Annotated in this window: 56 protein-coding genes (2 of these 56 cut by a window edge); 25 read left to right on the forward strand and 31 right to left on the reverse strand. The window is 36.1% G+C overall.

What is annotated here, in order from left to right; all coding sequences use genetic code 11:
• The 5 genes in view from ACK4R1_RS11610 to ACK4R1_RS11630 are tightly spaced (at most 36 nt apart) and all read right to left on the reverse strand, a layout consistent with a single transcriptional unit that may run on beyond the window.
• On the reverse strand, window positions 1-335 hold the 5' portion of the coding sequence (locus ACK4R1_RS11610) for a cupin domain-containing protein (protein WP_409687015.1). Its footprint begins 4 nt before the window's first position; only the first 335 of its 339 coding nucleotides appear in the window; it begins with the start codon at window positions 333-335; its stop codon lies off the left edge, out of view.
• 3 nt (window positions 336-338) lie between these two features.
• Complete coding sequence (uxaC, locus tag ACK4R1_RS11615) at window positions 339-1,739, reverse strand: glucuronate isomerase (protein ID WP_409687018.1); 1,401 nt, start codon at window positions 1,737-1,739, stop codon at window positions 339-341.
• A gap of 12 nt (window positions 1,740-1,751) precedes the next feature.
• The gene (locus ACK4R1_RS11620) at window positions 1,752-2,537 is read right to left on the reverse strand and encodes a gluconate 5-dehydrogenase (protein ID WP_409687021.1); all 786 of its coding nucleotides are present in this window, start codon (window positions 2,535-2,537) and stop codon (window positions 1,752-1,754) included.
• 3 nt (window positions 2,538-2,540) lie between these two features.
• Window positions 2,541-3,377: a 5-dehydro-4-deoxy-D-glucuronate isomerase gene (kduI, locus tag ACK4R1_RS11625; protein WP_409687024.1), complete on the reverse strand. Its 837-nt coding sequence runs from the start codon at window positions 3,375-3,377 to the stop codon at window positions 2,541-2,543.
• 36 nt (window positions 3,378-3,413) lie between these two features.
• A complete protein-coding gene (locus tag ACK4R1_RS11630) occupies window positions 3,414-4,859 on the reverse strand; it encodes an MFS transporter (RefSeq protein ID WP_409687304.1) in 1,446 nt (481 codons plus the stop codon).
• Between the two features lie 479 nt (window positions 4,860-5,338).
• Here ACK4R1_RS11630 and ACK4R1_RS11635 point away from each other — a divergent pair, with 479 nt between their 5' ends.
• Window positions 5,339-5,875, forward strand: a complete 537-nt coding sequence (locus ACK4R1_RS11635; protein ID WP_409687027.1) for a hypothetical protein — start codon at window positions 5,339-5,341, stop codon at window positions 5,873-5,875.
• 54 nt (window positions 5,876-5,929) lie between these two features.
• Here ACK4R1_RS11635 and ACK4R1_RS11640 read toward each other — a convergent pair whose 3' ends face one another.
• Window positions 5,930-6,697 (reverse strand): SIMPL domain-containing protein, encoded by a 768-nt coding sequence (locus ACK4R1_RS11640; protein ID WP_409687030.1) that lies wholly within the window; start codon window positions 6,695-6,697, stop codon window positions 5,930-5,932.
• Window positions 6,698-6,745: 48 nt separating this feature from the next.
• Window positions 6,746-7,375 (reverse strand): rhomboid family intramembrane serine protease, encoded by a 630-nt coding sequence (locus tag ACK4R1_RS11645; RefSeq protein WP_409687033.1) that lies wholly within the window; start codon window positions 7,373-7,375, stop codon window positions 6,746-6,748.
• A gap of 103 nt (window positions 7,376-7,478) precedes the next feature.
• Between ACK4R1_RS11645 and ACK4R1_RS11650 the strand changes: the two genes are divergently transcribed.
• Window positions 7,479-8,351 (forward strand): lysophospholipid acyltransferase family protein, encoded by an 873-nt coding sequence (locus ACK4R1_RS11650; RefSeq protein ID WP_409687036.1) that lies wholly within the window; start codon window positions 7,479-7,481, stop codon window positions 8,349-8,351.
• A gap of 22 nt (window positions 8,352-8,373) precedes the next feature.
• Here ACK4R1_RS11650 and ACK4R1_RS11655 read toward each other — a convergent pair whose 3' ends face one another.
• A complete protein-coding gene (locus ACK4R1_RS11655) occupies window positions 8,374-9,861 on the reverse strand; it encodes an aminotransferase class V-fold PLP-dependent enzyme (RefSeq protein ID WP_409687039.1) in 1,488 nt (495 codons plus the stop codon).
• Between the two features lie 239 nt (window positions 9,862-10,100).
• Between ACK4R1_RS11655 and ACK4R1_RS11660 the strand changes: the two genes are divergently transcribed.
• The 9 genes from ACK4R1_RS11660 to ACK4R1_RS11700 all read left to right on the forward strand — a co-directional run bounded on the left by ACK4R1_RS11660 (window position 10,101) and on the right by ACK4R1_RS11700 (window position 16,603).
• A complete protein-coding gene (locus ACK4R1_RS11660; protein ID WP_409687042.1) occupies window positions 10,101-10,550 on the forward strand; it encodes a hypothetical protein in 450 nt (149 codons plus the stop codon).
• Between the two features lie 4 nt (window positions 10,551-10,554).
• On the forward strand, window positions 10,555-12,345 hold the full coding sequence (locus tag ACK4R1_RS11665; RefSeq protein WP_409687045.1) for a sensor histidine kinase: 1,791 nt from the start codon (window positions 10,555-10,557) through the stop codon (window positions 12,343-12,345).
• Complete coding sequence (locus ACK4R1_RS11670; protein WP_409687048.1) at window positions 12,342-12,956, forward strand: response regulator; 615 nt, start codon at window positions 12,342-12,344, stop codon at window positions 12,954-12,956. The genes ACK4R1_RS11665 and ACK4R1_RS11670 overlap by 4 nt, the downstream gene beginning before the upstream one ends.
• 462 nt (window positions 12,957-13,418) lie before the next feature.
• Complete coding sequence (locus ACK4R1_RS11675; protein ID WP_409687051.1) at window positions 13,419-13,646, forward strand: hypothetical protein; 228 nt, start codon at window positions 13,419-13,421, stop codon at window positions 13,644-13,646.
• A 366-nt stretch (window positions 13,647-14,012) separates the two neighbouring features.
• Window positions 14,013-14,558, forward strand: coding sequence for a hypothetical protein (locus ACK4R1_RS11680; protein WP_409687054.1), 546 nt, complete (start codon window positions 14,013-14,015; stop codon window positions 14,556-14,558).
• Between the two features lie 93 nt (window positions 14,559-14,651).
• A complete protein-coding gene (locus tag ACK4R1_RS11685) occupies window positions 14,652-15,296 on the forward strand; it encodes an intradiol ring-cleavage dioxygenase (protein ID WP_409687057.1) in 645 nt (214 codons plus the stop codon).
• A gap of 161 nt (window positions 15,297-15,457) precedes the next feature.
• A complete protein-coding gene (locus ACK4R1_RS11690) occupies window positions 15,458-15,994 on the forward strand; it encodes a DUF2975 domain-containing protein (protein WP_409687059.1) in 537 nt (178 codons plus the stop codon).
• Window positions 15,995-15,997: 3 nt separating this feature from the next.
• A complete protein-coding gene (locus ACK4R1_RS11695) occupies window positions 15,998-16,201 on the forward strand; it encodes a helix-turn-helix domain-containing protein (protein WP_409687062.1) in 204 nt (67 codons plus the stop codon).
• Between the two features lie 36 nt (window positions 16,202-16,237).
• Window positions 16,238-16,603: a glyoxalase gene (locus ACK4R1_RS11700; protein ID WP_409687065.1), complete on the forward strand. Its 366-nt coding sequence runs from the start codon at window positions 16,238-16,240 to the stop codon at window positions 16,601-16,603.
• Between the two features lies 1 nt (window position 16,604).
• Here the strand turns inward: ACK4R1_RS11700 and ACK4R1_RS11705 are convergent, their stop codons facing one another.
• On the reverse strand, window positions 16,605-17,333 hold the full coding sequence (locus ACK4R1_RS11705) for a biotin--[acetyl-CoA-carboxylase] ligase (RefSeq protein WP_409687067.1): 729 nt from the start codon (window positions 17,331-17,333) through the stop codon (window positions 16,605-16,607).
• Between the two features lie 92 nt (window positions 17,334-17,425).
• On the opposite strand from ACK4R1_RS11705, the gene rsfS reads away from it, so the two are divergent.
• From rsfS to ACK4R1_RS11740, 7 genes are all read left to right on the forward strand, one after another.
• Window positions 17,426-17,797 (forward strand): ribosome silencing factor, encoded by a 372-nt coding sequence (gene rsfS, locus ACK4R1_RS11710; protein WP_121314521.1) that lies wholly within the window; start codon window positions 17,426-17,428, stop codon window positions 17,795-17,797.
• Between the two features lie 19 nt (window positions 17,798-17,816).
• Window positions 17,817-19,751, forward strand: a complete 1,935-nt coding sequence (gene ftsH / locus ACK4R1_RS11715; RefSeq protein WP_409687070.1) for an ATP-dependent zinc metalloprotease FtsH — start codon at window positions 17,817-17,819, stop codon at window positions 19,749-19,751.
• Between the two features lie 114 nt (window positions 19,752-19,865).
• Window positions 19,866-20,471, forward strand: coding sequence for a lactate utilization protein B/C (locus ACK4R1_RS11720; RefSeq protein WP_409687073.1), 606 nt, complete (start codon window positions 19,866-19,868; stop codon window positions 20,469-20,471).
• 1 nt (window position 20,472) lies between these two features.
• Complete coding sequence (locus ACK4R1_RS11725) at window positions 20,473-21,285, forward strand: phosphatidate cytidylyltransferase (RefSeq protein WP_409687076.1); 813 nt, start codon at window positions 20,473-20,475, stop codon at window positions 21,283-21,285.
• Window positions 21,275-21,925, forward strand: a complete 651-nt coding sequence (locus ACK4R1_RS11730; RefSeq protein ID WP_409687079.1) for a phosphatidylserine decarboxylase family protein — start codon at window positions 21,275-21,277, stop codon at window positions 21,923-21,925. Before ACK4R1_RS11725 ends, ACK4R1_RS11730 begins: the two co-directional genes overlap by 11 nt.
• Before the next feature lie 12 nt (window positions 21,926-21,937).
• On the forward strand, window positions 21,938-22,213 hold the full coding sequence (locus ACK4R1_RS11735; protein WP_409687082.1) for an acyl-CoA-binding protein: 276 nt from the start codon (window positions 21,938-21,940) through the stop codon (window positions 22,211-22,213).
• 4 nt (window positions 22,214-22,217) lie between these two features.
• Window positions 22,218-22,994, forward strand: coding sequence for a superoxide dismutase (locus ACK4R1_RS11740; RefSeq protein ID WP_409687084.1), 777 nt, complete (start codon window positions 22,218-22,220; stop codon window positions 22,992-22,994).
• A 38-nt stretch (window positions 22,995-23,032) separates the two neighbouring features.
• Here the strand turns inward: ACK4R1_RS11740 and ACK4R1_RS11745 are convergent, their stop codons facing one another.
• The 13 genes from ACK4R1_RS11745 to ACK4R1_RS11805 all read right to left on the reverse strand — a co-directional run bounded on the left by ACK4R1_RS11745 (window position 23,033) and on the right by ACK4R1_RS11805 (window position 36,402).
• Window positions 23,033-25,072: a M13 family metallopeptidase gene (locus tag ACK4R1_RS11745; RefSeq protein WP_409687087.1), complete on the reverse strand. Its 2,040-nt coding sequence runs from the start codon at window positions 25,070-25,072 to the stop codon at window positions 23,033-23,035.
• 109 nt (window positions 25,073-25,181) lie between these two features.
• Window positions 25,182-25,367 carry a DUF2892 domain-containing protein gene (locus ACK4R1_RS11750; RefSeq protein WP_409687090.1) on the reverse strand — a complete coding sequence of 62 codons (186 nt, stop codon included), beginning with the start codon at window positions 25,365-25,367 and terminating at the stop codon, window positions 25,182-25,184.
• A 17-nt stretch (window positions 25,368-25,384) separates the two neighbouring features.
• Window positions 25,385-28,576 (reverse strand): efflux RND transporter permease subunit, encoded by a 3,192-nt coding sequence (locus ACK4R1_RS11755; protein WP_409687093.1) that lies wholly within the window; start codon window positions 28,574-28,576, stop codon window positions 25,385-25,387.
• A 46-nt stretch (window positions 28,577-28,622) separates the two neighbouring features.
• Window positions 28,623-29,708 carry an efflux RND transporter periplasmic adaptor subunit gene (locus ACK4R1_RS11760; protein WP_409687096.1) on the reverse strand — a complete coding sequence of 362 codons (1,086 nt, stop codon included), beginning with the start codon at window positions 29,706-29,708 and terminating at the stop codon, window positions 28,623-28,625.
• 42 nt (window positions 29,709-29,750) lie between these two features.
• Window positions 29,751-31,058 (reverse strand): TolC family protein, encoded by a 1,308-nt coding sequence (locus tag ACK4R1_RS11765; RefSeq protein WP_409687099.1) that lies wholly within the window; start codon window positions 31,056-31,058, stop codon window positions 29,751-29,753.
• A gap of 141 nt (window positions 31,059-31,199) precedes the next feature.
• Window positions 31,200-32,798, reverse strand: a complete 1,599-nt coding sequence (locus ACK4R1_RS11770) for a hypothetical protein (RefSeq protein WP_409687102.1) — start codon at window positions 32,796-32,798, stop codon at window positions 31,200-31,202.
• A gap of 111 nt (window positions 32,799-32,909) precedes the next feature.
• Window positions 32,910-33,110 (reverse strand): hypothetical protein, encoded by a 201-nt coding sequence (locus ACK4R1_RS11775; protein ID WP_409687105.1) that lies wholly within the window; start codon window positions 33,108-33,110, stop codon window positions 32,910-32,912.
• Window positions 33,111-33,230: 120 nt separating this feature from the next.
• Window positions 33,231-33,431: a DUF6132 family protein gene (locus ACK4R1_RS11780; RefSeq protein WP_409687108.1), complete on the reverse strand. Its 201-nt coding sequence runs from the start codon at window positions 33,429-33,431 to the stop codon at window positions 33,231-33,233.
• A 2-nt stretch (window positions 33,432-33,433) separates the two neighbouring features.
• On the reverse strand, window positions 33,434-33,700 hold the full coding sequence (locus ACK4R1_RS11785) for a heavy-metal-associated domain-containing protein (protein WP_409687111.1): 267 nt from the start codon (window positions 33,698-33,700) through the stop codon (window positions 33,434-33,436).
• Window positions 33,701-33,706: 6 nt separating this feature from the next.
• Window positions 33,707-34,012 carry a thioredoxin gene (gene trxA / locus ACK4R1_RS11790; protein ID WP_409687306.1) on the reverse strand — a complete coding sequence of 102 codons (306 nt, stop codon included), beginning with the start codon at window positions 34,010-34,012 and terminating at the stop codon, window positions 33,707-33,709.
• Window positions 34,005-34,208: a hypothetical protein gene (locus ACK4R1_RS11795; protein ID WP_409687114.1), complete on the reverse strand. Its 204-nt coding sequence runs from the start codon at window positions 34,206-34,208 to the stop codon at window positions 34,005-34,007. The genes trxA and ACK4R1_RS11795 overlap by 8 nt, the downstream gene beginning before the upstream one ends.
• 9 nt (window positions 34,209-34,217) lie before the next feature.
• Window positions 34,218-35,636: an MBL fold metallo-hydrolase gene (locus ACK4R1_RS11800; protein WP_409687117.1), complete on the reverse strand. Its 1,419-nt coding sequence runs from the start codon at window positions 35,634-35,636 to the stop codon at window positions 34,218-34,220.
• A 133-nt stretch (window positions 35,637-35,769) separates the two neighbouring features.
• Window positions 35,770-36,402, reverse strand: coding sequence for a Crp/Fnr family transcriptional regulator (locus ACK4R1_RS11805; RefSeq protein WP_409687120.1), 633 nt, complete (start codon window positions 36,400-36,402; stop codon window positions 35,770-35,772).
• A 117-nt stretch (window positions 36,403-36,519) separates the two neighbouring features.
• On the opposite strand from ACK4R1_RS11805, the gene ACK4R1_RS11810 reads away from it, so the two are divergent.
• The 5 genes from ACK4R1_RS11810 (at window position 36,520) to ACK4R1_RS11830 (ending at window position 40,761) form a co-directional block, all read left to right on the forward strand.
• Window positions 36,520-36,723 (forward strand): DUF2892 domain-containing protein, encoded by a 204-nt coding sequence (locus ACK4R1_RS11810; protein WP_409687123.1) that lies wholly within the window; start codon window positions 36,520-36,522, stop codon window positions 36,721-36,723.
• Window positions 36,724-36,875: 152 nt separating this feature from the next.
• Entirely contained in the window at window positions 36,876-38,429 is a 1,554-nt protein-coding gene (locus ACK4R1_RS11815; RefSeq protein WP_409687125.1) for a PglZ domain-containing protein, read from the forward strand.
• Between the two features lie 85 nt (window positions 38,430-38,514).
• Complete coding sequence (gene tsaE, locus ACK4R1_RS11820; protein ID WP_409687128.1) at window positions 38,515-38,922, forward strand: tRNA (adenosine(37)-N6)-threonylcarbamoyltransferase complex ATPase subunit type 1 TsaE; 408 nt, start codon at window positions 38,515-38,517, stop codon at window positions 38,920-38,922.
• Between the two features lie 44 nt (window positions 38,923-38,966).
• On the forward strand, window positions 38,967-40,160 hold the full coding sequence (locus ACK4R1_RS11825; RefSeq protein ID WP_409687131.1) for an alanine dehydrogenase: 1,194 nt from the start codon (window positions 38,967-38,969) through the stop codon (window positions 40,158-40,160).
• A gap of 220 nt (window positions 40,161-40,380) precedes the next feature.
• A complete protein-coding gene (locus ACK4R1_RS11830) occupies window positions 40,381-40,761 on the forward strand; it encodes a DUF4258 domain-containing protein (protein WP_409687134.1) in 381 nt (126 codons plus the stop codon).
• A 65-nt stretch (window positions 40,762-40,826) separates the two neighbouring features.
• Here ACK4R1_RS11830 and secDF read toward each other — a convergent pair whose 3' ends face one another.
• The 7 genes from secDF to ACK4R1_RS11865 form a co-directional block, all read right to left on the reverse strand.
• A complete protein-coding gene (gene secDF, locus ACK4R1_RS11835) occupies window positions 40,827-43,799 on the reverse strand; it encodes a protein translocase subunit SecDF (protein ID WP_409687137.1) in 2,973 nt (990 codons plus the stop codon).
• 226 nt (window positions 43,800-44,025) lie between these two features.
• Window positions 44,026-44,961, reverse strand: a complete 936-nt coding sequence (gene mdh, locus ACK4R1_RS11840) for a malate dehydrogenase (protein ID WP_409687140.1) — start codon at window positions 44,959-44,961, stop codon at window positions 44,026-44,028.
• Window positions 44,962-45,099: 138 nt separating this feature from the next.
• The gene (gene gyrB / locus ACK4R1_RS11845) at window positions 45,100-47,040 is read right to left on the reverse strand and encodes a DNA topoisomerase (ATP-hydrolyzing) subunit B (protein ID WP_409687143.1); all 1,941 of its coding nucleotides are present in this window, start codon (window positions 47,038-47,040) and stop codon (window positions 45,100-45,102) included.
• Window positions 47,041-47,225: 185 nt separating this feature from the next.
• On the reverse strand, window positions 47,226-48,842 hold the full coding sequence (gene asnB, locus ACK4R1_RS11850) for an asparagine synthase B (protein WP_409687146.1): 1,617 nt from the start codon (window positions 48,840-48,842) through the stop codon (window positions 47,226-47,228).
• A 170-nt stretch (window positions 48,843-49,012) separates the two neighbouring features.
• Entirely contained in the window at window positions 49,013-49,456 is a 444-nt protein-coding gene (locus tag ACK4R1_RS11855; protein ID WP_409687149.1) for a hypothetical protein, read from the reverse strand.
• 84 nt (window positions 49,457-49,540) lie between these two features.
• Window positions 49,541-51,262: a TonB-dependent receptor gene (locus tag ACK4R1_RS11860; protein WP_409687152.1), complete on the reverse strand. Its 1,722-nt coding sequence runs from the start codon at window positions 51,260-51,262 to the stop codon at window positions 49,541-49,543.
• Window positions 51,263-51,338: 76 nt separating this feature from the next.
• Complete coding sequence (locus ACK4R1_RS11865) at window positions 51,339-54,353, reverse strand: tetratricopeptide repeat protein (protein ID WP_409687155.1); 3,015 nt, start codon at window positions 54,351-54,353, stop codon at window positions 51,339-51,341.
• A gap of 256 nt (window positions 54,354-54,609) precedes the next feature.
• On the opposite strand from ACK4R1_RS11865, the gene ACK4R1_RS11870 reads away from it, so the two are divergent.
• Window positions 54,610-55,293, forward strand: coding sequence for a cell division ATP-binding protein FtsE (locus tag ACK4R1_RS11870; RefSeq protein ID WP_409687158.1), 684 nt, complete (start codon window positions 54,610-54,612; stop codon window positions 55,291-55,293).
• Here ACK4R1_RS11870 and ACK4R1_RS11875 read toward each other — a convergent pair.
• Window positions 55,262-56,437: a hypothetical protein gene (locus tag ACK4R1_RS11875; protein WP_409687161.1), complete on the reverse strand. Its 1,176-nt coding sequence runs from the start codon at window positions 56,435-56,437 to the stop codon at window positions 55,262-55,264. The two genes, ACK4R1_RS11870 and ACK4R1_RS11875, sit on opposite strands and share 32 nt — an antisense overlap.
• Before the next feature lie 91 nt (window positions 56,438-56,528).
• Window positions 56,529-57,347: a 2OG-Fe(II) oxygenase gene (locus ACK4R1_RS11880; RefSeq protein WP_409687164.1), complete on the reverse strand. Its 819-nt coding sequence runs from the start codon at window positions 57,345-57,347 to the stop codon at window positions 56,529-56,531.
• Between the two features lie 63 nt (window positions 57,348-57,410).
• On the opposite strand from ACK4R1_RS11880, the gene ACK4R1_RS11885 reads away from it, so the two are divergent.
• Window positions 57,411-57,671, forward strand: partial view of a glycosyltransferase family 2 protein gene (locus tag ACK4R1_RS11885; RefSeq protein ID WP_409687167.1) — the 5' end (the start) only. Its footprint extends 636 nt past the window's final position; only the first 261 of its 897 coding nucleotides appear in the window; it begins with the start codon at window positions 57,411-57,413; its stop codon lies off the right edge, out of view.

The raw sequence follows: 57,671 nt of genomic DNA on the forward strand, positions 1-57,671 counted from the left end.
TTTATAAAATCTTCTCGCATTGGACTAAAGACATCAATCAACATACCTTCCTCTAAACAAACTACGCCATGCATAACATCTGAAGGTATGTAAAAAGAATCCCCTTTTTTTAATACTCTGATCTCGTTTCCGATAATCACTTCAAATCTGCCTTCGGAAATATGAGTCACTTGAGCATGATGGTGATGGTGTAAAGCACCGATTCCTCCTTTTTCAAATCGTACGTTGACCATCATAATCGAATCATCAAAACCCCCAATTTGTCTTTGAATTTTATCTTCAACGACTTCCCAATGGGTTGTTTCATTCTCGAAAAAGACAGCACTATCTGACATCACTTAAAATTTAAAATATTCTTTGGCATTGTTGTAACTGATGTCGGCTACCATTTTTCCTATCCATTCCATATCATTTGGCAATTCACCTCTTTGGATTTCATCGCCTAAAAGATTACACAAAATTCTTCTGAAATATTCATGTCTTGGGAACGATAAAAAGCTTCTCGAATCAGTTAACATTCCGATGAAACAGCTGATTAAGCTCATATTGGATAAGGCATTCAATTGTTTGGTCATCCCGTCTTTTTGGTCTAAAAACCACCAGCCTGAACCAAATTGTACTTTTCCTTTTACGCTTCCGTCATTAAAGTTACCAATCATCGTCGCCATTACCTCATTATCAGCCGGATTTAAATTGTAAATGATGGTTTTGGTCAATTTGTCTTTGCTGTCTAAAGCGTTTAAAAAACCTGATAATTTTTGTGCTTGCGGATAATCTCCGATGGAATCCCAACCGGTATCCGGACCTAAAATTCGGTGCATGCGCGCATTGTTATTTCGCAGCGCACCTAAGTGAAATTGTTGTACCCAACCGAATTCATGATAAGTTTCGGATAAGAACAACAAAATCGCGCTTTGGAATTTTAAGGTTTCTTCTTTTGTAAGCTCTTTGTTTTCTCTTTTCTTTTTGAATATCGAATTGACTTCGCTTTCGGTGAAACTTTCGAAATAAATTTGGTCTAAACCGTGGTCACAGAGTTTACAACCGTTTTGATCGAAATAGTCGATTCTGTTTCTTAAGGCCGAACATAAATCGGCATAAGAATTAATCGATATTCCGGCCACTTCTCCTAAAGTATCAAGGTAAGCATTATAACCTTCATTCGAAATTAAAATAGCTTTATCCGGTCTGAAAGCCGTGCTGACTTTTACTTCGAAATCGCTTTGTGCTAATTGTTGGTGATACTGTAAATTATCGATTGGATCTTCAGTGGTACAGACGAATTCGGCTTTGACTTTTCGGAGTAAATTTTGGGTACTATACGCTGGAGAATTCACTTTCTCTGAAGCTTCCAAATAGATTTTCTCTGCTGACTTTTCGTTGAGTAAATCGTAGATGTCAAAATAACGCGCCAATTCTAGATGCGTCCAATGGTACAAAGGATTTCGGATGGTATAAGGAACGGTTTTTCCCCAATTCATAAACTTGTCTTTATCAGAACCGTTTCCGGTGATAAATTGTTCGTTTACGCCTAAAGTTCTCATTGCACGCCACTTGTAATGATCGCCGTTAATCCAGACTTTGGTGATGTTATCAAAAATGGTATTTTCGGCAATGTGTTGTGGTGACAAATGATTGTGATAATCAATAATAGGCTGATTTTTAGAATAGTTGTGGTACAATTCTTCAGCGTATTTATTTTCTAACAAAAAATTATCGTGTATGAATTTGGTGCTCATTTTAAACTCTTTTTATTCTTCATTGTATGGTTTTCCGATAGTGGCTAAAATGCCGCCATCGACATAAATAATTTGTCCGTTTACAAAATCACTCGCTTTGGAAGCCAAGAAAATGGCTGCGCCGGCTAAATCTTCCGGATTTCCCCATCGTGCGGCAGGCGTTCTGTTGATAATAAAATCATTGAACGGATGTCCGTCGACACGAATCGGCTCTGTTTGGCTTGTGGCAAAATAACCCGGTCCAATTCCGTTGACTTGAATGTTGTGTTTTGCCCATTCGGTCGCTAGGTTTTTGGTTAGCATTTTTAGTCCGCCTTTGGCCGCGGCATAAGCAGAAACGCTGTTTCTTCCCAATTCGCTCATCATAGAACAAATATTGATAATCTTTCCTTCTTTGCGTTCGATCATCTGTTTGGCTACCAATTGTGACATGATAAATGGCCCGACCAAATCGACATCAATTACTTTTCTGAAATCGGCCACCGGCATGGTGATGGCTAACTCTCTTTTTATAATTCCGGCATTATTGACCAGAATATGGATTTCTCCAATTTCTTTTGAAATGATATCGATGTATTTCGCAGCATCGACTTCATTAGTCACATCGAATAAATAACCTGACGCTTTATAGCCTTTGGATTGATAATACGCAATCGCTTCCTCCATTTTAGAAGGTGTTGTTCCGGTAATGATTAATTGTGCTCCGGCATCGGCTAAAGCTTCAGCAATAGCCATTCCTAAACCGTGCGTTCCACCGGTAATTAGTACATTTTTATTGGTTAAATCGAATAGTTTCATAATCTATCTTAATTCATTTGGCGCTACGATATCCATATCACCGTAATCTAAATTTTCGCCTGCCATTCCCCAAATAAAGGAGTAATTAGACGTTCCGGCTCCCGAATGAATTGACCATTCAGGAGATAGAACGGCTTGGTGGTTTTGCATAAAAATATGCCTTGTGTTTTGGGGTTCGCCCATAAAATGACTGATAGTTTGGCCGTCTTCCAAATCGAAATAAAAATAGGCTTCCATGCGTCGGTTGTGAGTGTGTGACGGCATGGTGTTCCAAATATTGCCGGGCAATAACTCGGTTAAACCCATTTGTAATTGACAAGTTTGAACAACACTGTTTACTATCAGTTTATTGATGATTCTTTTGTTGGCGAATTTCTCTTCGCCCAAATGAACTATTTCTGCGTTTTCTTTGTTTACTTTTTTGTTTGGGAATTTGTGATGCGCCGGAGCCGAATTGATATAGAACAAAGGTTGTTCACCATCAACTGAAGCAAAAACAACATCTTTACAATCTTTACCTACATAAAGCGCTTCTTTTTTTTCTAAAACAAATACTTCTCCGTCAACAGTAACCGTTCCTTTTCCGCCAACGTTGATAATGCCTAATTCTCTTCTGTCAAGAAAATTTTCAGATTTTAAATACGGAATCGTTTCCAATTTTAAAGCTTGACCAACCGGCATAATTCCTCCGACAATGTATCGATCATACATGGAATAAGTTAGATTTATTTCATTGGCTACAAAAAGCTTTTCAATTAGAAATTGGGCTCTTAATTCGGTTGTATCATATTTATTGGCATCTTTTGGATTGGATGCATATCTGAAATCAAAATTTGTCATTCGTTTAATTTTATATTCTTTTAAATCATTTTCATTCTACAAATCACTTATTGGAGCATATTTTGGCACCAAGGTTTTCATCACCATCCAACCTATCAAATAGCAAACGGCACAAATAGAAAAAATGATGAAGTAACCACCTTCGATTCCTTGAAAACCCATGAAATCCATGTTGGTATCTTTACTGTAATCGAATAAAACACCTGAACCTTTATTGATTAAAGTAGAACCAAGTCCGCCTGCCAAACCACCTATTCCGGTAACGGTTGCAATGGCTTTTTTAGGAAACATATCTCCAACAGTTGTAAAAATATTTGCCGACCAAGCTTGATGCGCCGCACCGGCAATACCGATGATAATTACCGGAATCCAATAAGTATAATAACCTAATGGTTGAGCAATCAAGGCTAACAATGGGAAGAAAGCGAAAATTAACATGGCTTTCATTCTTCCTTCATAGGGATTCATTCCTTTCTTTTCTACAAAATATGTTGGCAACCAACCACCAATAATAGAAAGCAAAGTAATCATGTATAAAACAAACAATGGAAAAGCTGCTTCGGTAGAATCCATTTCATAAACCGAACTTAAATAAGCCGGTGTCCAGAATAAGAAAAACCACCAAACGCCGTCGGTCATGAACTTTCCGAAAGCGAAAGCCCAAGTTTGTTTGTACTTAAAACATTCTAAAATGGTTACTTTTTTTGCTGTTTCAGCCACATAGCCAACTAATTTACTGTCGGCGATTGTGTCTTGTTGAATATAGGCTAATTCTTCGGCAGAAACTCTTTTGTGTTTTTCAGGTTTATCGTAAATAAAAATCCAGAATCCCATCCATACAAAACCTAGAGCACCAATAATAATAAAAGCCATTTCCCAACCGAATGCTTTAGCAATAAACGGAATAGAAATTGGCGCCACTAAAGCACCAACAGTCGCTCCGGCATTAAAAATACTAGTAGAAAACGCTCTGTCTTTTTTGGGAAAATATTCTGCGGTTGTTTTAATCGCTGCCGGAAAATTTCCTGCTTCGCCTACTGCTAAAACAAAACGAGCAAAAATGAATAAGGTAACACTTACTGAAATCACCATTCCCGTATCATTGACAGTATGAATAATATCTTTAGCTCCTTCAAACCCAACAAACCAATTACCAGTTATGATTCCAGAAGTTGCAATCCCGGCGAAGGCGTGTAAACATGCACCCACCGACCAAACTCCGATTGCCCATAAAAATCCTTTTTTGGTATCCATAATGTCGACAAAACGTCCGGCGAACAATAATGAAACCGCATAAAAAATGGAGAATAGCGCAGTGATGTTACCATAATCGTTATTTGTCCAATGAAATTCAGGAGCAATAAAATCTTTCCATGTCAAGGAAAGCACTTGCCTATCCAAATAGTTAATAGTCGTGGCAAAAAACAATAAGGAACAAATTGTCCAGCGATAATTTCCTTTTGCTTTATAAGGTTGCTTCATTATTTCAGATATATTTTTGTTATAATTAGGTATAGCAGACATTCTTAAATTTTAGTTTAAATAAACTGATCAATAAAAAAAATATTCGAATCGGTTTCTTTCTTAATGTAATCGATTGCACAAATATAAATTTTAATTTAATACCACAATTAATTATCTATAAAAAAAATGTATAAAAATTATGTTTTTAGGAAAATAAATATGTAAAGTTTGTCAATAAAACTAAAAAGAAGGAAAAACAACAGCATCATAACAACAAGAATACAAGCAAGTTCATCAGTAAGTCTTATACTTCAAATGTTTATCAATATGGTTTAAATGTATTCAAATTCATAAGTAAATATTTAAGCTTTTTATATGAGTCTGTCAACAACATTGTCTATTCGATTTTAACTCATGTTAAAACTATGTGTAAGTTACATTTTTTGTTGAAGTTATATTCAAAAAAAGTATCTTTGGTTTTCTAAAATTTATGCTTTATGAAATCAAATTTAGTTTTTAATTCACTTTTAGTTGTTTCCTTAGCGTTTGTATCTTGTAAAAAAGAGGAAGAATCAACTGCAACTACAGATGAAACTCCAAAAGAAATAATAATGCCCAGAGTGCAGTCTATTCCAAGTCAAACTTACACTCAACAGCCGGTAGAAAACACAATGCCAGTTCAAAACCAACAGATGACTGCCAGTCAAACCATTACTCCAAATCAAACACCGGTGGCTACGAAAAAAGGAATGAATCCGCCTCATGGACAACCTGGACATCGTTGTGATATTGCAGTTGGAGCGCCATTAAATTCTCCACCAGGAAATGCTAATCAACCCAAAGCTGGAAGTGCTATTACACAACAAATTGATCCAAGTAAATTTACTACACAAACTACGCAACCGTCAGCAACCCCGGCTATTTTGAGTCCGGATGGAACACCAACTACTACCACTGCGCCCGGAATGAATCCACCACATGGAGAAGAAGGACATCAATGTGGTATTGCCGTTGGTGCGCCATTACCTAAATAAATAAAAATCCCATCTTTTAAATAGATGGGATTTTTATTTTAATATCAAATAGGTTTATTCTAACGTAAAAGTAACGGTGACATTTGTATTGATTTCCAATTCCCCAATAGCTAAAGTTTCTCTAGGCATAGCTTCTGCAGCCATGGCCATCATTCCTCCTTTGTACATGGGTTGTGGCACATAAACACTTGAATTATCAGTAATCAATAATGCTTTGCCTACTTTTTGTCCTAGAACAGAAACATAATCCGTTGCTTTTTGTTTGGCATTCAACATTGCTTTTTTTCTGGCCTCTCTTTCATGTTCCTCCATTTTAGAAGACTTGAATTCTACTCCATCTATCGAATTAATTCCTGCATCATTCAATCCCATCATAATATCATCATATTTTGATAAATCTTTGAGCATAATACTTAGTGACTGATTGGCTTGGAAATTGTATTTTTTCTTTTCATAATCATAACTTTTTCCTAAGCTAACATTGTTCGTTTTATAATCGGTGGCAGGAATACCACTTTTCTTTAAAAATTTGATTACTTTATCTACCACTTCATCATTTAATGTTTTTACTTCCTTGGCATCTTTCCCAGAATTTTGAAAACCAACAGTTACTAATGCCTGATCTGGAATTACCATTATTTTTCCTTCACCGGTTACAGTAATTTGTGGTACTTGTGGCTTTGATTCTTGCGCATTGGTACTCCATACTAATAATAAGGCTAGAATTAATAAGGACTTTTTACCCATAAGTTTAAAATTGTTTTGGGGAAATTTGTGACCCGAGCCAAAAAGGCGAACTGATGTAATAATCTTCGATTTCATAGTGTTTTTATATTTGTTTTAATTGTCCGATTTCAAAAGTTGTGCCAATTATAATTTTCCAATCTTGGCCATAATAAAAAGTATGATGATAGGAACTGACAATATAATAACCAATGTAGTTTGCTCTTGAAACAATATCGGATCTTTTAAAAGTGTTATAGCATACCCGCCGATAGCACCGCCAAAATGTGCTGTATGTCCTATATTATCACTCTTGGCTTTCATACCGTAAATGGAATACATCAAATATAAGAAGCCAAAAACATAGCCTGGAATAAAACCGTAAATCTGCATATCAGGGAATAACAAAATTGAAGAATAAATAATTCCGGTAACTGCACCTGATGCGCCTACCGCTCTATAATTATATTCATTGCCGTGAAACACCATAGTCAGTAAACTTCCGAAAATCAAACTACCGGAATAAATCAGCAAAAAAGAACCATTACCTAATATTCCGCATACAATTGGGGCAAAAGAAAACAAGGTAATCATATTAAAGGCCAAATGGATTTCGTCTGCATGTAAAAAACCCGAAGTTACCATCCTTACTTGTTCGCCAGCTCTGATACTTCCAACATGAAACTGATACTTTCTATAAAAAAGTGGGTCATTAAATCCTTTAAAACTAATGAGGACATTGGCTAGAATTATGGCCAATAAAAAGGGATTATCCATTATAAAATATATTTTAGTAAAAATAATAATACTTCCTTAGGTTTTGTTAATGTTAGTCTGATAAAATCACTTTTAACTTTATATTTGCATAAAATTATTAAGCATGCAGTTTGTTGTTTTTGTTCTCCTCTATCCTTTTCTGTGGCTAATTTCGATTTTGCCTTTCAGAATTTTATATTTAGTATCCGACGGAGTTTATATTCTTGTTTATTATGTAATAGGATACCGAAGAAAAGTTGTTCGTCAAAACATAGCCTTAGCTTTGCCACATTTATCTCCAAAAGAACAATTGAGCGTTGAAAAAAAATCCTATCACCATATGTGTGATATGTTTTTGGAAATGACGAAAACGATGACCATTTCAGAAAAGGAAATGAATAAGCGTTTTGTATTTACCAATTTAGAGTTATATAAAGATCTAGAAAAAAAACAAAAAAGCATCGCCTTATTGTGTGCACATTATGCAAGCTATGAATGGGTAGTTTCTATGAATAAACATATTACTTTTGAAGGTTTCGCCATCTATAAGAAAGTTTCAAATAAATATTTTGACAAATTAGTTAGAGATATTCGTTCTAAATTCAAGGCTACTTTAATCACGACTAAAGAAACCATTCCAGTTGTCGAAAAAAATTATAAGAAAAAGCATTTAGGCATCTATGGATTTGCCAGCGATCAATCACCTCAAGTTACTAAAACACACCATTGGGGAACCTTTATGGGTATTGAAACCCCAGTACATACCGGTGCAGAAATGCTCGCCAAACGCTATGACATGAATGTAATCTTCCTTCGTACCAAAAAAATAAAGCGCGGATACTACGAAGCAACATTTGAATTAATGTTTGATAACCCAAAAGAGGTGCCGAATTATCAAATATCAGATGAGTTTTTAAGACGCGTAGAAAAACAAATCTACGAAGCCCCGGAATATTATTTGTGGACACACAAGCGTTGGAAACACAAGAGAAAGTAGTGGTCAGTTGGTTGTGTTGTATTTATTTGGTACTGAACCAAGATTTCACCATTTCTTTTTCGGAATGTTTGGCATTTTTATGAATGAACTCGTTGGTTTTGGCGTTGTATTCATAATCTTTAGCCCAATCTTTGTGATTCTGTGCCAATGCTTTAATGCTTTCGCAAACAAATTGTATCTCTTCTGAAGTAGTTGTTGGGTGAATCGACATTCTAATCCATCCCGGTTTTTTGATTAAATCGCCCGAGGTAATTTGGCACACCAAATCATGAGAAGTCTCTTGGTCAACATGCAATAAGAAATGCCCATAAGTTCCAGCGCAACTGCAACCGCCACGGGTTTGGATTCCGAATCTATCGTTCAATAATTTTACGCCCAAATTAAAATGCAAATCGTCAATATAAAACGAAATTACCCCTAACCTATTTTGGTGCTGATTGGCTAAAATATTGATGTTTTCTATCGAATTTAATTCAGCAAATATATACTCTACGATTTCGTGTTCTCTTCCTAAGATATTTTTAACACCCATTTGTTCTTTCAACTGTATTGCCAAAGCGGTTTTAATCACCTGAAGAAAACCAGGTGTTCCGCCGTCTTCACGGTCTTCTATATTGTCTATATATTTATGTTCACCCCAAGGATTTGTCCAAGAAACAGTTCCGCCACCTGGACAATCAGGCACGTTATTTTTGTATAAATTTTTGTTGAAAATCAAAACGCCCGAAGTTCCTGGTCCACCCAAAAATTTGTGAGGCGAAAAGAAAATAGCATCTAAATAACTTTCCGCATCCGGATGCATATCGATTTCTACATACGGCCCTGAACAAGCAAAATCTACAAAGCAAACACCATTGTTTTGATGCATTAATTTAGCTACTTCGTGATATGGTGTTCTGATTCCGGTTACATTGGAGCATGATGTAATTGAAGCAATTTTGAAACTTCTATCTTTGTATTTCTTCAATAATGCGGCAAATTCATTCATACAAAGTAAACCCTCTTCATTCGCGGGAATTACCACTACATCGGCAATCGTTTCCAACCAAGACGTTTGATTCGAATGGTGCTCCATGTGTGAAATAAAAACAATTGGTTTTATAGCAGCAGGAATATCGGTAAACTCCTTAAGATTTTCTGGTACTTTTAAACCTAAAATTCTTTGGAACTTATTCACTACACCTGTCATTCCCGTTCCGTCATTGATCAGAACATCATTGTCGTTAGCATTGACGTGTTTTTTGATGATGTGTCTGGCTTCGTGATAAGCCATAGTCATCGCCGTTCCTGAAATAGTTGTTTCGGTATGGGTATTGGCCACAAAAGGTCCGAATTCATTCATCAGTTTTTCCTCAATCGGACGATACAATCTACCGCTGGCAGTCCAATCGGTATAAATGATTTTCTTTCTTCCGAAAGGAGACTCAAACTCTTGGTCAATTCCAATGATATTCTGGCGAAATTGTTGGAAATATTGCTCTAAAGCCGTTTGGGTTTCTGTGGTAATCATAATGCAACTATTTGAGTTCAAAGATACATTATTTTTAATTTTAGCTCAAAAAAAATCCCCTTTGTTGATAAATTCACAATATTTAATGAAATTAAAATACCCTTTTTGAAACAATTAGGCAAAACAGTCATTTGTACTATTTATTTGGCGGAATTATGTTAAAAAATACACTTTATAGCGTTTATTATTACAAAATAATTTCTCATCTTTGGTATATCTAACCAAAACAAACACATCACATGAAAGTCTACGAATCAACCGGCTCTTTTAACCCAAGTGAAGAAGTCTTTTCTATTACAATTCAAACAACAAATATCAGTCCTGATGAATTCATCATTACTAAATTCTACAACATATGCAATGCCAGTCGGTATGCAATTGTCGGTATTTTAGAAACAAAAGATAAAAACGCCACTGATTTTTCCGATTATCCCGCTAATAGTCAACTTATTCTGGAAGACGTTTCCTTTGGTGAACTAGACACTTCCTATTTGGCTTCCGGTGATAAAGATATTTATGACATTACCACCAGTGATCAAATTATAGTTTACATCCATCACGGTATCGGCTTTGATCCTAACACCAATTCCGACGACAATAAGTACATAGAAAACTACAAAGACGGTATTTATGTTCACTTAGCCGGTGGTTCACCTCCGGGATCAAAAGGTGATGGATACATGGCGTAAATAAATGGCTAAAGAAAAAAAAACATACAATAACAAATTCTTGCTTGTTGCACTATCCCTTTTTAGTGTGGCAGTCGCTTTTGCACAAAATAAAGCCTTAAAAGAGTTTGAGTCTAAATTTGACAAACTGGATTACACCACACGTTTGGCTGAATTGAGAAAGTTCAAGCCAAAAGAACTATCGGTAAAAGACCAAGCCCTTTTTGAACATTTGTCCGGAAAAACACAATATCTGCGAAACTCCGGTGTTGGTGCCGTAGAACATTTTGTCAAAGCCAGAGCACTTTACCTCAAAGCCAATGATTTAGACAAGGCAATGGAACTGGCCATCACTATTGCGGAACAAAAAAGATTTAGTGATTATAAATTTAAAGATTACAAACCTCTCTTAGATGAAGCTATAGCGTATGCGCAAGAAAATAATAAGCCTAAATTGTTGAGTTCGGCCTATCTAGAAGTAGGCAGCAATCTTTCGGACTCTTTACCTTATGAAGCAATTCGGATTTTACAAACAGGAAAAAAGATTGCGATAAAAAACAAATTCTTCATAGATGAAACAATATACGACAGAAGAATTGGTATTGCTTATCGCAAAGGTCTGAAGGATTTCAAAATGGCACGCCACTATTTTGGGTTGTCTTTAGAGAAATGCAAGAAACATAATTTTGAGGAAGGTATCGGTTATGTCTATATCAACTATGCCGGAATGTATAGAAAAGAAGGAAAACCAGAGAAAGCCATACCATTATACGAAAAAACATTTTCTTTAAAATTCGACAATTATAGAATTCTTTTCAATGCCAATATCTATCAGTTCTTATCTGATACTTATCGGGAAATGAAGGACTATGAAAAAGCATTGGAATGTCTTGATAAAAAAAAGAAATACGAAAGCGATATGAGCGACCAAGAAGAAAACAAAATCATTCGCGATATCAACACTAAATACGAAACCCAAATAAAGGATCTCGAAAACAAAAACCTGAAAATCAAAGACCAACAAAACAAAATGATTCTCTATGCTTTTGTTGGTTTATTTATTATCGTAGTCATCGCCGCCTATCTCAAAATTAACAATATCAATAAAAAGAAAAAAATTGCGGAACAAGAAAAGTTTATAGAAAGCCAAAAACTCGAAAATGTACTCAAAGACCAAGAGCTACACGAGATAGATAAAATGCTGGAAGGTCAGGAAAAAGAACGTCTTAAAATAGCCAATGATTTACACGATAATTTAGGTAGTACATTGGCCACTTTGAAACTTAATTTCCAAACCCTTTACCAACAAAAAGGAGACATTAAAGAAACAGAACAAGAAATATTTGCCAAAACCGATGATTTAATAGAAGAAGCCTATCAAAAAGTACGTGGAATGGCACATGCTAAAAATGCCGGGGTAATCGGAAGCGAAGGCTTGGTTCCCGCAGTGCAAAACATAGCCAAAAAAGTGACTATTCCGAACAAGCTTAAAGTGCAAGTGATTCCATTTGGCATGACCAAAAGATTGGAAAATTCTCTTGAAGTAACGCTTTTCAGAATGATACAAGAAATCTTAACCAATACCATTAAGCACGCTGAAGCTACTGAAATTACCATTAGTTTAACGCAAGACGAAGATAGCATCAACATACTTGTAGAAGACAACGGCAAAGGATTTAATCCAAAGAAAGTTGATAAAAAAGAAGGAATGGGCTTGAGTAACATTGAAAAGAAAGCAGAACAACTCAACGGCACTTTCAGTATAGATAGTTTTGAAGGAAAAGGAACCACCATCATTATAGACATCCCAATATGATAACGCTAATAATTGCCGAAGACCATCAAGCCCTGATTGATGGCATGAAATCATTTCTGAAAAACGAAAACGACATCGAAATTGTTGGCCACGCCAATGATGGCTTAGCACTTATAGATATTGCCCGACAGTTAAAACCCAATGTGATTATTACTGATATTCGTATGCCGAAATGTGATGGCATCATGGCAACTAAAACTATTAAAACCGAATTGCCAGACACCAAAATCATTGCTTTCAGCATGTTTGATCACGACGATGCTATTTCGCAAATGAAAGAAGCCGGCGCTTCAGGTTATATCATGAAAAATTCCTCGTTGCAAACTGTTTTAGATGCGATTCGAGCAGTGAGTCAAGGGTATTCCTATTTTGTGAATGATACAGACAATCAATACGAAACTCCAAAAAACGAATTGATTTTCAGTTCACGCGAAAAAGAAATCCTGCAATTCATTGCCGAAGGAAAATCGTCTCAAGAAATCGCTGAAATCCTTTTCATTGAAAAATCAACCGTTGATTCACACCGCAAAAACATGTCAAAAAAAATAAAAATTATAGGTAAAAACGATTTAACAAAATTCGCTTTAGAGCGTAAATACGACTATTTGTAGTAAATTTACATAAGAATCGCTATAAAAAATCCCCATTGATGGGGATTTTTTTTTTGGATTTGTTTCCCGACTTTTAAACAATCAAAATATAAATGATTGATTTTTGATTAGTTATTAATCACAACATTGTAATAAGCTTTCTTAGTGGTATTTGAAAAACATATTCAAGGTTGATTTTGAAGAATAACTGTCAAATTCATAATAATTTAAGTTTTGGTTAGTTAATAAGAAAAATCCTGCCCGATTAAACAAAAAATTTTAGTGGTATTTGATAATTGTATTAAGGGCAGGTTTTTTTCATCATCAAGTAAAATTCGACTGATTCATATACGCCTAAAAGAAACCAAAACCCCAATTTGGTCATTTCCTACAACAATATACGCCTAACTATGAATGATAAAAGATTAAAAAATGTGAAAGCATAAATTTAAAGTTGAAATAATTCATAATTATAATAAAGTCATGTGTTGGAACAATGTAGAATCCCAGTGTAAAATGGTCTATGAAACACCATTCATAAATGCCGATAAACCGCTAGACCGCAAGTTTATCATACAAATCATTGCTGAGGAATTTCCCGATTTTTCTCGTGTTCGCATAGCGGCTTCAGTAGACCGTTGCTTAAAAATATTCCCCGCGCCGGTGGAACGCCAAAAGCTATTGCACTTTGTGCAAAGCAGCTTGCGATAAATCGGCACTTTATACCTACCGCTCCGCCCTCTTCCATTTTGAGACTTTGAAAGAGGGTTTCGGAGCTAAATGATTACACTTCGACTTAAACAAAAATTAACTTTTATCACAGTAAAGAGATTTCAAAGCAGTTTCTTATTAGGTAAAAGTGTTGTTTTTTTTTGTAAATTAGTGATAGAGAATTAATTATTTAAGATTATGGTTGGATAATTAGTTAACTTAAGATTATAAAAAGCCACTATAATTCTAAATCAAAAATTAGCAACTCTATTTCATAACTAAACTTTACGATTATGAGAGTTTTTTTTTTTAATCCTTCTTTTAGCAACGCAATCATGTGCCACAAAAAAGTATACTAAAAAGCAATTGCTTCCTGAGGGAATTAAATCCGCAACCGAAGAAGTCTATTTAACTGCAGATAATCACAAAAAACTTTTGCAAAAAAAAGAAATGATTTTCACCAGAAATGGTCGTATCAAATACTCTAAGACGATTGATTCCTCGGGTAATCTAATACAAGAAACTAAAAAAAAGCTATGGTTTGTGGTGGAATTATATCCAGATAAAGAACCTTACTATTGTAAAACACGTTGGAAACCTAAACAACGTGAACGTATCAGTTGCTACACTAAAAAACAATACAAGCAAAATGAAGCCATTTACTATTATAATACCGATGGAACGATTGATAAAATAGTAGATCATTTTAAAACTTTTTACACAGAATATTTTTATTATGCCAATAAAGAGCTGTATAAAATTATTATTAAAGACAAAAATGATAAACTTGTTGATGAAATTTCAATAAACTGTGTGAGAAAAGATGAAAATGGAGCTTGTCTAAAAGAGATTAGAATTTCAAATAAAACCAACAAAAAAAGAGAGATAGTCTTAACTCCAAAATATCATTAATTATTGCAGAGATTTCAATAATGCATTAAATTAGCAATACCATTAAACATAATTAAAACAAATGATTAGTTTAATTTTGAACAAAATAAAAACATGAAACCTATCGGCATCTTCGCATCCATTCTCCTAATAACACTTCTAATCAGTTGTACTCAGAGGACTCGCAATTCAGATTTAGTAACTCAAAAAGAAATTCTCGTAGGTGGCGGTTGTGACGGTTGTGAAATTATGTATAATGGCATGCCTAAAGACCTAAAAAGTATTGATACCAGCGATGGTTGGCAAGAAAAAGGTCAAAAGTTAGTGATAGAAGGAACCGTTTTCAAACAGGATGGTAAAACCATAGCACCCAATGTGGTTATTTATTATTGGCAAACAGACAATGCCGGTTTGTACTCTAAAACCAAAAATGAAAAAACTATTCACGGGCATTTGCGCGGTTGGTTAAAAAGTGATGCCAATGGTAAGTATAAAATCTACACAGTTCGTCCGGCGTCTTATCCTAACAGTTCGATTCCGGCGCATGTTCATTTTGCTATCAAAGAACCTAACCTCAATGAATATTATATTGAAGATTTGTTATTTGAAGACGATTCGCTTTTAACTAAAACTGAGCATCAAAAATTAGAGCAACGAGGAGGTAATGGTATAGCCAAAACGGATAAGGTAAATGATATACAATATGCAAGACGCGATATTGTTTTGGGACAAAACATTCCGAACTATCCTAAACCATAGAAAATAGTACAATTCTATTTTATACTCGAACTCATCTTAAAGCCCACTAACATTAACAAAAATGATTTACGACAAATATTTGTTAAATAAAAATCTATATTTATTGTTTATCAATAATTATTTATTGTATATTTGCTCTATCAATTTAAAATTTAACAATCATGTCAAAAACAAACAACATTATATTTTGGGGCTTGTATATTGTGGCTTGGCTAATTTTTGTGGGCTTGTCCATTGAAGCTGGAGGTTTAATCGTAAACTTCGTTTTCAGTTTGTATAACCCTGAATTTGTACAAAATCTTTATCAAAAGTTAGACTTAATTCAAATGTACAAAGACAGTAAGTTAGCTTTTTTTGGAGTGTATAGCTTCATTCTAATCATTTCTATTTTAAAAGCCTCCTTATTTTACATAGTGGTCAAACTGATGCACAAAATGGATTTGTCAAAACCATTCAACACTTTTGTGTCCAAACAAATTTTACAAATGAGTTATTTTACTCTTTTCATAGGCCTGTTAAGTTACATTGGCCAACAATTAGTCAAAAGTTTAAAGCATTACGGTTTTGTTCCCGACAACTTGAGTCAATTTTGGGCAGACAGTCAAGCCTTTATTTTAATGGGCGCTGTGATTTATATTATTGCGGTTATTTTTAAAAAAGGAGTTGATATTCAAAATGAAAACGATTTAACTGTTTAACCTATGCCAATAATTGTAAACCTAGACGTGATGATGGCCAAAAGAAAGATGTCTTTAAACGAGCTTTCCGAAAAAGTCGATTTGACCCTATCAAATCTTTCCATCCTAAAAACAGGCAAGGCCAAAGCCATACGTTTCAGTACGCTTGAAGCAATTTGCAAAGCCTTAGATTGTCAACCCGGTGATATCCTCGAATTCAAAGAGTAAATATTTGTATTTTTGAAACCAATAGACAATTAAAAAATGAACCACAAAGCTGTATCCATTAGACCTTTTATTGGGTCAAAAGACTATAATGTCTCTCGAAGTTTTTACCGTGACTTAGGTTTTGAAGAAGTAGTTATATCACATAACCTGTGTTTGTTCAAAACCGAGCAATTGGGTTTTTATCTGCAAGATGCTTATGTCAAAGATTGGATAGACAACACCATGGTTTTTATGGAAGTTGATAATGTTAAAAGGTTTTATAACGAACTTTTAGCTTTAGAATTACCTTTAAAATATAAAGATGCCAAAGTAACAGCTATCAGAAATTTAGATTGGGGAAGCGAATGTTTCCTGCATGATCCATCGGGAATTTTGTGGCATTTTGGCGAGTTTGTAAAATAAACTAATACAACAACTTTACCTCTTTTAATTCATAATACTCAACTGAATCATCATTTAAAAGCACTGCCAACTTCCCGTCACGTGTCACACATTTGATAATACCCATAAATCGGTCGCCATTGGGAAATTCAAAAGCCGAAGGTTTATCTTTTTTAAACAACAAATTGTTGTAATGTGCCCAAGCTTCATCGGTTCTTTCAGGAAATAATATTAAATGTAATTTCAATGATTTGATAAAACTTAGTGCCATCTCCTCTAAATCATATGTTTTATTCGTGATGTTAGTCAATGAATTTGCCTGTGGTAAATGCTCAAAGTCAGTTTGATTTAAATTCAGTCCAAAACCTACTACCGAAGTAAAACTGCCATCAGCTTTCAAAGAATTCTCTATAAGTATGCCACCAACTTTTTTATTATCTGCCATAATGTCGTTGGGCCATTTGACATTTACTTTCACTATGCCATTCATAGTCAAAACACCAATTGCCGCTAAAGCCACTGCAACATTAAAATCATAAATTGAAATCATTTCCTGCGGAACATCTTTAACCAAAACACTGATAGTTAGATTTTTACCGGACTCACTCACCCATTCGGAACCCATTTGACCTCTGCCTTTAGTTTGTTCCAAAGCCATAACAGCAGTATAGTTTTCCAACCACTTTTCTTTGGCCAATTGCTTTAAATAGTCATTGGTTGAATCTATGGCATCGAGTTTGATTATAGGCATGATAGAAATAAAATTGGTGGTAATTTTAAACTTTTGTTAAGCAAAAATAAGCACAAAAAGTAATACCTTTGCCAAATACACATAAATACTAGATGACGAAAAAAGCAATAAACACTGATGTACTCTTAGCGAGTATCATTAAAGGCATTGAAGAAGTAAAAGGAAATGATATTGAAATTCTCGATTTAAGAGCTATAGACACCGCAGTTTGTGATTATTTTATCATTTGCAACGGTAACTCCAATACCCAAGTTAACGCGATTGTTAACTCTATCCAAAAATTAGTTTCTAAAGAATTAAAAGACAAACCATGGCACGTAGAAGGTACGGACAATGGCGAGTGGGTTTTAATGGATTATGTTGACATTGTGGTACACGTATTCCAAAAACAAATCCGTGAATTCTACAATATCGAAGGATTATGGGGCGATGCCCAAATTACTACCATTCCAAGTAACTATTAAAAAATTGCGCTAAACATATATGGCAACGGAAAAGAAACCCAATAATTTTAAAGTAAGTCCATGGTGGATTTACGCTGGATTAATTATCATTTTCTTCGGATTAAACTACATAGGCGGTTCCGGATTTCAAGATACTGCTAAAATTTCTTCCTCTAAGTTTAATGAATACTTAGACAAAGGACAAATCGAAAAAGTGGTTGTTTTCAACAAGACCGAAGGAGAAGCTTACTTAACAGCTGCAGCTTTAAAAGACAAAGCTCACGCCAAAGTTTCAAAGGACATGCTCGATAATGCCAACAAAGGACCACACTATTCTTTTGAGATTGGTAATGACGAGGTATTCCAAAACAAAATCGAAAAAGCCAAACAAGACGGCAAAATCAAAGACTACGATTTTAAACCAAAAAGTAATTGGTCTGAGATATTCATCAGCTTATTGCCTATCATCATTATCATCGGAATTTGGATTTTAATCATGCGCAGAATGTCTGGTGGTGGTGCAGGTGGTGGCGGAGGTCAAATCTTCAACATCGGAAAATCAAGAGCCAAATTATTCGACGAGAAAACCGATTTAAAAACCACTTTCAAAGATGTAGCCGGATTAGAAGGTGCCAAAGAAGAGATACAAGAAATCGTGGAATTCCTAAGAAACCCTGATAAATACACTACACTTGGAGGTAAAATTCCAAAAGGAGCTTTATTAGTTGGTCCTCCGGGAACCGGAAAAACCCTTTTGGCGAAAGCCGTAGCAGGCGAAGCCAAAGTGCCTTTCTTCTCATTATCAGGTTCTGATTTTGTGGAAATGTTTGTTGGTGTCGGCGCTTCTCGTGTGAGAGATTTATTCAAACAAGCCAAAGACAAAGCACCGGCCATTATCTTTATCGATGAGATTGATGCGGTTGGTCGTGCTCGTGGCAAAAATAATTTCTCCGGCTCTAATGACGAACGCGAAAATACCTTAAACCAGTTATTGACTGAGATGGACGGTTTCGGAACAAATACACACGTAATCGTATTAGCAGCAACCAATAGAGCGGATGTTTTAGACAAAGCTTTATTGCGTGCCGGACGTTTTGACCGTCAAATTTATGTTGATTTACCGGACGTTAGAGAACGTAAAGAAATCTTTGAAGTTCACTTAAAACCTTTGAAAAAAGTAGAAGGTTTGGACATAGAATTTTTAGCCAAACAAACCCCGGGATTCTCAGGAGCCGATATTGCAAACGTTTGTAATGAAGCGGCATTAATTGCGGCCAGAAATAACAAAACAGCCGTAGATAAACAGGATTTCTTAGACGCTGTTGACAGAATTGTTGGTGGATTAGAAAAGAAAAACAAAATTGTTACACCGGATGAGAAACGTGCGATTGCTGTGCATGAAGCCGGTCATGCAACAGTAAGTTGGATGCTCGAACACGCAGCGCCATTAGTGAAAGTTACTATTGTACCACGTGGACAAAGTTTAGGTGCTGCCTGGTACTTACCGGAAGAACGCTTAATTGTTCGACCTGAGCAAATGCTTGATGAAATGTGTGCCACTATGGGTGGCCGTGCGGCTGAAAAAGTAATGTTCAACAAAATCTCCACCGGAGCTTTAAGCGATTTGGAAAAAGTAACCAAACAAGCACGAGCAATGGTTACAATTTACGGATTAAATGAAAAATTAGGGAATATCACTTATTATGATTCTTCGGGACAAAGTGAGTATAATTTCTCCAAACCATATTCTGAAGAAACGGCTTTGGTTATCGATAAAGAAATTTCAAATCTAATCGAAACCGAATACCAAAGAGCGATTCAGATTTTGCAAGACAATAAAGAAAAACTACAGCAATTGGCCGATATACTGATTGAAAAAGAAGTAATTTTCAAAGACGATTTGGAAACCATTTTCGGCAAAAGACCCTACGACAATCACAGTGATGAAACTGTAGCGGATGCCGTAATCGAATAACATTTACAGTTTTTTAACATTTTTTTAAAATCTTAATTCAAAACATACTTTTGAATTAAGATTTTTTTATCTTTGAGGGATTTCAATCACAAAACCCGATTATACCAAACCAGCATGAGTCTTTTCAGAAAAATTTTTGGCACAGGTAATGATGCCTCTGACGAAGAAAGTCAAAGCGAATTTAACAATACTCCTTCCAGCTTTTCACTACTTCCCGTAGATGAGAAGTTTACTTATAATTTCAAAAAAAATGGCGGTAAGTTTTTGTATTGCGAAAACTTGAATGAAGTAAAAGACCAATTCCTCAACATCTTAGAAGAAAATGATTGGTTCGAATGTGAAGCCCTTTGTTACGAACCAAAATTGTTTAGCATGTTGGACGAAAACAAATTGCATTACGACAAACCGGCTAACCCTATTTTTTTGTTTGCCAGCTGTGAAAACCTGATTGCTGATGAAGGTTCAGTGTTATTTTCCTCTAACCAAATCAAGCAGAACAAGCCCAACGATTTACCCAACAATATTATCATATTAGCCACGACGAGTCAGATTTTGGAAACCAAAAGTGACGGATTGCGTGTGATTAAAAAGAAATATGATAAAGATTATCCAACCAATATCACTACCATCAAATATTTCGAAAAAGCTAAAGACGAAGATTTCCTGCAATACGGAAGCACAGCCAAGAATTTATACCTCTTGCTTTTAGAAGATTTATAGCATGACTACTACCGTAACAAGAGCTTTGTCTGGCGCAGTTTACGTACTGTTGCTTATCGGCGCGACTTTATATTCACAATATAGTTTTTTGTTATTGTTTGGTTTGTTATTGCTTTTTTCTGTTGTGGAATTTTGTAAATTGGTTTCGCTAAAACCGATTATCCCACTACTCATAGCCACCGTTGGCTATATCCTTTTCAATCTAAACAATACTATAAAAACTAACGAAATTTTGTTGTTGATTGCGGCATTATTGGTTTCCATCCGTTCGCTATTATTTCTGTTTGAAAAGAAAGATCGATTTTTGGACACACAGGCTAAATACGTTTTCCTCATTGGCTATCTCATCATCCCAATTATCATTTTCACCAAAATTCCTTTCATCAATAACCAATATTTTCCCGAAATCATCATTAGTATTTTGGTAATCATTTGGGCCAATGATACTTTTGCATACTTAGTTGGCATAACGATGGGAAAGAACAAACTCTTCGAGAGAATTTCTCCTAAAAAAACCATTGAAGGCTTTGTTGGCGGTGTAGTTTTTGCAATCGTGGCCGGAATTTTATTAGCTGAATTTTACATCGATAAACCAGATGAAACAATCATAAAATGGATTATCATCGCTATGATTGTTAGTGCTTTTGGCACTTTAGGAGATTTAATAGAATCGAAATTTAAAAGAATTGCAGGCGTCAAAGACAGCGGAAACATCATGCCCGGACATGGTGGTTTTCTAGATCGCTTGGATAGTATTATATTTGTAGCACCATTTGTTTATTTGTTTTACCAAATTATTTATTATGTTTCATAAAGAAGGTTATAAAATCATTTTCATTGCAATAGTAAGCTTTATCGCTGCATTATTATTAGCAGATAAGTTTATCTCTCTAGCTTGGCTTAGAATTGCCATTCAATTGGTTTTTGTCTTCCTTTTTGTTATGATTTTACAATTTTTCAGAAACCCAAACCGAAAGATAGTGCCGAACGACAATTACTTTTTGGCACCGGTTGATGGAAAAGTGGTGGTAATTGAAGAAGTATTTGAAGACGAATATTTCAAAGACAAAAGATTACAAGTTTCGATTTTTATGTCGCCTATTAACGTTCACGTTACACGTTATGGTGCTTCAGGAAAAATCAAATTCAGCAAATACCATCCGGGAAAATATTTGGTGGCTTGGCATCCGAAAGCAAGCACCGAAAATGAACGAACTACGGTAGTGATTGAAACCAAAGAATTTGGTGAAGTTTTATACAGACAAATTGCAGGCGCTTTGGCCCGACGAATTGTAAACTATGCCGAAGAAGGACAACAAGTCGTTCAAGGTGATGATGCCGGATTCATTAAATTTGGTTCCAGAGTCGATATTTATTTCCCGCTAGGCACCAAAGTGGATGTTGCTTTAAAACAAAATGCTGTAGGTAACCAAACGGTTATCGCTTCAAAATAATAGTCTCAAAATATGTCTGAAAAAGAATTAGAAGTTCGATTTCTGGAAGCTGTTGAACACGCTTCTAAAATGACACAGTCATCGTTGCCGCAAGATGTGCAGTTGCGGTTGTATGCCTATTATAAACAAGCCACTTTCGGCACCATTGAATATAACAATTCCTCTACTTTTGATTTGAGAAATGCTTTTAAAACCAATGCTTGGATGCAAATTAGTCATCTCTCCGCTGAAGAAGCTAAAGAATTATATATCGAAGCCATCAATGCCATTGTAAACGAAAAAAAATAAAACTATGAAAAGGATTTTTATTATCGCTTTATGTTTTTCTTTTACATTTCTATTACCTTCCTGTAACAAAAAAAAACTAACCGAAGTCGTTGAAGTACCTTTGCCCTCAGCTGAAGAAAAAATCACTATCGGACAACCTGATGATGTCAGTGCCGATGAAGGTCAATTTGCTTTAGCCAAATTACCTTATGAATACAATGCCTTGATGCCTAGTATAGATATTCTAACTATGGAAGTACATTATTCCAAACATTATTTAACGTACACCAACAATTTGAACAAATTGGTCGCTGCTGATCCATTGTTAGTTGATTTGGCTATTGAAGATATTTTGAAAAAATTAGACCTCAACAATGCCGACCTGCGTAACAATGCCGGTGGTTACTACAATCACACCTTATTCTTCGAAAGCTTGACTCCAAAATCTGAAGGACAACCCAAAGATACTTTGGCTAGCATTATCAACCGTGATTTTGGTTCGTTTGAAGTGTTTAAGAATCAGTTTTCAGATGTTGCTGAAAAACAATTTGGCTCAGGTTGGGCATGGTTAGTGGTTGACAAAACCGGAAAGTTAATAGTAACAAGCACACCGAATCAAGATAACCCATTGATGCCTAAGCAAGCTATTGTTGGAAAACCTATTTTATGTTTGGACGTTTGGGAACACGCTTATTATTTAGATTACCGTTACAAACGCAAAAAATATATTGATGCGTTCTTTAAAGTAATTAATTGGAAAAAAGTTTCCGAACGGTATTTGGAAGCCACTGCTACGAAATAAAAAAATCCCTAATCAGATGATTAGGGATTTTCATTTTTTTACCAAATCACCACTTTCAAATTATCCGGTCTTCGCATTTTGCTTCCGGGCTGGATATTGAAAGCTTTATGAAAATCAGGATTGTTTTCCAAAGGTCCGTTGATTCTGTATTTTGCCGGTGCATGAACATCGGTTAATAATTGTTGCGCCAATGATTCCGGTTTGATATTAACCATCCATGCGTAACCATACGCTAGGAAAAAACGTTGTTCAGGTGTAAAACCGCTAATTTTCTCCTTGTTTTTGTATTGTTTCGATTTCTTGAAAGCTTCAAATCCCATGACAAGTCCGCCCAAATCAGCTATATTTTCACCTTGAGTAGCATCGCCGTTTAAAAATTTACCCGGTAACGCCTCGTACTTACTGAATTGTTCAACAATTAATTTGGTTTTTGCTTTAAACTTTTGCAAATCTTCCGCTGTCCACCAATTGTTCAAATTACCTTTTTCATCATATTGGCTACCTTGATCATCAAATCCGTGAGTAATTTCGTGACCGAAAGTGGAACCACCGATAATACCATATAAAACAGCATCATCAGGCATTCTACCTTCAAAACCGGGAACTAAGATATTACATGCCGGAACACAAATTTCATTATTACTTGGATTGTAATAAGCATTATAGGTTTGTGGATACATGCCCCATTCGGTTCTGTCTACCGGTTTACCGTATTTGGAAATCATATCATTGATAGACCATTTGTTGGTTGCCATCACATTGGCTAAAAATGTACCTCTATTAATATTAACACTACTCAGGTCTTTCCATTTGTCGGGATAACCTACTTTCATCACGATTTTACTTAATTTGAATAAAGCTTTTTTCTTGGTTTCTTCACTCATCCAATCTAAAGTTTTAATACGTTCTGCATAAACGTCACGAATATTATTTCCGATTTCCAATAGTTTTTCTTTGGAACCTTTTGGCAAATAATCCTTTACATAAACCTGCCCTATCAATTCGCCCAAAGAACCATCGGTTTGTTCAACTATTCTTTTCCAACGTGGTTTTTGTTCTTTTACACCACTCATTACGGTTGAGTAGAAATAGAAGTTTTGCTTTTCAATGGCATTATTCAAATAAGAGGCATAAGAATTTACTAAATCCCATTCCAAATAAGTTTTCCAATCTTCAACAGAATAAGTCTTAACCATTTGGTCTAAAGCTTTATAAAACTCGGGTTGACCCACAATAACAGTATCGGCATTTTTGATTCCGATAGCAGCTGTCATTTGTTGCCAATTGATATTTGGTGTAGCGCTGTTGATTTGAGCGATGCTCATTTTATTGTAGTTCTTAATAGGATCACGAAGTGCTTCTAACTTACGAGAGTTTTGTGCCAATTCGGTTTCCAATTTCATGATAACAGCAGCATTGGTTTTGGCTACATCGGATGACTTTCCAATCAATTGTCCCATTTTCTGCAAATGTTTCACATATTCGGCACGGATATTTACAGTTTCCTTATCAGTATTGAAATAGTAATCGCGATTGCCTAATCCTAATCCGCCTTGACCTAAGAAAATGGCATACTTTGCACTGTTCTTATCGTCTTGACCAACATACAATGAAAACGCCGGATTGGCGCCAATAGTATGTAAGTAAGCAATCGTATTTAATAATGAAGGCACATCATTAATCGCTTTGATCCTGTTTAAATCGGCTTTTAAAGGAGACAATCCTAATTTTTCTATTTGCAAAGTATCCATACCGGAAGCATAGAAATCACCTATTTTTTGTTCGTTACTCCCTTTGGTCGCGTCAGTCATTTCTGCTGATTTTTCACAAATTTGTTTGATTTGAGAATTGATGGTGTCGCCTATCGTTCTGAAAATACCGTTACTTCTTTCGCTATCCGGAATTGGATTTCGTTTAAACCATCCGCCATTAGCATACAAAAAAAAGTCATCGCCGGGATTCACTGTGGTATCTCTATTGGTTAACAAAGGATCGACAAAATCGGCTTCTTTTTGATTACAGCTCAACAACAAAGTGGCTGAAAATAATCCTACTGTTAGTTTGGTTAGTAATTTCATAGTATCGTTTTTAAATGGCTATTGGACTTTATTTTGACTAAAATGTTACCAAATGTAATGCATTTGTTAAAATGAAACATAAAAAAACCACCCGAAGGTGGCTGAATACTTAATCTTTTACGCCCAATTTGGTCAATATATCCTCCATCAAACACCATTTGGTGATAGAAGATTGCAGCAAATTGACACCGACAAAAGCAGTAAACCACAACCAATTTTGGTTGACGTAAATCGCCAATAGTAAACTGATTAAGATAAATGTTCCGGCTACAGCTCTGACTATTCTATTTTTCATAATATTGTATTTTAAAATTAATTTTCCCATTTTTTTCTTTCGGTGATGTAATAAATCAAAGGCACTACAATTAGTGTTAGTAATGTCGAAACAATAGCTCCAAATACTAACGAAATCGCTAATCCTTGGAATATCGGGTCGAATAAAATAATCGATGCTCCAATAACCACAGCTCCGGTCGTTAATAAAATTGGAGTGGTTCTAACGGCTCCGGCTTCAATGATAGCCTGTTTTAATGGAATACCATCATTCAATCGAATCTCGATAAAGTCGATGAGCAAGACCGAATTTCGTACCATTACTCCGGCTAAAGCAATCATACCGATAAAGGATGTCGCAGTGAAAAATGCGCCCAACAACCAGTGTCCCAAAACAATTCCGACTAACGAAAGTGGAATCGCCATCATCATCACCATTGGTGTTTTGAAATTCTGGAACCAACCTACAATCAACATGTAAATAATGACAATTACGATTAAGAAAGCAGCGCCCAAATCGCGAAACACTTCCAAAGTGATTTGCCACTCGCCATCCCATTTTACCGTAAAATCACTTTCATCAGATGGTTGTTCCATGTAGAGTTCATTGACTTTATAGCCTTTAGGCAATTCCATTTTTTGGAGTTTTTCATTCATCCCTAAAATTGCATATACCGGACTTTCCAATTCTCCGGCCATATCAGCCGTTACATAAACGACGCGTTTTTGGTCTTTGCGGTAAATGGTTTTTTGCAAAGTATCTTTAACCACTTTCACCAAATCACTCACCGGAACTACATTGCCACGATTGCCTTTGATTTTTAGACTTTGAATGTCTTGCAAACTCGTTTTATCTTTATCATCTAATGACAAAACAATACCAACATTGTCATTGGAATTTTCATCGTATAAATTTGAAACCGGATATTCTTTTAGTAAATAGGTCAAATTACCTACCACTTGTTGTGGCGCGATTCCGTTGAGCATGGCTTTTTCTTTATCGACTTCCAAACGGTATTCGGTTTGGTTGTCTTCGGTCATCCAATCTACATCAACAATGTCAGTGGTGTTTTCTAAAATAGATTTGACTTGGTTGGCGACTTTAATCTGCTCATTGTAATCCGGACCGTAAATTTCAGCTACCAAAGTTGACAATACCGGCGGTCCCGGCGGAACCTCGATGATTTTTACATTAGCATTGTATTTTTTTGCAATCTTTTGGATTTCGGGACGCACGATTTTGGCGATGTCATGACTCTGTAAATCGCGCTCTTCTTTGTGCAACAAATTCACTTGAATATCCGCCATATTACTGCCGCCACGCATATCATAATGACGTACCAAACCGTTAAACGTAATTGGTGCCGATGTACCGATGTAGTTTTGGTAATTCACCACTTCAGGAACTGTAGATAGGTATTGTGCAATTTCTTGAGTTACTGCAGCGGTTCTTTCTAGTGTTGTTCCTTCCGGCATGTCGATTACGACTTGGAATTCGTTTTTATTGTCGAATGGCAACATCTTCACAGCAACCGATTTGGTAAAGAACATCAATACCGAACCTAAAAGCAACAATACGGTAATCCCTAACATCAAACGGCGTTTTTTAGAACTATCCAAGAAAGGACGTTCCATTTTGCTGTATACTTTGTAAATCCAAGACGTTTCTAATCCTTGTTCGGCTTTCTGCTCTTGTTCTTCTTTTTCGTGTAATAAATGATAGCCCAAATATGGCGTTACCGTTAAGGCTACAAACAACGATAATAACATCGCAATCGAAGCGCCAATCGGCATCGGACTCATATAAGGCCCCATCATTCCGGATACAAACGCCATCGGCAAAATCGCTGCAATTACTGTGAACGTGGCTAAAATGGTTGGATTTCCGACTTCGTTAATCGCATAAATCGCGGCTTGTTTGAACGGTAGTCGCTTCATTTTAAAGTGACGGTGCATGTTTTCAGCGATGATGATACTGTCGTCTACCACAATGCCCACTACGAAAACCAAGGCGAATAAAGTGATACGATTTAACGTATAGCCTAACATATAGTACGCGAATAAAGTCAACGCAAACGTCAATGGTACTGAAAAGAACACCACCAAACCACCGCGCCAGCCCATGGCTAACATCACTAAAATGGTTACGGCGATAATCGCGATTCCTAAGTGTAACAATAACTCGCCTACTTTATCTGAAGCCGTTTCTCCGTAATTACGGGTTACTTCTACATGGACATCATCAGTGATAATGGTTTGTTTTAAATGCTCGACTTTCTCCAAAATCTTTTCCGAAATTTTCATCGCATCAGCACCTTTTACTTTACCGATAGAAATCGTTACGGCCGGATATTCCGAATTGTTTTTAGCGAATTTTTCATTGGCTTTACCATAACCAAAAGACACATAACTTCTAGGTGTTGACGGTCCATCTTGCACTGAAGCGACTTGTTTTAAATACACCGGCAAATTGGCATTGACGCCAACCACCAAGTTTTCAATATCTTCTGAAGATTTCAAAAATTCTCCTGTAGTTACCAAATATTCTCTATCAGCCGAAACAAAACTGCCCGATTGCGAGCTGCCATTGTTGGCTTGAATCATTTGCATAATGCTTAACGCATCCACGCCATTTTCGGCCATTTTATCTTTGTCTAACACCACTTTCACCTCGCGGTTTCTGCCGCCGATTTCTTTGGTGATGGCTACATCTTTGACTTTCTCTATTTCCGAAGTGACTTCTTCCGCAATTTGACGGATTTCAAAATCGTTTAATTTTTCGCTCCACAAGGTTAATCCCAACATCGGAACATCGTCGATTGAACGGGTTTTCACCATCGGTTTGTAAACGCCTTGCGGAAACATATTCTCGTGTTTGGCCAACTCGTCGTATAATTTAACATAGGAGCGTTCTACATCTTGCCCAACATAAAACTGAACAATCAACATCGCTTGACCGTTCATCGCCATACTGTGCACGTGTTCTACGCCTTTGATATTGGACAAAATTTTCTCCAATGGTTTGACTACGCGACTTTCGACTTCACTCGGACTCGCACCAGGATAACCCACCATTACGTCGGCCATCGGCACATTGATTTGTGGTTCTTCTTCTCTTGGAATCAGAAACGAACTGTATACGCCTATGATCATTAATCCTACCATTAACAGTATCGTTAACTTCGAATTGATGAAAAAATGGGCGATTTTACCTGATATACCTTCTTGCATTTTTTTTGAATTTGAAAATGTGATGATTTGAAAATTTGAAAATGAGTTAGTTCAATTTCACTTTTGCTCCGTTGAACAATTTACCTTCAGCAGAAACGATGTATTGTTCCTCAGCCGATAATCCTGACAACACTTCTACTTGATTTCCGAAGGATTTTCCGATGCGTAACCATCTTAAAATGGCTTTGTTACCGTTGCCGATGGTATAAATTCCGGTGAGTTGGCCTTGTTTTACTAAGGCGCTTTCGGGCACTAAAACTTTATCGGTTTTGGTAGTGGTTTGCGTTTTATTGGCCACAGGAAATTGAACATTGACAAACATTCCGGACAATATCGCTTTATCCAATTGGTTTAAACTGACTTTAACCAAATACTGTCCGCCCGTATTTTTAGCCGAACTGCTCACTTCAATGACTTTTCCGGCTACTTCTTTGTTGATGGATTTTACCAAAACTTTTACCGTCATTCCGTTTTGAATGTTTAAAATATCACTTTCTGAAACCATAGCGGTTACTTGCAATCTCGAAACGCCTTCAATACTCACCAACGGCATTCCGGGATTGGCCATATCGCCTTCTTTGACAAAAGTATTGGTCACTTCACCCGAAAACGGCGCGCTTATATTACTGTAATTGAATTGTGCTAAAACTTCGTTTCGCATTTGTTTAGCCGCTTCCAATCCGGCTTTGGTCATTTCGTAACGCGAAGTCATATCATCTAGTTCTTTTTGAGACGCGCTTTGTTGGTTGAACAAGGCCGTGAATCTTTCGTAGTCTTTTTTGGCATTATTAAAAGCAGCGGTTGCTTGTAAAATCGAAGCGTCTGCTTGGGCTTTTTTGGCTTGTAAATCGGTGTTGTTGATGCTGACCAATAATTGTCCGGCGCTAACTTTTTGTCCGACTTTCACATGCATTTTGGTTACAAAACCCATCATTCTTGTACTGACATTGGCACTGTTTTCGGCTTCAATTTTGCCACTGGCCGTTACGAAAGCACCGTTGCTTTGTGCAGTCATTCCGCTTACTTTTACTGGAATAGCTGTTGCATTATCTGTTATTGCTTTTCGGTCTTTTCCACAAGAAAAGAATAAGAAAGTCGATAGCAATAGCGTGGTTATTATTTTATTGTTCATGTTGTTCTGTTTTATAATTGTCTTAATACTTAAATCTTAATACTATTGGGTCAAAAACTGTAAATACTGTTTGGTGAAATTGTACTCAAAAACCGCTTGCAAATGCTCTAATTCTTTTTGAATCATTTGGGTTTCTGCGGTCAATAAATCGGTCGTTTTTTCTAAACCTTGGGTGAAACGATTTTGGCGAATGCGATAGGCTTCTTGCGATTGTTCGAAAGCTAATTGTGACAGACTTACTTTGTTCTCGACATCTTTTAGTTGGCGATTGGTTTTGTTCAGTTCCAACTGGCTTTGCTTTTTGTATTGTTCGGTTTCGATGGTGGCTTTTTGGAAATCGGCTTTGGCTTTGTCGTACTTTCCAATAGATTTGTAACCGTCGAAAACATTCCAAGACAATTGTGCTCCGACCAAATATCCTTTGGCTGCGGTACCTAAAAACTGGCTATCATACAATTCATAACTTCCGAAAGCGTTTAATCTTGGCAAAAAATTCATTTTGCTCATGACCATCATTTTTTGATAAGCTTCCGAGGATTTTTGCATCGCTTGAATGTCTTTTCTATTCTCGGATAATTGGTTGTTTATCGCTTCTACTTGAATGGTATTTTCCAGTTCTTCTGAAGGTTTAAAGGTTTTGCCTTGCGTATCTTCATTGAGTAAAAAAGCCAAATAATCCGAGGCATTCTGAACGTTACTTTTAGCGTATTGCAATTGATTTGAAATATCGTTTACTCGAACTTGAACATTTAATACATCCGTTTTTTGTAACAAACCTTGTTTGAAATAATTATCAACCAATTTCAAATTGGCTTTAGCTGTGGTTTCCGCTTTCGTCAAAACAGTAACCGCTTTGTAAGCCAATTGTAATTGCATATACGCTTTGGATACTTCTAATTCTAAATATTCCTGAGTGCGTTGTGTTTGCAGTTGAAAAGCTTCCATTTTGGCTTTAGCGGCTTGTCTGCCGTAAATACCGTCAACATTAAGTAACGGTTGTTGGATTTCGATTTTAGTGGCAAAGTTTTGCGTGGCTTTCGGGTCATTCAACAAAGTCGGATTGAAATCGGATTGGGTTAGAATTTCCTGATTTAATTTGGAACCAAAAGCCATCAACGGATTGGTGGTTGAGATTCCGGTGTAGGACATAGTAACATTGGGCAAAAAGAGTGCGTTGGATTGGCGGTAATCCGCTTTAGCTGATTGGTAGTTTTGATCAGCGATTTTGATTTGCAGATTTTTTTCAGTTATTTTTTGTTTCAAATCGCTTTTAGAAATGGACAACGTATCTTGACTGAATCCTAAAATTGATAAAAATAAAAATCCTGTGGTTACTAATTGCTTGTTCATATTCATCATAGTTTATCTGAATTATGAAGCAAAAATACTGTGGCAAAAAAGCGCGTACAGTTACAATTGTTACAGAAGTCATTGGGTAAAAAAAAATGCCTGATTTCTCAGGCACTCAAAAAATAGTGGTATTTATTTGATTTATTTTACAATCACTTTTTGGGAAACATAAAACTTATTATCGAATATAAAAGTGATGATAACTGTTTGATTTGAAACATTATCCAACTCAAAATTCATAGTGTTTTCGCCTTGTTCAGCATCGGTAATTTCTCCGTCTAAAATAATTTTACCGTCCATAGTAGTGACAAAATAATCAATGTTAGTTGCATAAGCCATTTTAAAATTGATTCTTACTGTACTGCTGTCTGTCGGATTTGGTGAAACGGTTATAGAAAACGGATTTTTACCATTGATTTCCTGAACACCTAATGGAGTATTTCTAATTAGCTTCACTTCATAAATAGTTGCATTGGCAGAAGTGGTTGAAGTGTTATTGGCGGTAAACGGATTAGCACTCGGACTCGTTAATCCGCCAACAATGTGGCCGATTACAAATTCATTTGCGGTAATCTCGCTGAGTTTTATGACTTCGTTACTGTAATGCGGTAATAATTTGTTAGGGATAAATTCGGCACTCGCACCTTTTAAAGCCGGCATGGTTTCGGGTAATTGGTATTCTTGTAAAGAACCATCGGCGAATCTAGTAGTTCGGCTGATGGTATTGACAAATGGCACATTATTGTCTTGTACCAAAGTGTTTCCGTTGTAATAGTACTGACTGATTCCGCCAAAAAAGAGGTTGTGCATTCGATTTTCGGCTGCATCGTAAAGACAAGATTTGGCGCTGTGATAGTTGCTTAAATATTGGTTGAAAGTCGTTTGTGGAAAATAGCCATCGGCTTTAATATCTATCGGATAGAGAAATGGCAAATCGACATTGATTTGAAACACACCCGATGAAATGGTATAGCCTTGCGAACCATCGGGGAAAATTTGCGGTAACAGATTGTAATCTCTTCGGTGCAAATGAAGAGCATCGGTTATGGCTTCGTAATTGGAAATACTCAATTGCGTTCCGGAGTTATCGATGGAAAACTTTCTGATTTGATTGGAATAGGTTTGGGTAAATGTTGGATTGTTCATCGGATTGTATCTTCCGTCAAAACGGTGTCCGCCGATTAAATAAAACGTATTGTTTATTTTACCTAATTGTCCGCCGGTAATGGCAAAATTCTCGTTTGTCATTTGTTTGAAATGACCTAAAATAGAAGTACCATTAACCACAGAATTGATTAAACCCGAAACGTTAATCGAAGTCATTTTATGGAATGTGATATGATCACTGGCGGTGGCAGAAAACGCATAACCTCCAATAATGTAAAGGGTATTTTCGTCTTGGTAAAAGTTGAAATTAGTGGCTTGCAGTTGCTCTTTTAAATCCGTTGGCAAAACATTTACTGAAGTTGACCAAACTTGATTTGTCAACACATCAACCACATAAATAGTGGTATTGTTATTTGATGCCGGAAAAGCATTAAAAGGTTGTCGGGCGTGAATTCCGTCAAGTCTTCCGCCAAGGATTAACCATTTTCCTTCATGCTGGGCAAATGCGAACGAATGTATACCCGGGAAATTAGGAATGGCTATGGGATTGAACTGCACTTGGTAATCAAAATTGGATTGGGAAAAAAGGGCATTGGTAAAAACCAAAACCAGTATGGTGTAAAGTAGTCTCATTATAATAATATTTCTTCAAAATTACCTAATCTTAATTAGTTGTTCTGCAACATTTGTTACACAAAAAAAGCGCCCCAAATGGGACGCTTTAAATCGTATAAAAAAGGGTTATTATGCTTTTTTATCTTCTGCTTTTTTCGAAGCGCAACAACCTGCTTTTTTCTCAGTACTGCATTCTTTTTTCTCTTCAGTAGTAGCTGATTTTTCGGTTTTTGCCTTTTTCTTTTTTTGCTTTGGTTCTCCATTACTGGCGTTAACATTCATAGCAAACAATAATGCTACTGCGGCAAATGCGGAAACTAATTTTCTCATCTTTTATAATTTATTTAGTGAATTAATCTATTTTACTGTTATAAATGTAATATTAAAAACTATTGACTCTCAAAAATTTAACTTAAAACTATCTTAAGAATCAATTGGTAAAAACCATTATCAATTCTCTTGCTTTGGTTTGGGAGTAAAGATATTAAACAACAATCCACCCATCAGACTTCCGTATAAAGTTGAATTCAATGGTTTGGAGGTGATGGCACAAGTTCCGTTGGCACAGCCTATAAAATGATAATAGGCATAGCCGCCAATTGCACCTACAATAACGCCGACTATAGTAATGATTAAAGTTTTTTTATTCATGATCAGTTAGTTTCTTTCATTCTGCCCATGGCGCAATTGACATAAGATTTTACTTTTCTAATCAAAGTGTTATTCCCTTTTTCGGGATAGCCTAAATCGTTGAGTTTTTCAACAATTAATTTTCTTTGAAACTTTCCAATCAAAACTATGGTATCAGTGTCTTTATGAATAGTAACTTCTTCAACTCCTTCTATTCTAAGCAAAGCTGTTTTGATACTGTTCATACAACCGCCACACTTAATATTCTCTACTTCAAATTGTTGTTCCATAACGATTTAATTATTGGATTTATCTAAAATATTTTTGACAATTTCTTCTTTAGACAAGACACCCGATTGCCTCCAAAGCTGTTTTCCGTTTTGAAACAATATCATGGTTGGTACACCTCGAACTTGTTGCATTGCAGCCAATTCCTGGTTTTTATCTACATCGACTTTTATGATGGAAACTCGTTCACCAAGACTGTCTTTGACTTCTTTTAATATAGGCCCTAGCATTTGACATGGACCGCACCAAGTGGCAAAAAAATCTATCAATACTGGTTTTTCTGAGTTGATAATTTGATCAAAACTACTATTCATCATTTTGATTTTTATAATTTACTTGACAACCATTGGAACTACAGCCTAGGTTGAATATCGCTTGAAATAAAAAGAAAATCCCAAAAGCCACAAAAAACAATTGTCTTGTTTCATAAGCTTGAAAAAAAAGAAACAAAGCAAAGACCAATCTGAAATAACGCATCAGGTGCCAATTGGAAAACAGTATTCTTTTCATAGTTTGTAATTATAATAAAGTGGTTGGACAAACATAGTTGGTAATAGGCAAATTTGTCAACTTGATTTCGTTAAAACCACCTATCACATCTACAAAATTCTCAAATCCTCTTTGTTTCAAAATGGAAGCGGCAATCATACTGCGATAACCGCCCAAACAATGTATTACAAAATGTTTGTCTTTTGGAAACTCATACAGATGCTGATTGATTTCGTTTAAAGGAATATTAATTGCGCCTACCAGATGTTCAGAATCGAATTCGCTTTTCTTTCTGACATCAAAAACAGGAGTCAGGTGTATTTCTTCCAAAATGGCTAAATCATCTGCTGAGATTCTATTGACCGTATCAACTTCTTTTCCGGCTTTTGTCCAAGCTTCAAATCCGCCTTCCAAATAACCTATTGTATGGTCATAACCTACTCTGGACAATCTGATGATGGCTTCTTCTACTTTTTCATGGTTTTCGGCAACCAGAAGAATTTCTTGTTGCAAATCAGGGATTAATTCGCCAACCCACATCGCGAAATTACTTTCGAGACCAATATTGATGCTGTTTGGAATAAATCCTTTGGCAAATTCGGCTGCTTTTCTAGTATCTAAAATCAAGGCTTGCGTTTCATTGGCTACCATTTCAAAAGTCTTGGCGTCAAGAGGTTTTTGACCACGATGCATCACTTTATCCAAACTTTCATAGCCTTGAATATTCATCAGTACATTCTTTGGAAAATAGGCTGGTGGCGTGGTCAATCCGGTAAGCAATGCCATAACGAATTCGTCTTCGGTTAATTTTGGATTTAGAGCATAATTGGTTCGTTTTTGGTTGCCCAAAGTATCGGTGGTTTCCTTGCTCATCATTTTACCGCAAGCACTTCCGGCACCGTGATTGGGATAAACGATTAAGTCATCCGACAAAGGCATAATTTTTTCTCTGAGCGAATGATAAAGCAATCTCCCTAACTTGTCTTGGGTTAAATCGGCAATCACGTGTTGGGCCAAATCCGGTCGGCCTACATCACCAATAAACAAAGTATCTCCGGTGATGATGCCGTGTTCTTTTCCGTTTTCATCAATTACCAAATACGTGGTGCTTTCCATGGTATGACCAGGCGTATGAATCGCTTTTACTTTACAAAAGCCGACTTCAAAAATCTGATTGTCATTGGCTACTAAAGCTTCGAATCCCGGTTTGGCCGTTGGTCCGTAAACAATAATGGCATTTTCTTTTTGGGCCAAATCCAAATGACCCGAAACAAAATCAGCGTGAAAATGCGTTTCAAAAACGTATTTGATTTTGGCATTGTCCTTCTGAGCACGGTCAATGTAAGGTTGCACTTCTCGCAAAGGATCAAAAATGGCCACCTCGCCATTGGACTCCAAATAATAAGCTGCGTGAGCTAAACATCCGGTATAAATTTGTTCTAGTTTCATATTTCTTGTTTACCTCAAAAGTATTACACTACTTCCTAATACGGAATGATAATTATCAGTTGAATCAAGTACAAAAGTAGTCACACCGATTGGGGTAATCAGTATCAAAAGTTACACAAGCATGAATTTAAATTTATGGCCGGATTAGCTCAATGGCCGCACGATGCAATTTGATTTTGCCTTCATTTTCGAGTGCTTTTAACAGTCGGGAAATTACAACCCGAGAAGTGTGTAAATCATACGCAATCTCTTGATGGGTATTTTGAATCGAATTGGTTTTGTTGATTTGGGCTTTGTCTAACAAGTAATTGTAAAGCCTTTCATCCATATTCATGAAAGCCAGATTGTCAATAGCCATCAGCATTTCTTTGAGGCGTTCATTATAACTATTGAAAACGTAGTTTCTCCAGCTTTTGTATTTACCGAGCCATTCTTCCATTTTGCCTACCGGAATCATGACTACTTTGCCTTTGGTTTCAGCCACCGCACGGATTTCGCTTTTGGTTTCTCCCAAACAACAAGCCATGGTCATCGCACAAGTATCGCCTTTTTCAAGAAAATAAAGTAACAATTCGCCTTCATCAAAATCTTCGCGAAGAATCTTAATCGCACCCGAAAGCAACAACGGCATGTTTTTGATATAATCGCCAAAGTCTATCAATATATCGCCTTCTTCAAATGTCCTAAGCTGAGATACTTCTGCAATTTCCTCCAGTAGACTATCTTCAAAAATGAAACCGTAACTTTCTTTGAGTAATTCAAACATGATGATGGTATTTTGTCTTGTAAATTTCGACTAAAAAAAGGACATGATAAAAATCATTTATTAAAATAATGAAATGAGTAACTTTACTGACTATAAACCAATAAATTACATTTCATTATGAAGAAAAATATGGGAACATTAGACAAAGGCATCAGAGTAATTTTTGCCGCCGTATTTGCTTATTTATATTTTAGCGGAATGGTTACAGGAACCTTAGGCTATGTGTTATTAGCGTTTGGTGTTATCTTTTTGCTAACTAGTTTGGTGAGTTTTTGTCCGCTTTATCCACTATTGGGCATCAATACTTGTAAAACAAAATAACAACATTTAATTTATCGCATACCAAACTACTTCTGTCACAGAAGTGGTTTTTTATTGCTTAATTTCATCAACAAAAGATTTCCATATTTTATAATAATTTTAATATTACTGCGTTTTATAAATAGTAATTTGCACAAAAATTAAATGTACTTATGGACAAAATCAAAATACTTTGGGTTGATGATGAGATTGATTTACTAAAACCACACATCTTATTTTTAGAAAACAAAAACTATAATGTCACCACTTACAATAATGGTCGTGATGCCATTGATGCTTATGAAGATGGTAATTTTGACATTGTTTTTTTAGATGAGAACATGCCGGGAATGAGCGGTTTGGAAACCTTGTCAGAAATGAAAGAGAAAAAGTCTTCAACACCGGTGATAATGATTACCAAAAGTGAGGAAGAATATATCATGGAAGAAGCCATTGGTTCTAAGATTGCCGATTACTTAATCAAACCGGTGAACCCGAATCAGATTTTGTTGAGTTTAAAGAAAAACTTAGACCATTCAAGATTAGTTTCGGAAAAAACCACTTTGGATTACCAAAAAGAATTCCGCAAAATCGCGATGGAAATGGCGATGGTCAACAGCTATGAAGATTGGGTAGAATTGTATAAAAAACTCTTGTTTTGGGAACTGGAATTGGAAAACATCAACGACCAAAGTATGTTTGAAATTTTGGAAAGCCAAAAAGTCGAAGCCAATGTACAATTTGGGAAATTCATAGAACGAAACTATGAAGATTGGTTCGAACCTAAGGCAGACAAACCGATTCAATCGCACACGCTTTTCAGAGAACTAGTGGTTCCTGAATTGGTTAAAAAAGATAAACCGGTTCTATTCGTCGTGATTGACAACCTTCGTTATGACCAATGGAAAGCGATGGAAAATATTGTAGCGAATCATTATAAATTAGAAAAAGAAATCCCTTATTATGCCAGTTTACCAACCGCTACACAATACGCCCGAAACTCTATTTTCTCGGGTTTAACGCCTTTGGAAATGGAAAAACAGTTTCCGCAATATTGGAAGAATGATGTAGAAGAAGGCGGAAAAAATTTATATGAAGCCGAATTTTTAACCGCACATTTGAAGCGTTTAGGCTTAAACATCAAACAAGATTATTTTAAAATCACCAATTTAGCCAGCGGTAAAAAACTAGCTGAAAACTTTAAAGGATTAAAAGACAATCAATTGGTTACGGTAGTTTACAACTTTGTCGATATGCTTTCACACGCCAAAACCGAAATGGATGTTGTTAAAGAATTGGCCTCGGATGACAAAGCCTATCGCTCATTAACTTTGAGTTGGTTTAAAAATTCTCCACTTTTGGAAATCATCCAACAAGCTCAGAAGTTAGGTTTTAAATTGATTATTACAACTGACCACGGAACAATTAACGTAAAGAATCCATCGAAAGTAATTGGAGATAAAAACACCAGTTTGAATTTAAGATACAAAACCGGACGAAGTTTGACCTATGAAGACAAAGAAGTTTATGCCGTAAGAGATCCGAAAAAAATTGGATTACCAACCATCAACATGAGCAGTTCTTACATTTTTGCTAAAAATGATTTATTTTTGGCCTATGTAAACAACTACAATCATTACGTGAGTTATTACCGAAATACTTACCAACACGGCGGTATTTCGCTCGAAGAAATGATTGTACCGTTTTTAGTATTTAATCCGAAATAAAGAAGTGATTAGTGAATAGTAATTGGTAATTAGCAGTTTTACCAATTACTATTCACTAATTACTAATTACTAATTACTATTACATATGGAAATCATCTTTTCAATTGACGAAATACAAGAAGTTGCTCAAAAAATTTTAGCCGAAAAACCCAACAAAGTTATTCTTTTTCACGGCAATATGGGCGTTGGCAAAACTACATTAATCAAGGCTTTGGCGAAAGAACTAGGCGTGAAAGATGCTACTAGCAGTCCTACGTTTTCCTTAGTAAATGAATATCAAACGGAGGACAATCAATTTGTATATCATTTTGATGTATACCGATTAAAATCAGAAGCCGAAGCTTTAGATATGGGCATCGATGAGTACTTGTATTCCGGTCATTGGTGTTTTATCGAATGGGCAGAGAAGATTCCGAATTTACTTCCTGAAGATTTCTCTACGATTAACTTATCGATTACTGTGGAAGGCAAAAGAGATTTAAGGTTAACGTAATTAGATAAATTTTCGTAATTTCGGGCTAAATTCAATCACAGATTATGTCCTTAACCCCATTCACTAAGCAACAACTTTTACCTCAAGAGGAAAAATTAGAAGTCTATCGTCATAAAAGTGAACTTTTTATTGGTATTCCCAAAGAGACTTCATACCAAGAAAGACGTATTTGCTTAACACCTGATGCGGTAAATTCATTGACTTCACACGGACATAAAGTAATGATTGAATCAGGTGCCGGATTGAGTTCGAGTTATACCGACAAAGAGTTTAGCGATGCCGGAGCAACCATTACCAAAGATACTAAGAAGGTCTTGAGTTGTCCAATGATATTAAAGGTTGAGCCTCTGACTATGGAAGAAATAGCGATGGTCAATACTAATGCAATAGTGATTTCGGCCATCCAATTAAAAACCAGAAAAAAAGAATACTTCGAAGCTTTAACTAAGAAAAAAATCACGGCTTTGGCTTTTGAGTACATTAAAGATGAAGACGGCTCTTATCCGGCGGTGAAATCTTTAAGTGAAATTGCCGGAACTGCTTCCGTACTTATCGCAGCCGAGTTAATGATTAACAACCAATTTGGAAAAGGATTATTACTTGGTAATATTACCGGAGTTCCACCAACCGATGTAGTCATTCTTGGTGCCGGAACTGTAGGTGAATTTGCGGCAAAAACTGCTTTAGGTTTGGGTGCCAATGTCAAAGTATTTGACAATTCAATAACCAAATTACGTCGTTTGCAAAATAATTTAAACCAAAGAATCTTCACTTCTACCATACAACCCAAATCTTTATTAAAAGCACTCAGAAGATGTGATGTAGCTATTGGCGCGATGCGAGGTAAAGAACGCTGTCCGGTTGTGGTTACCGAAACTATGGTCGAACACATGAAAAAAGGGGCTGTGATTGTCGATGTGAGTATTGATACCGGTGGCTGTTTTGAAACTTCGGAAGTGACCACACATGAAAATCCAACCTTTATTAAAAATAATATCATTCATTATTGCGTTCCGAATATTCCTTCGCGTTATTCTAAAACGGCTTCGCTTTCTATCAGTAACATCATCACTCCTTATTTACTTCAAATAGCGGAAGATGGCGGTATTGAAAGTGCTATTCGCTGCAACAAAGGCCTGAAAAATGGTGTTTATCTGTATCACGGGATTTTGACCAACAAAGCCATTGGCGATTGGTTTAATCTTCCTGATAACGACATCAACTTAATTGTATTCTAAAATAAATCTTCTTTTCATTTATTGAATATCGAACATTGATTACTTTTGCCACTCGAGACCTTTAGGTACGAACTGTATGTACCCGAGCCGCTAAGGCGAACGGAACGAAGTTAAATAAAAAAATTAATCAAAATGAAATAGCCACAATACTTAGTTGTTGAATAAAATCAAAAAACTATGGCTATTCCATATAATCTATTAAAAACAATAAATATTATATATGAAATTTTACCAAAGATTAGCCTATTACTTAGTAGGTTTTGTCATCGGGTTGTTTTTTGTAGCTATGGTGCTTAGCGGAAAAGATACAAGATGCAATTACTTTCCAAACGCTCGAGTTTTAAATGACCTCAGGAACAAACCTTTCCATTACGATTCGATAGCGAGTAAGCAAATGAGTGAAGGTTTAGCCGATAAAACAGACATCAAAAACATACTTACCCATGGCGATGTAGATTTTGACAAAAGTAACAAACCAATGGACGGCGGAAAGCTATATGTTATTGAAGGTCAAAATAAAAAGCAAAAAAAGATTACGATAGAAGTTGTTAATTTTTCGGATAAAGCAGTTTTAAAAAATATTATCGAAACAAAAGAATAATAAAAGAGTTCAATAAAAAAAGGGTTGTCAATTTGACAACCCTTTTTTATGTATATAATTTAAAACTATGCTTGATTTCCGGTGTGACGGCTTTCGATTTCTTCAACTTGTTTCTTGCTCATAGTATCATATACAATCGGAGTTGCAATGAATAAAGAAGAATAAGTTCCAACAAAAATACCCACCAACATAGCGAAGATAAATCCTCTGATTGAATCTCCACCGAAGACGAACATGATTAACAACACTATAATCATCGTAAATGACGTGTTGATTGTTCTTGAAAGTGTAGTGTTAATAGATGCATTTACTACATCCTTAAAATTACCTTTAATGTTTCCGGCTAAGAACTCTCTAACCCTGTCAAATACAATTACAGTATCATTCATCGAGTAACCAATAACCGTTAAGATAGCCGCAATAAAGTGTTGATCCATTTCCATGTGGAAAGGCATGTATTTGTACAATAAAGAATATAATCCTAGTACAAAGATAACATCGTGTAAGATAGCACCAATAGCACCCAATGAATACTGCCATTTACGGAAAGAGATTACCAAGTACAATCCAACCACTAACATAGCGCCAATAACTGCCCAGAATGAGTTGGTTTTAATATCCGCAGAAATAGCTGCGCCAACTTTAGAGGCTTGCAATACGCCTACTTTTTTTCCATCATAAGTATTGATAAATTTTTCATAAGAAATATTTTCGGTGTAATATTTTTTTAATGAATTGTGCAACTTCTCATTTACTTCTTTGTCAACTTCAACACCATCTTCTTTGATTTTGTATTTAGTGGTCAATTTCAATTGGTTGTCATCTCCAAAAACTTTGGCTTCCACCGCTACTCCAAAAACAGCAGACAATTCCTCAGATACTTTAGTTGCTTCTACCGGCTTGTCGAATTTCACTTGGAAAGTTCTTCCTCCAACGAAGTCAACACCTTCATCTAAACCATTAACAGCAAAAGAAACACAACTTCCAATAACGACTAATGTAGAGAAAATATAAGACCATTTTCTAACTTTGATAAAATCAAAATGGAAACCGGTAAACCAGTTTTTAGTCAATGGTGTACAGAACATTAAACTTCTGTTTTTGGCGATATCTCTATCAATAAAAATTCTTGCAATAAAGATGGAAGTAAATAATGACGTAAAAATACCGATTAACAAAGTAAGTGCAAAACCTTTGATTGGTCCTGTTCCAAAAGTATATAAAATAGCTCCGGTCAAAACGTGAGTTACGTTAGCATCAATAATCGAACGCATAGCACCTTTCCATCCGTAAGAAGATTTTACTGCTTCGGCTAAAGTTTTTCCTTCGCGTAATTCTTCTTTGGCTCTTTCATAGATAATAATGTTGGCATCAACCGCAGTTCCTAAAGTTAACACGATACCGGCGATACCAGGTAATGTTAGTACGAAACCAAAACTGGCCATTACACCAAATAAGAAAAGTAAGTTTAATAACAAGGCTGCATTAGCATACCAACCAGCTCTACCGTAATAGAACACCATCCATAAACATACCAATAAGAATCCTACAATAGAAGAAGTCAATCCTGCATTAATAGCAATTTCTCCTAAGGAAGGCCCAACAATTTCCGATTGAATAATTTCTGCAGTCGCAGGTAGTTTACCAGCTCTTAAAACGTTGGCTAAATCTTTAGTTTCCGCTACATCAAAACTTCCTGTGATTTCAGATCTTCCACCTGAAATTGGTCCCGAAGTTACTCCAGGCGCAGAATATACTACGTCATCTAAAGCAATGGCTATGAAACCTTTTTGAGTGTAAGCATTATTCGTTAATCTTTCCCATTCTTTTGCTCCGGCACCATTCATTTGCATAGAAACGGCTGGCTTACCCATTTGGTCAAAAGTATCTCCTGCATCAACAATAACACCACCACCTAACGGTGCAACGTCATCCTTGTTTCCTTTTAAAGCGTATAAATCAACTGTAGTAGTTTCTTTTTTAGTTTTCGCATCAGTCTTAGTTACCGGCTTACCCCAAACAAATTTGGCGAAACGTTTGTCTCCTGGTAATAAAGCTTTGATTTCATTACGTTTCAAATAACCATTAACCGCTGCAGTATCTTTGGTATTTACAATCGCTAAGATTGGTCCACCACCAATAGAAACAAATTTGTCAAACAATGGATTGTTTCCTTTTTTGGCAGCAGTAGAATCTGCTGATTTGTCTGTCAATAATTTGCTAAGTGAATCTTCTGCTTTAACAGCTTCTACTTTTTCATCAACTTTTACAGTGGCTTTCAAAGATTCATTGGCTTGTTGAAGGAATCCACCTAACTCTTCCGCTTTGAAAGTTTCCCAAAACTCCAACTCTGCTTTGCTCGATACTAATTTCTTAATACGGTCAACGTCTTTCGCACCTGGTAATTCAATTAAGATTCTACCGGTTTGTCCTAACTTAGCAATGTTTGGCTGCGTTACACCGAATTTATCGATACGACTTCTCAATACGCCAAAAGCAGATTCAACAGACTCATCCACTTTTCTTCTCAATACTTTTTGCACTTGTGCATCAGTAGAGTTGAAATTTAACTCTTGGTCGTCAAAGTTTCTGTTAGCAAAAATATCCGGAGACGCTAATTTTGTAGTTCCTTTATTGGCCTCAAACGCTTCAAAGAAAGCGTCTAAATAAGATTGATTTCCTTTTTGATTCAACTTTGCATCTTCCAATGACTTGTTGAAAATAGGGTTTTTGGAATTGTTTGATAATTGTACCAAAACATCTTTTACCGAAATCTGAAGAATTACTTGAATTCCTCCTTCAAGGTCAAGACCTTTGTTAATCTGTTTGTCTTTCACGTCATTATACGTGAAAAAATCAAGAAAAACTTTTTCTTTTCCTATCGAGTCAAGATATCTGATTTCTTTTTCAGGATTTCCTCCTGCAAAGTTTTTGGCATCATCTTTAACTTTATTAGCCACAAAAGTGAACGAAAGTTGGTAGATACTTACCAATGCAAATAGAATTGCAAAAAATTTAACTAGTCCTTTATTCTGCATTATTACTAAAAATTAATTAATTCTTGTTTTGTTATTGTTACTCATAAAGCAAAAAACCATTGAAATTCAAAACATTATACGTTAAAGTATTGAATTTACAACAATTCCCTTTTTTATGAAACGTGCAAATATATAATTATAGATAAGATTAACCAATATTTTCATCATTAATATCAAAAAAAAGACTGCAAAGTTTGCAGCCTCTTTTTCGTCTTACCTTAATATATTATCCCAAATGAGATTTTAAGTCATTGTTCATGTTGCGAACCGCATCGGCACTCTTAGCAAATAAAGCTTTTTCAGCGTCATTCAGGTTGATGTCCACAATCTTTTCAATACCGTTTTTACCAATGATACAAGGCACACCAATACAAATATCGCTTTGACCATATTCGCCTTCTAAGTATACTGAACACGGAATCATTTTGTGTTGGTCATTCAAAATCGCATCCACCAAATAAGCTACCGAAGCACCCGGTGCATACCAAGCAGAAGTTCCTAACAATCCTGTCAAAGTGGCACCACCAACCATAGTATCCGCAGCTACTTTGGTCAATTCATCTTCCGATAAAAACTGAGAAACCGGTACTCCGTTATAAGAAGCCAATCTCGTTAACGGAATCATAGTCGTATCACCATGACCGCCAATTACCATTCCTTGAATATCATTCGCAGGTTTGTCAAGCGCCAAAGACAAATACGTTTTAAAACGCGAACTGTCTAAAGTACCACCCATACCGATGATTCTGTTTTTTGGTAAACCTAAAGATTTATAAGTCAAATAAGTCATCGTATCCATTGGATTAGACACTATTACAAAAATGGCATTAGGTGAATTTTGCAATAAATTTTCCGCCACCGATTTCACGATTCCGGCATTAATACCAATTAACTCTTCACGAGTCATACCCGGCTTTCTCGGAATTCCCGAGGTAATTACTACCACATCACTTCCGGCAGTTTTAGCATAATCATTCGTACTTCCGACCACTTTGGTATTAAAGCCTAAAGTCGTTTGCGTTTGCGTGATGTCTAATGCTTTTCCTTCTGCAAAACCTTCTCTAATATCTACCAACACAATTTCGCTGGCAATTCTTCTGTAAGCAATCGCATCGGCACATGTTGCCCCAACGTTTCCTGCTCCTACAATCGTAACTTTCATTTGTATAATATTTGTTGTTTGTTTCTTTTTTTTGAAGCTAATCCCGCTTTCCGTTGCAATCTTTTTGTTTGTCACCCTGAGCTTGTCGAAGGGCTTTCAGCTAAAAACAAAAAGGATTTCCACTTCTATCGGGGCTAGTTACGCGTCGATTTTAGCATAAACCGCATTTTTCTCGATAAACTCTCTACGTGGTGGTACTTCGTCACCCATTAGCATCGAGAAAACCCTGTCGGCTTCAGCCAAACTATCAATCGTCACCTGACGCAAAGTACGGAAATTCGGATCCATAGTAGTTTCCCACAACTGCTCGGCGTTCATCTCACCCAAACCTTTATAACGTTGGATAGCGGCACTTCCGCCCATTTTTTCGTTGGCTATATCACGTTGGTCATCGTTCCAAGCATACTCTTTTTTGTTTCCTTTTTTCACCAAATACAAAGGTGGCGCAGCGATATACACGTGTCCGCCTTCGATTAATTCTTTCATAAAACGGAAGAAGAAGGTCAAAATCAAAGTAGAAATGTGACTACCATCGACGTCGGCATCACACATGATAATTACTTTGTGGTAACGCAATTTCTCTAAGTTCAAGGCTTTAGAATCTTCTTCGGTTCCGATAGTAACGCCCAAAGCGGTGAATATATTTCGAATCTCTTCATTTTCAAATACTTTGTGGTGCATGGCTTTTTCCACATTCAAAATCTTACCTCTTAACGGCAAAATCGCTTGAAAGTTACGGTCACGACCTTGTTTAGCCGTTCCGCCCGCCGAATCTCCCTCGACCAAGTACACTTCACATTTCGCAGGATCTTGTTCTGAACAATCAGACAGTTTCCCCGGCAAACCGCCACCGCCAAGAACGGTTTTGCGTTGTACCATTTCACGGGCTTTCTTCGCTGCATGACGGGCTTGTGCAGCCAAAATAACTTTCTGAACAATAATTTTGGCATCGTTTGGATTTTCTTCCAAATAATTCTCCAACATTTCTGCAACCGCTTGAGAAACCGGAGAAACTACTTCTCTGTTACCCAATTTGGTTTTGGTTTGCCCTTCAAATTGTGGTTCTTGTACTTTTACTGAAATAATCGCGGTCAAACCTTCGCGGAAGTCATCACCCGAAATCTCGAATTTTAATTTTTCCAACAAACCGGAAGCGTCTGCATACTTTTTCAACGTACGGGTTAATCCCATACGGAAACCTTGCAAATGTGTTCCACCTTCGTGTGTGTTGATATTATTTACGTAAGAGAAAATGTTCTCTGCGTAACTTTCGTTGTAAATCAGAGCCACTTCTACCGGAATTTCCCCTTTTTCATGCTCCATGCTGATTACATGACTGATGATTGGAATACGATTGCCGTCTAAGAATTTAACAAACTCTTTCAAGCCTTCTTTGGAATGGAAAACTTCGCCTTCGAAATCGCCATTTTCTTTGGTATGTCTTCTATCAGTTAGTGTAATCGTGATGCCTTTATTCAAAAAAGACAACTCACGCATACGACCGGCTAAAGTATCATAAGAATATTCTAAAGTTTGCGTAAAGATTGTAGCATCCGGTTTGAAAGTAACCGTAGTACCTCTTTTGGTGGTTTCACCAATTTGCTTAACCGGATACATTGATTTTCCTCTTTCATACTCTTGCTCATACACTTTTCCATCACGAAAAACAGTAGCACGCAAATGATCAGATAGTGCATTTACACACGAAACACCAACACCATGCAAACCTCCGGAAACTTTATACGAATCTTTATCAAATTTTCCTCCGGCTCCAATTTTGGTCATTACGACCTCTAAAGCCGACACGCCTTCTTTTTTGTGCATGTCCACCGGAATTCCACGACCATTATCTTCAACTGTAACGGAATTGTCTTCATTAATAATTACACTGATGGTATCACAATGTCCAGCTAAAGCCTCATCAATTGAGTTGTCTACAACTTCGTAAACCAAGTGATGCAAACCTCTTACTCCGGTATCTCCAATGTACATGGAAGGACGCATTCTTACATGCTCCATTCCTTCTAATGCCTGAATACTATCAGCTGAATAATTGTTCTTTTTAATCTCGTCGCTCATATAAATTTATCGTAAAAAATGTAATTTTTGTCTAACACGCAAATATATAAAAACGCATAGGATTTCCTACTGTAAAAAGGGTTTAAAAGGGTTAAGTTATTAACATTTTCGGCATTATTTCAACAAAAAACGCCCACCAAAAATGATGAGCGTTTTTAACAAACAAACTAAACTTCAATCTAAACTCAAACGTTAACGCTTGGTTTTGCTATTTCAACATCCGCTTGGACGTGCGCTGAGTTGGCTCGTCCGCTTGGATCTTGATTTTCTTGCCATTTTGGTATCCATTTACGGACCGTTTGTGCGGCACTGACTTGTGGATAATATTTATGGAAAATAGTTCTGTAAAAATAGGCTTCTTTCGTTGCCGGCGTATTGTATGGGAAAAGCGTTGCAGCTTGCTCCATTTGCTCATCGGTTACTTGAGACGCACAATATTCAATTAAAGTGTCAATCCAGTTGTAACCAACACCATCTGAGAATTGCTCTTTTTGGCGCCACAATACTTCATCCGGCAGATAAGGTTGCTCTGGCGTATCAAATGCTTTTCTCAAAATATATTTTTCTTTTCCGTCGTAGGTTTTAGGCTGTTTTTCTTCCCCTTTGATTTTCATTGCCACATCTAAGAATGCTTTGTCTAAAAACGGCACGCGTGCTTCTAATCCGTGAGCCATCGTTGATTTATCGGCACGCAATAAATCGGCAGTGAATAATTTTTGCACTCTTTCGATGGTTTCTTTGGTAAAATCTTCGGTACTTGGTGCATTTCTGAAGTACAAATATCCTCCAAAAACCTCATCGGCTCCTTCGCCTGAAAGCACCACTTTGATGCCCATATCGGTAATCGCTTTTGACAAAAAATACATAGGCGTGCTCGCTCTAACAGAAGTTACATCATAGGTTTCCAGATGCCAAATCAATTTATCCAAAATCTCAATACCCTGTTCGATAGTAAAATGAATTTCATGGTGTTTAGTCCCTAAAAATTCAGCCACTTTTCGTGCAGCTTTGGCATCCGGTGCTTCAGCATCCAAACCTATTGAAAACGAGTGTAACTCTTTTCCTTTTTCTTTTAATAATCGTGCTGCTATTGATGACGTTAAAGAAGAATCTAATCCTCCGGAAAGTAATACGCCAATCGGCACGTCACTCATCAATCTTTTGCGCGTGGCTTCGATTAATGATTCTCTTAAAGCGGTATAATCAACCTCGGCATCACAAACTGTATAATCTTCGTATTCCGGCGTGTAATATTTTACAAAACCGGTTTCTGCGGTATAATAATGTCCCGGAGGAAAAGTCGAAAACGTTTTACACTGGTCGGCTATAGGTTTCATTTCGGAAGCAAAATACATTCTGCCTCTTTCATCTACACCATAATACAAAGGCTTCACGCCCAGCGGATCGCGTCCGGCAATGTAATCATCGCCATCAATTACTACGAAAGCAAAATCGCCGTCTAATAAATGAACAAAATCATACCCAAACTTCTCATACAAATGTACAATCACTTCTGAATCCGATTTGGAACGAAAAACATGGTCTTTTAAAATCGTATCCCTTAACTCTTGGTGGTTATAAATTTCTCCATTGTGAACCATCCAAGCGGTAGCACAACCTTGAATGGGTTGTCTTCCTGAATGCAGGTCAATAATAGACAAACGTTCGTGACTTAAAATATGTCCGTTCTCGGTAACATGAATATCACTTTCATCCGGTCCGCGATGCGACATCCTTTTTGAAAGTTGCTTTACCAATTGCTCGTCTTTTCCTTTTCCTATAATGGCTAATATTCCGCACATGATCGTATTCTTTAATTTGTAATTGTTTATTTGATAAAGCAAAAATGCCATATTCATTTTAATACAAAAACTAAAAAAGAATAAATAGTTTCAATTTAAAACTACAAACAAGAAATAAGCAAAATTATGAAAGAAGAATATTAAAAATAAAGAATTAAAGTTAAAAATCATTAATCGACGGTTTCAATACGATAAGGTTTTCCATTCATATCAAATTCAAATCCGACTTTATTTCCTATTAACTGACTTCCCAAAGGTGATTGTGGCGAAAGTGCAAAAACCGTTTTACTATCAATAGTTATTTTCGGCAAAGCAGCGCTGATAAAAAGCAACATACCATTGGCTTGCACTAAACTTCCCAAAGCCACCACTTGATGTTTGGCTGAAGCATCAATTTTATCGAGAATTGCCTTTTGTTCGAGAATTTCTTTGAGTTTGTGATTGAGTTTTTCTTGTTCCAAATGCATCATCGACAAAGCCGTTTCGTGTTTATCACCGGCCGAACCTTTGGCGTCATTCTGCGCATCAATAGTCAAACCGGAAATCATGTCTTGAAAAACATCGATTCGGTCTTGCACCAACTGTTTATATTGCTCAAGGACTTGTTGTTTCATTTTGGATTGTTAGATTTTAGATTGTTGGATTTTTAGATTAGTTTTTTCTAACAATCTAAAAATCCATTAATCCAATAACCCGAATTAAAAATCAAATTTATAACTCGCGCCACCTAAAATCTGTAATCCTTGCACCGGATAGTTTAACCAACGCTGATAATCCTGATTGGCCAAGTTGTTTCCTTTTAAGAAAAAGGTCATTCGCTCGCTGTATTTGAAGCCGACGTGTGCATTTAAATCGAAATAACTATCCAAAGTCACATTCTGAATTGGATAACTTGTAAACAATGAACTGCGGATGAATTGGTCTTTTCGTTCTCCAACAAAAAACAAATTGGTTCCGGCGTACCATTTTGGGGTAATATTGACATCTAAATTTGCCCCTACTTTTATACCTGGCAAATTCCATGCTTCACCTTGTGCATCCATCGTGTAACTGTTGAAAGTTCCGTTAATACCAAAGGTTACATTTTTAGAAAAATCGGCTTTCAATTCACCAAAGAAACTAATGGTTTTCACATTGTCATACAATACATTGAAAGAATTTCCGAAAGTATAACCATCGGTATTCGGATTGTTTTCATCATAACCATAACTTTTAAATAACGGTTTGTTTTCTTCACTTAAGTAAGATCCTCGAAGATTATAACTCACGCTGTTGGCTAATTTTCCTTTTAATCCAACGTATACATCAAATTTTTGATCTGTTGGCGCGATACCTAATGTTGGTGCCACAAAGAAATTTTCCTGAACAAAATCGTGATAAGAATTTTGCTTTAACGCACCTTCAATTCCGGCGTAGAAAATCATTAAATCACCCACAACTCTATACGAACCGGTAACTTGCGGATAAATAAAGAATTTACTTTCACCTTGCTCTTGCGCCGCGCTGTAAAAGAAACCAACTCCGGCATTAATAGTCAAATCGTCTTTTTGAATTCTAACACTCGGTTGGAAACCAACATTGGTAAAACCGTATTTATAACTCGGATTTCCTGAAATATCTTGGTCAAATGAGCCACTGATGTAATCTACGATAAAATCTGCTTTAATCTTTTGTTCTACAATGTCAAACTCCAAGGAAGGCTTGGCTACAAAGCGATTTTCTGCCGAACCGAAAGCATCCCAGAAACGACTGAATTTTATAGAACTTTCTTTTAAAATGCTACCTAATCCTAATCTTCCTCCAACATACAACGTATGATAAGTTTGTTGCTCATCAATGGTTTCAATTATTGCATCCGAAAAAATACCGGATGGAATTCCGTACCAATTGTAAATTTGGTTTTTATACCCTAAATCGGCATTCCATGACATGGCTTTTGTTCGGCTTCCATAAGTTAAATCTAAAGCAGTATTCATGAATTTATCATCTAAAACGACCTCTTTAATTCCGCCTTGGGAAGAACTGTGACGCAACATACCGCCGAAATAATCTGTATTGCTTACATTTTCAGTCACAAATAATTCAACATTGGCGGTGCCATAATTTCCGGCAGCTAAAGTCAAATAATTACTAAATATTTTCTCTTCAGGCGATTTGTCTACATTGGCTGCTTTTCCTTTAGAAGGCGCAAAAGTGGAAGCTACCGGAAAAGAAAAAATGTTGTACTTAATATTTTCTTTTTTCTGCGTATCTTCATCGTCTAAGGTTGGCGTTTCCTTTACTTTAAAAGCGTCGGAGATTGTTGGTGTATATGGTTTTACCACGTTTACGACTTCAGTTCCGATATTATCGTCTTTCTTTTGGGCAAAGGAGATTTGGGTCAAAAAGAGAACGGCTACTATATATTTTACTTGTTTCATATCTATTTAAAAATTACAGAGAGATTACTTCGTCAATTCGTCCTATCGGACTTGGGTTGCAAAGAAACTCAGAGATTTATTCATCTATCGAAGAATTCGTTTTGGCGGCTTCGCCTTTGATAATATTCAATTCAGCTTGTGCTTCGGCTACAATATCAGCATAAGAGGCAAAGTTTTTAATCACACTATCCAAGATTGATGTTGCGCTGAAATTGTCTTTCATTTGGTAATAGTTTTTGGCCATTACAATCAAACCTTTCGCCCCAAAATATTTATAACCTGAATAATCTTTGGCCAATTTTTGGACCGTTTTATTCGAGTCTTCATATTTGCCGTCTTTGTTTTTGAAATACGCTTCATAATATAAGGCTTCGGCAGCTAATTCGCCTTTAGCAATGGTTAATAATTTAGCGTAAGCCACACGTGCTTTAGGCTCATCATTCACTTGAATCGCAGCTCGGGCAACAATAATTTGGGCATCACTTTTTACTTTATTGTCGGTTTTAGGATTTGCCAAAACTTTGTCTGCATACAATACCGCATTGGTGTAATCTTTTTGTTCATAATAAGCACGCATCAAATTGGCTTGTGCAAAAGTGACGTTTTGAGGAAAATCGGCTTCCGTTTCTAAGCGCTTTAATACCGGAGTAGCTTTGCTGTAATCGTTTTTCTTAAGATGTATTTCCGACAAACGGGCTAACGATTGTTCTGTAAACTCGTTTCTCTGTTTGTTAATAACGTATTCATAACCAGCCACTGAATTGCTTTCCAAACCATCTGCATAATAGGATTGTGCCAAATAGAAATTGGCTTTCAACGCGTGAATTCCGTTAGGAAATTTGGAAACATAACTGCTCAAAGAAGAAATGGCTTGTTTAGTATTGTTCTGCAAATATTGTTTTTCAGCTGCTTCGTAGGTATCGTTATCCAATTCGGCGTCAGACACTTCTACAAAATCTAAAGTCCTTACCCAAGACGCGTATTCATCAACTTTTCCTTTATCCATATAAATCAAACGCGCAGTAGAAACCGCTTCCAAAGCTTCAGGAGATTTTGGATAATCTGCGGCTACTTTTTTGAATTTGGCCAAAGCCAGATCTTCTTTTTGCGAATTATAATACACTAAACCTTGGCGTAAAACCGCTTTAGCGGCAAACGAACCGTTTTTGAATTCGGCCAACAATTGGTCGTAAGTTTTCACGGCCAAATCGGTTTTGTTTTCATTCACATAAGTATTTCCTAACTCAAATAATGCGTCATCTCGGTATTTTGACGTTTTGAAATTTTGCAAAAACTTATTAAAATCTTCAATCTTTTTATCATTTCTAGACACAAAACCATAACTCAAGGCTTTTTGAAAGGCTGCATAATCAGCGTCAATACCTTTCATTTCGATGGCTTTGTTATAAGCATCCATGGCCGGCCAATATTTAGAAGTCACAAAACGTGAATCGCCCAAACGCAAATACGCATCATTCAAACGCACTTTATCGTCTTTGGTACCATCGATAAAACTTTGGAAATAATTTCCGGCTTGGTCGTATTCTTTTTGCTTGAAATAAGCATAAGCAATATTGTAATTGATATTCTTGTATTCCGGTGTTTCTTTGGCGGAAGCGTAACCTGTAAATTGTTTGAAACTCAACAAGGCTTCGTTGAAATTATCCAAAACATATTCGGTTTCGCCTTTCCAGAAAGTGGCTCTTGCAGTGAATTTTTCGTTTCTTGGTGTCGCAATTGACTTTTTGAACATACTTAAAGCGCCTTTATAATCACCATCGGTATACAATTCAATTCCGCGGTAGAATGTAACTTTTTGATAAGCCGGTTTATTGGTTTCAGTATTGTTTTTTTCTAATAGGGTTAAAGCGTCTTTGTAATTTTTCGAAGTGATGTACGAATTGATTAACAACGTTTCAATCTCTGTTTTACTGGAAGAATTGGGATATTTGGTCAAAAACGCTGACAACACATCCGGAACTGATTGGTAGGAGTTTCCGATTTCGTAACTCAATTTAGCATAATTCAAATTGGCATCTTCTTGAATTTGTTTGTCAAAATCCATTTCAGAAGCACTTTTGAAAGCGTTTAAGGCTTGTTGTTTTTTATCGGTTTTAAAATAACATTCTCCTAAGTGATAGTAACCGTTTTGGGCTACGAAGTCTTTCCCATCAATAATTTTATTGAATTGCAAAATGGCATTTTCATAGTCTTTTTGCATGTAGTAAGTGTAACCCAATTGGTAATAATCAGTGTTGCTCCATTTGCCTTTCTTGCCTTTGTATTCCTTTAAATAAGGCAATGCTTTATCGTATTGCTTCAAATTGAAATAGCTCTCGCCTATGATTTTATTCAATTCTGATTTCTCTGAAGCATTAGAATTCGGCATAGCGACTAAACCGGCTTGGATAGCTTGCTCAAATTCACCGGCTTTAAAATGCATGTCGGCTTTGAAATAAGACAATTTTTCTTTGTACTTTTCTTCGTTTTCTACTTTTTGAAAATACTTATTGGCTTCCTGATAATTGTTATCTTCATATTTTATGAATCCTAAGTAGTAATTAGCTTGCGCACCGTATTCTTTAGAATTCACTACTTTTTTAAAATACTCATCCGCTACTTTTTTATTACCGGCTGTAAAATACGCATAGCCTTTTTGGAATGTAAATTTTTCGGTTTGCTCATAAGTCAAAGCACTTTCGTCTACTTTGTCAAAATATTGCAAGGCTTGAGGGAATTTGCCTTGTTCGAAATAGTATTGTGCCACTTCTATGTACGCCTGATTTTGCTTTGAACTTGTTGGGTAATCCGCAACGAATTTCTCCATTAATTCATCAGCATTATTCTGATTCAAATGAATGGCACAATTGGCAATGTAATAAGCACAGTCAGATTGAACATCTTCTGCTCTACTGTCTTGTTTTACTCTTTCAAAAAGAATTTGGGCCGATTGGTACTGCTTGTCTTTATACAATAAAATGGCTTTATCGAATTCAGATAAATTATGGGTATAAATAGCAGATTGTTGGGCTGAAACTGTTGAAATTCCGCCAACAGTCAATAGAAAACATAACATTAAAACTCTACGCATGGTTTATTTTTTTACTTATCCAAAAATATTACTCTATACACTAATAACGCAAAAACTACAGTATTTATTATAAACATTCTTTTAAACAATTTCATTTGAGAAAAAGATAAAAGACGAAGAGACAAAAAGACGTAAGACATTCTATTCTTAATGAGTCTATTATCCATCCGTCTATCATCTATTATTGGAATTAGAAAAATATATTTTGAATTCAAGCCTTATCTTTATTACTTTTACCAAATAAACCCAATTACTCATGTCAGAAACAGTTTTATCTTTAAAAAACGTTACGATTTATCAAGAAAAGAAAGTGATTTTATCACAAGTTAACTTGGAAGTAAAAGAAGGTGAATTCCTTTATATCATTGGTAAAACGGGAACGGGTAAAAGCAGTTTTATGAAAACTTTGTACGGTGATTTGCCCTTGACCGAAGGAACCGGAAACATCGTTGGCTATGATTTGGTGAATCTTAAAGAAAATGACATTCCTTTTTTAAGGAGAAAGATCGGAATTGTTTTTCAGGATTTTCAGTTGTTGCATGACAGAAGCGTAAACAAAAACATGTTATTTGTTTTAAAAGCCACCGGCTGGAGTGATGAAAAAGCCATGCAAGAGAAAATTGATGAAGTTCTTGAAAAAGTGGGTTTAAAAGGAATTGCCAACAAAATGCCGCACCAACTTTCGGGCGGAGAACAACAAAGAGTTGCCATTGCCAGAGCTTTGTTAAACGATCCTGAATTAATTTTAGCTGATGAGCCAACCGGAAATTTAGATCCGCAAACCAGCGCTGAAGTATTGGCGGTATTGAAAAAAATCAACGAAAATGGTAAAACGGTAATCATGGCCACGCACGATTATGCAGTGATTATGAAATTCCCTTCGAAAACTTTGAAATGCGAAGACAATACTATTTTTGAAGTGGTTCAGAAAACGGTTTAAACCAATTGCTATCGGATAAAAATTTGCCTAAAAGTAAAATTACGAAAGGGAAAGTTACTAGGTGAAATCTATCACCTTGACCACACGATATTCCTGAAAGCACAATGATATAAGTTATGAAAAAAGCTGTAAAAAAGTATAGCCTTTCTCTTTTATAATATTTGAATAGAAAGTAAGCTGAAAGAAAAACTGCCAATAAAGTAAATAATCTGTTTTGCCATTTGGTGGTATCAAATAAAAAACGCTTTGAAATATCAAAAAAATTCTGATCAACACTTCTTAAGTTTTTACATTCCTCAATACAACTATTTCCGCTTACGGTATTATCAAGAACATCTAAAACATAAGCCTTTATTAAGTTGGTAGTATTGAATTGCAATTGGTCTTTAAAATCTTCGGATGCGATTTCTTTTTGCCGACTTGGTTCACTACTGAATATATAATCTGCTCTTGGATTATTCAATTGACGGTATTCTTTTCCATATTCAATGCACTTGGCCTTACTTCCGATGTAACCGTAATAAGTTGGTGCGTCTATATAACTAATGGTGAAATCACCGAATTGGTATTTCATTCCGCTACATTGCACCAAAATAAGAAAGAAACTGCCATATAAAAACCACATCGATTTAGCTTTATAATTTTTGAAAATGATTTTGACAAAATAAAGTAGAAAAACAATCGCTAAAAACTTTGATCCAGGCTTAATCAGCATTGTCAACAGCAATACACTCACCGAAAATGAAAGCCATAAAAATTGTTGTGTCTTATAATACTGAAGCAAAAAGTAAAAGGACAGCATTATCATGAATATATAAATGGTTTCAGTAAGCAAATGAAACACATGTGCTGTGTTACCAACAATGAATAAGGATAATACTGTAAAATAAAAAGCTACTTTTGGGCGGATAAAATCTTTTAAAATGGCAAACAACAACAAGGAAGAGGCCAACCAACAAAATATATTTATATAAAATCCAAAAGCAAAAATAAAAGCGTCAGAACTACCAAAGAGATAAGGAATGCCATTGATTAAAGCCATTAAAATAGGGCGATAAATATGACCCTTGTGGAAAATATATAAATTCTTAGCTGATTCTTGATAATTAAAAGAATCGGAATGCATCACGCCTTGAAGACTCATTTGCGAGATAAAATCGAAAAGAAATAACCATAGCAATCCAATCAAAACTATTAGTAGGTGATACCGGTATTTAGTCAGTAGTGCCTTCAAATTAATTGTCTTTCTTGTAAACATGGGGATTTTCCTTAATGCCTTTTTTGAATATTTTCCGCAAACACATTCTTAAAAATGTATCGGTTCTCAAGATCAAATCGGCGATTTTATTTTCAGGTCTGCCACGGAATGAAGTCACGTGAAATGTATCAGATTCCAATAGCGGTGAATCAGCAAAATAATAATTGGAAACACAACGGCGATATCCGTCAAAAACCACCGGAGAAACAGAATGCAACGAATTGTTATGGGTTTCCATAATCGCCAATCGATTGAATTTACTGTGAATAGTAATTTGCTTTTGCTCTAATCCATTAGGCCAAAGTTCCAAATTGCCACCATAATTTTCTTCCCAATCAGGCGTAACGTAATAGAGTAAATTCAGCACTCGCCACAAATTGCGGTCTTTGTCATGAGAATTGTCTAAATGCGGATTAAGAAATTGATTTTTACCCATTAAAGAAATTCCGCCGGCATATAAATTATCATCCGGAATGGGGTTTTTGATACAGCAAATTTCACCAATAACTTCCACTATTCTTTTGTCTTGAAAGGCATAAATAATTTCTTCCAACAACGGATGGTATAAATTCATTTGAGCCGCAACGTATTTGTTTTCGCGAATACTTTTCTTCAAAACCATTTGGTTAGGCTCCGGAAAAGCTTGGGAAATTTCTAAAGCTATTTCTTTAGGCAACAAATCATCTAAAAAAAAATAACCAATACCGGAATGGGTATTCCTAAACTGTATTTTCAGTTCTTCTTTATGGATATTTATCTTTTCAAAAATAAGATTTGCTAAATCAATTCGGTTCATAGTGTTGATATTGCCAAAAAATATATTTCTTTGTAAAGGTATTATTAAATTCCGATTTTCTAAATGATTTCAATCCTAATCCCTACATACAATTACAACACGTTGCCTTTGGTTGAAGAATTACACAATCAAATTCAGTTGGAAAACATCGAATTTGAAATCATTGTACAAGATGATGCTTCGCCTGTCAATGAAATTACAGCAATCAACTCAAAAATCAATCAGCTAAAGAATTGTTATTTTGAGCGTAATGAAACCAATTTAGGCCGAGGTCAAAATCGAAACTTAATGGTAACCAAAGCAAAATATGATTGGCTGTTGTTG

Origin of the sequence: Flavobacterium sp., from assembly GCF_046293665.1 — a bacterium.
Classification (GTDB): Bacteria; Bacteroidota; Bacteroidia; order Flavobacteriales; family Flavobacteriaceae; genus Flavobacterium.

What these genes read in the sequence shown, in the direction of transcription:
- ACK4R1_RS11880 (WP_409687164.1), bottom strand. Translation starts at nt 57,347, where the DNA reads ATGAACCGAATTGATTTAGCAAATCTTATTTTTGAAAAGATAAATATC.
- mdh (WP_409687140.1), bottom strand. Translation starts at nt 44,961, where the DNA reads ATGAAAGTTACGATTGTAGGAGCAGGAAACGTTGGGGCAACATGTGCC.
- gyrB (WP_409687143.1), bottom strand. Translation starts at nt 47,040, where the DNA reads ATGAGCGACGAGATTAAAAAGAACAATTATTCAGCTGATAGTATTCAG.
- asnB (WP_409687146.1), bottom strand. Translation starts at nt 48,842, where the DNA reads ATGTGCGGAATATTAGCCATTATAGGAAAAGGAAAAGACGAGCAATTG.
- ACK4R1_RS11640 (WP_409687030.1), bottom strand. Translation starts at nt 6,697, where the DNA reads ATGAAATCGAAGATTATTACATCAGTTCGCCTTTTTGGCTCGGGTCAC.
- ACK4R1_RS11740 (WP_409687084.1), top strand. Translation starts at nt 22,218, where the DNA reads ATGAAAAGGATTTTTATTATCGCTTTATGTTTTTCTTTTACATTTCTA.
- ACK4R1_RS11705 (WP_409687067.1), bottom strand. Translation starts at nt 17,333, where the DNA reads ATGCCTATAATCAAACTCGATGCCATAGATTCAACCAATGACTATTTA.
- ACK4R1_RS11780 (WP_409687108.1), bottom strand. Translation starts at nt 33,431, where the DNA reads ATGAATAAAAAAACTTTAATCATTACTATAGTCGGCGTTATTGTAGGT.
- ACK4R1_RS11720 (WP_409687073.1), top strand. Translation starts at nt 19,866, where the DNA reads ATGAGTCTTTTCAGAAAAATTTTTGGCACAGGTAATGATGCCTCTGAC.
- tsaE (WP_409687128.1), top strand. Translation starts at nt 38,515, where the DNA reads ATGGAAATCATCTTTTCAATTGACGAAATACAAGAAGTTGCTCAAAAA.
- ACK4R1_RS11865 (WP_409687155.1), bottom strand. Translation starts at nt 54,353, where the DNA reads ATGCGTAGAGTTTTAATGTTATGTTTTCTATTGACTGTTGGCGGAATT.
- ACK4R1_RS11855 (WP_409687149.1), bottom strand. Translation starts at nt 49,456, where the DNA reads ATGAAACAACAAGTCCTTGAGCAATATAAACAGTTGGTGCAAGACCGA.
- ACK4R1_RS11685 (WP_409687057.1), top strand. Translation starts at nt 14,652, where the DNA reads ATGAAACCTATCGGCATCTTCGCATCCATTCTCCTAATAACACTTCTA.
- rsfS (WP_121314521.1), top strand. Translation starts at nt 17,426, where the DNA reads ATGACGAAAAAAGCAATAAACACTGATGTACTCTTAGCGAGTATCATT.
- ACK4R1_RS11760 (WP_409687096.1), bottom strand. Translation starts at nt 29,708, where the DNA reads ATGAACAATAAAATAATAACCACGCTATTGCTATCGACTTTCTTATTC.
- ACK4R1_RS11670 (WP_409687048.1), top strand. Translation starts at nt 12,342, where the DNA reads ATGATAACGCTAATAATTGCCGAAGACCATCAAGCCCTGATTGATGGC.
- ACK4R1_RS11830 (WP_409687134.1), top strand. Translation starts at nt 40,381, where the DNA reads ATGAAATTTTACCAAAGATTAGCCTATTACTTAGTAGGTTTTGTCATC.
- ACK4R1_RS11735 (WP_409687082.1), top strand. Translation starts at nt 21,938, where the DNA reads ATGTCTGAAAAAGAATTAGAAGTTCGATTTCTGGAAGCTGTTGAACAC.
- ACK4R1_RS11650 (WP_409687036.1), top strand. Translation starts at nt 7,479, where the DNA reads ATGCAGTTTGTTGTTTTTGTTCTCCTCTATCCTTTTCTGTGGCTAATT.
- trxA (WP_409687306.1), bottom strand. Translation starts at nt 34,012, where the DNA reads ATGAATAGTAGTTTTGATCAAATTATCAACTCAGAAAAACCAGTATTG.
- uxaC (WP_409687018.1), bottom strand. Translation starts at nt 1,739, where the DNA reads ATGAGCACCAAATTCATACACGATAATTTTTTGTTAGAAAATAAATAC.
- kduI (WP_409687024.1), bottom strand. Translation starts at nt 3,377, where the DNA reads ATGACAAATTTTGATTTCAGATATGCATCCAATCCAAAAGATGCCAAT.
- ACK4R1_RS11725 (WP_409687076.1), top strand. Translation starts at nt 20,473, where the DNA reads ATGACTACTACCGTAACAAGAGCTTTGTCTGGCGCAGTTTACGTACTG.
- ACK4R1_RS11810 (WP_409687123.1), top strand. Translation starts at nt 36,520, where the DNA reads ATGAAGAAAAATATGGGAACATTAGACAAAGGCATCAGAGTAATTTTT.
- ACK4R1_RS11690 (WP_409687059.1), top strand. Translation starts at nt 15,458, where the DNA reads ATGTCAAAAACAAACAACATTATATTTTGGGGCTTGTATATTGTGGCT.
- ACK4R1_RS11635 (WP_409687027.1), top strand. Translation starts at nt 5,339, where the DNA reads ATGAAATCAAATTTAGTTTTTAATTCACTTTTAGTTGTTTCCTTAGCG.
- ACK4R1_RS11805 (WP_409687120.1), bottom strand. Translation starts at nt 36,402, where the DNA reads ATGTTTGAATTACTCAAAGAAAGTTACGGTTTCATTTTTGAAGATAGT.
- ACK4R1_RS11745 (WP_409687087.1), bottom strand. Translation starts at nt 25,072, where the DNA reads ATGAAATTACTAACCAAACTAACAGTAGGATTATTTTCAGCCACTTTG.
- ACK4R1_RS11875 (WP_409687161.1), bottom strand. Translation starts at nt 56,437, where the DNA reads ATGAGTCTTCAAGGCGTGATGCATTCCGATTCTTTTAATTATCAAGAA.
- ACK4R1_RS11700 (WP_409687065.1), top strand. Translation starts at nt 16,238, where the DNA reads ATGAACCACAAAGCTGTATCCATTAGACCTTTTATTGGGTCAAAAGAC.
- ACK4R1_RS11675 (WP_409687051.1), top strand. Translation starts at nt 13,419, where the DNA reads ATGTGTTGGAACAATGTAGAATCCCAGTGTAAAATGGTCTATGAAACA.
- ACK4R1_RS11620 (WP_409687021.1), bottom strand. Translation starts at nt 2,537, where the DNA reads ATGAAACTATTCGATTTAACCAATAAAAATGTACTAATTACCGGTGGA.
- ACK4R1_RS11645 (WP_409687033.1), bottom strand. Translation starts at nt 7,375, where the DNA reads ATGGATAATCCCTTTTTATTGGCCATAATTCTAGCCAATGTCCTCATT.
- ACK4R1_RS11660 (WP_409687042.1), top strand. Translation starts at nt 10,101, where the DNA reads ATGAAAGTCTACGAATCAACCGGCTCTTTTAACCCAAGTGAAGAAGTC.
- ACK4R1_RS11755 (WP_409687093.1), bottom strand. Translation starts at nt 28,576, where the DNA reads ATGCAAGAAGGTATATCAGGTAAAATCGCCCATTTTTTCATCAATTCG.
- ACK4R1_RS11860 (WP_409687152.1), bottom strand. Translation starts at nt 51,262, where the DNA reads ATGAAACAAGTAAAATATATAGTAGCCGTTCTCTTTTTGACCCAAATC.
- secDF (WP_409687137.1), bottom strand. Translation starts at nt 43,799, where the DNA reads ATGCAGAATAAAGGACTAGTTAAATTTTTTGCAATTCTATTTGCATTG.
- ACK4R1_RS11695 (WP_409687062.1), top strand. Translation starts at nt 15,998, where the DNA reads ATGCCAATAATTGTAAACCTAGACGTGATGATGGCCAAAAGAAAGATG.
- ACK4R1_RS11730 (WP_409687079.1), top strand. Translation starts at nt 21,275, where the DNA reads ATGTTTCATAAAGAAGGTTATAAAATCATTTTCATTGCAATAGTAAGC.
- ACK4R1_RS11630 (WP_409687304.1), bottom strand. Translation starts at nt 4,859, where the DNA reads ATGAAGCAACCTTATAAAGCAAAAGGAAATTATCGCTGGACAATTTGT.
- ACK4R1_RS11815 (WP_409687125.1), top strand. Translation starts at nt 36,876, where the DNA reads ATGGACAAAATCAAAATACTTTGGGTTGATGATGAGATTGATTTACTA.
- ftsH (WP_409687070.1), top strand. Translation starts at nt 17,817, where the DNA reads ATGGCAACGGAAAAGAAACCCAATAATTTTAAAGTAAGTCCATGGTGG.
- ACK4R1_RS11765 (WP_409687099.1), bottom strand. Translation starts at nt 31,058, where the DNA reads ATGAACAAGCAATTAGTAACCACAGGATTTTTATTTTTATCAATTTTA.
- ACK4R1_RS11775 (WP_409687105.1), bottom strand. Translation starts at nt 33,110, where the DNA reads ATGAGAAAATTAGTTTCCGCATTTGCCGCAGTAGCATTATTGTTTGCT.
- ACK4R1_RS11800 (WP_409687117.1), bottom strand. Translation starts at nt 35,636, where the DNA reads ATGAAACTAGAACAAATTTATACCGGATGTTTAGCTCACGCAGCTTAT.
- ACK4R1_RS11655 (WP_409687039.1), bottom strand. Translation starts at nt 9,861, where the DNA reads ATGATTACCACAGAAACCCAAACGGCTTTAGAGCAATATTTCCAACAA.
- ACK4R1_RS11785 (WP_409687111.1), bottom strand. Translation starts at nt 33,700, where the DNA reads ATGGAACAACAATTTGAAGTAGAGAATATTAAGTGTGGCGGTTGTATG.
- ACK4R1_RS11870 (WP_409687158.1), top strand. Translation starts at nt 54,610, where the DNA reads ATGTCAGAAACAGTTTTATCTTTAAAAAACGTTACGATTTATCAAGAA.
- ACK4R1_RS11750 (WP_409687090.1), bottom strand. Translation starts at nt 25,367, where the DNA reads ATGAAAAATAGAATAGTCAGAGCTGTAGCCGGAACATTTATCTTAATC.
- ACK4R1_RS11795 (WP_409687114.1), bottom strand. Translation starts at nt 34,208, where the DNA reads ATGAAAAGAATACTGTTTTCCAATTGGCACCTGATGCGTTATTTCAGA.
- ACK4R1_RS11665 (WP_409687045.1), top strand. Translation starts at nt 10,555, where the DNA reads ATGGCTAAAGAAAAAAAAACATACAATAACAAATTCTTGCTTGTTGCA.
- ACK4R1_RS11770 (WP_409687102.1), bottom strand. Translation starts at nt 32,798, where the DNA reads ATGAGACTACTTTACACCATACTGGTTTTGGTTTTTACCAATGCCCTT.
- ACK4R1_RS11825 (WP_409687131.1), top strand. Translation starts at nt 38,967, where the DNA reads ATGTCCTTAACCCCATTCACTAAGCAACAACTTTTACCTCAAGAGGAA.